A 57671-nucleotide genomic window follows, 5' to 3' on the forward strand; every position below is an offset into this window, starting at 1 on the left:
CCGGCCACCCGGGCGGACATCTCGTCGGCCAGGTACTCGGCCCGCTGGCTGTCGCGCAGCGCGGTGCAGACCAGCACCAGGTGGCCGAGGAAGAGCAGGCGGGACACGAGCCACGACACGATCCGGCCCAGCCACTCGCCGATCAGCTCCAGCAGCCCGCCGCCGTGCGTGCCGTGCGTCGGGCGGAACAGGTCGGCCGCGTTGCCGAGCATCGTCAACGCCGGGTCGGTCACCAGCAGCCGCCGGACGTCGCCGTTGACGAAGTGGCCGAGTTCGTGGCCGAGCAACGCGACCCGCTCCTGCCCGTCCAGCGCGCCCCAGAGCGGCAGCCCGAGACAGAGCACCCGGCGTCGGCGCAGCCCCACCGCCGTCGCGTACGCGTTGATGTGGCTGTCGACGCCGATCACGTGCGGCACCGGCGCGCCGATGGCGGTCGCCACCTCCTCGACCAGGGCGTGCAGCTCGGGCGCCTCGTCCCGCGAGAGCACCTCCAGGTCGGGGTCGATCCGGCCGAACCGGGGCCGCAGCGCCACCGCCAGGCCGATCAGCGCCAGCCCGAAGAGGATCGCGAAGTTCGGGAACGGGTACGCGAACAGCAGCCACACCCCGAGCACCGCCAGCGCCAGCACCCCGGCCAGGAGCAGCAGCGACACGACGACGGTCAGCGTGCCGGCCAGTCCCAACCCGGCCGACTCCAGCGGGCGTTCGACGAGCGCCGCGAACTGCTGGCGGGTGAGGCGGGTGGCGAGCCGGTGGGTTCGCCGGTCGACCCACGACCAGCCGAACTCGGGTGCCTGGTGGGCGCGGTCGTAGCTGTCGAGATTCCATTCGCACCGGGTGCACCAGGGCATCGCCTCGCGGACCGACACCGTCGGCGTACCGCACTCCGGACAGGCCCCCGTACCGGCCGTTGTGGTGATCATGGGCGCCGATCCTGCCGGGTGTCGCGTGCCGGCGGTACCAGCCGTTCAGTGGAACGCCAGCCGAGGCGCGGCAGTCGTTCCGCAACGCTGCCGGCTCTTTCCGCCTTCCGGCGCCGACCGGCCCGGAGCACGTCTACTGTGGAAAAGTCGGTGCCTATTTGCGGCGTTCCGGTGGCGGTCGGGCGTTTCGCGTTGCACAGTGATCGCATGAGCGACGACGGAAGTGGTGGGCACTACTACTGGTGCACGCGACACCACCGGGTCGAGACCGATGCCGACGTGTGCCCTGCGAAGCACGTTCTCGGACCGTACGCCTCAGCCGCCGACGCGGAGAACGCCCTGCAGCAGGTGCGGGAGCGCAACGAAGCGTGGGATGCCGAGGACGCCCGTTGGGCCGGGGAGGGCAGGTAGACGGCGCGGGACGGCCCGCGTCGAGGTACTCGTGCTCCGCGACGGCGGCAGCACGTTCCCAAGGAGGGAACCGAGATGGCCGAAGCACAGCAGGCCACCAAGCGCCCGGCCGCCGCCGCCAGGACCCGGAAGCAGACCAGCGCGGCCGGCCGGACCACCGGCGCGGCCAGCACGACCACGGTCACGAAGGCGTCGCCGAACGCCTCGGGGGCCGGTGCCGGTCGGGTGCCGGCGAAGAAGGCGGTCGCGAAGAAGGCGGCCGCCAAGAAGGTCGTGTCGGCGGCGCGGAAGGCGATCGCGAAGACGGCCCCGGCCACGAAGACCGCCGCGAAGAAGGCGCCGGCGACGAAGACAGCCGCGAAGAAGGCGCCGGCCACCAAGACAGCCGCGAAGAAGGCCCCCGCCAGCAGGGCCGCCGCGCAGACGGCCGCCACCAAGGCCGCCGCCAGGAAGACGACGGCGAAGCGGGCCGCCGCCGGGACGGCCACGACGGCGGCGAAGAAGGCACCCGCGAAGCGGACCACGGCGGCGGCGAAGGAAGCTCCCGCGAAGCGGACCACGACGGCGGCGGCGAAGAAGACCGCGGCGGCGAAGAAGGCTCCCGCGAGGAAGACCACGGCCGCGGTGAAGAAGACCACGCCGGCGAAGCGGGCTCCGGCGAAGAAGACCACCGCCGGGGCGAAGAAGACCGGCCCGGCGGTGAAGAAGGCCGCCGCGAAGAAGACCACGGCGGCCAAGCGGGCTCCGGCGAAGAAGGCCACGGCGGCGACGAAGACCGCGGCGGCGACGAAGACCGCGGCGGCGAAGAAGGCTCCCGCGAAGAAGACCACCGCCGCGAAGGCCGCCGGGACCCGCCCGGCCGGGAGTGCCCGAAAGGCTCCGGCGAAGAAGGCTCCGGCGAAGAAGACGACCGGTACCTCCTCGACCACCGCGCGCAAGGCGGCGGCGGGCCGGAAGGCGACCTCCGCGGCGTCGTCGGTGAGCGGCATCGAGGCCAGGACGAGCACCTCGACCGGTACGCACAAGCGGCTCACCGCCGCGCGGAAGCCGGCCGGCACGAGGGTCGTCGCGGGCCGCTCGACGGCCAAGCCGGCGAGCACCCGCAGGACCACCGGCTGACCCCGGGTACGCCGCTGGTCGATGCCCCGCTGACACTCCAACTCGCCGCGCACACCGCCTTGCGGCGACCTGGAGCCGTCTACTGGTAGGCGGATGGTGCGCCGCACTGTCAGGATTGGCGCTGTGGTGATCCGACGCGTACTGGCGCCCCGCATCGACTTCGGCGCGCTGCGCCGCGAGCTGGGACTGCCCGAGAGCTTCCCGGCCGCGGCGCAGCACGAGGCCGAGGAGTCGGCCGCCGCACCGCTGCCGGCCGTCGCCGACCGGACCGACGTCCCCTTCGTCACCCTCGACCCGGCGGCCTCGCGCGACCTCGACCAGGCGATGCATCTCGCCCGCCGTCCCGGTGGCGGTTTCCGGGTCCGGTACGCGATCGCCGACGTCGCCACCCACGTACACCCCGGTGGGGCGCTGGAGGAGGAGACCTGGCGCCGGGGGCAGACCGTCTATCTGCCCGACGGCAACGTGCCGTTGCATCCGCACACCCTCAGCGAGGGGGCGGCCAGCCTGCTGCCCGACGCCGAGCGGGCGGCCGTGCTGTGGACCATCGACCTCGACGCCGACGGCGGGACGGTCGGCGTCGCAGTGGAACGCGCCCGGGTCCGCAGCCGGGCCAAGCTCGACTACGCCGGAGTGCAGGTCGCCGCCGACGCCGGCCGGCTGCCCGAGCCGATCGCCCTGCTGCCCGAGATCGGCGCCCTGCTCACCGCGCGGGGGTTGCGCCGGGGCGCGGTCAACCTGCCCCTGCCCGAGCAGGACGTCGAGCCGGACGGCGACGGCTGGCGGCTGGTGCTGCGCGGACCCGGGGCGATGGAGGAGCACAACGCGCAGATCTCCCTGCTGTCCGGGATGGCGGCGGCCGACATCATGCTCGCCGGCCGGATCGGGCTGCTGCGTACCATGCCCGCGCCGAAGCCGGAGGCGGTCGACCGGCTGCGGCTGGCCGCCGGGCCGCTCGGCGTGCACTGGCCGGCGGGGATGTCGGTCGGTGAGGTGCTGGCCGGGCTGGACGCCTCGCAGCCCCGGGCGGCGGCCTTCATCGACCAGGCGGCCGAGCTGATGCGCGGGGCCGCGTACACCGCCTTCGACGGGCAGTTGCCCGAGCAACCCGCGCACGGCGGGGTGGCTGCCGCGTACGCCCACGTCACGGCGCCGCTGCGCCGGCTGGCCGACCGGTACGCGACCGAGGTCTGCCTGGCCCTGCACGACGGCCGGGAGGTGCCCGACTGGGCCCGCGCCGCGTTGCCGAGGCTGCCGGAGGTGATGACGAGCACCGACCGGACGGCGTCGGCGGCGACCCGGGGCGCGGTCGAACTGGCCGAGGCGGTGCTGTTGGAGCACCGGGTGGGGGAGACGTTCGAGGCGGCCGTGCTGGACGTGGACACCCCCCGCCCGACCGCCGAGCTGCCCCGACAGCCCGGGGACAACACCGGCCCGGTTCGCCCGTCGGCCAACGGCAAGCCGCCCCGCCGCCCCGGCGGCACGATCGCTTTGGACCAGCCGCCGGTCCGCGCCCGCTGCCACGGCGAACTGCCCCTCGGCGAGCGCGTCCCGGTCCGCCTGGTCTCGGCCGACCCCACCCACCGCAAGGTCCTCTTCGAACGCGCCTGACGCCGGAGGCGCGGGGGTGGTTTGGGAGGATGGGGGCATGGGGTATGACGCGAGCGCACTGCCGGACGTATCGGGGCTGACTGTCGGGATCATCGGGGGCACCGGTGACCAGGGGCGGGGGCTCGCCTACCGGTTCGCCCGGGCCGGGCAGACCGTGCTGATCGGGTCCCGCTCCGCCGACCGGGCGGCGCAGGTCGCCGCGGAGATCGCCGCGCTGCCCGGCGTCGCGGCCGGCACGGCGGTGTCCGGCGCGGCGAACGACGAGGTGGCCCGCCGCAGCGACGTGGTGATCATCGCGGTGCCCTGGGACGGGCACGCCGCCACCGTCAGCGCCCTGGCCGAGCCGCTCGCCGGCAAGATCGTGGTCGACTGTGTCAACCCGCTGGGCTTCGACAAGCAGGGCCCCTATCCGCTGCCCGTCGCCGAGGGCAGCGCGGTGCAGCAGGCCGCCGGGCTGCTGCCCGATTCCCGGGTCTGCGCCGCGTTCAACCATGTCAGCGCGCCGCTGCTGGCCGACCCGGAGATCGACCGGATCGACCTGGACGTGCTGATCTGCACCGAGGACCGGGAACTGGTCGGGGTGGTCGCCGCGCTCGCCGCCCGGATCCCCGGCATGCGCGGCATCTACGCCGGCCGGCTGCGCAACGCCCACCAGATCGAGGCGTTCACCGCGAACCTGATTGCCATCAACAAGCGCTACAAGGCCCACGCCGGCATCCGCGTCACCGACCTCTGACCGGGCCCAGCCGCGATCCTGGCAGGAAACAGCCCATCCAGGGACCGGTTCCTACCAGGATCCGCGGCGGTCGCCGGTTAGAAGGTGTGCTCGGCAGTCGGGAACTCGCCGTCGCGTACCTCGTCGGCGAACCGGCGGGTGGCGTCGGTGAGAGCGCCGGCCAGGTCGGCGTAACGCTTGACGAAGCGGGGCATCCTGCCGGCGCGCAGCCCGGCCATGTCCTGCCAGACCAGCACCTGAGCGTCGGTCTCCCCACCGGCGCCGATGCCGACGGTGGGGATGCGCAGCTCGGCGGTGATCCGCTTGGCCACCTCACCCGGCACCATCTCCAGCACCACCGCGAAGGCGCCCGCCTCGGCCACCGCCCGCGCGTCGGCGAGCACCTCCTCGGCCGTGTCGCCCCGGCCCTGCACCCGGTAGCCGCCCAGGGTGTGCTCGCTCTGCGGAGTGAAACCGATGTGCGCCATCACCGGGATGCCGGCCCCGACGATCGCCTCGACCTGCGCGGCGCAGCGCCGGCCGCCCTCCAGCTTCACCGCGTGACAGCCGCCCTCCTTCATGAACCGCACCGCGGTCCGCAGCGCCTGCGTCGGCCCCTCCTCGTACGAGCCGAAGGGCAGGTCGCCGACGATCAGTGACTGCCGGGTCGCCCGCACCACCGCGCGGACCAGGGGCAGCAACTCCTCGGCGGTCACCGGCAGGGTGGTCTCGTAGCCGAAGACGTTGTTCGCCGCCGAGTCGCCGACCAGCAGCACCGGGATCCCCGCCTGGTCGAAGATCGAGGCGGTGTACTGGTCGTACGAGGTGAGCATCGCCCACCGCTCGCCGCGCTCCTTGGCGGCGATCAGGTCGCGGGTGCGTACCCGTCGGGTGGCCGGCCCGCCGTAGAGGGCGGTCACCTCGGTCGGGGTGGACTCCACCATGACTCTCTCCTTCCTCGAGGCCGCGTTCGCGGTCCCCGGGTTCCGTCGCGATCGTCGCACCGGACGACCGGCCGGCGGCAGAGCGGAGTGGAAGATGTCACTCGCGGTAGGGGGCGATGTCAGCCGTGGTCGCGCCAGCGGTTGGTGATCGGCAGGCGGCGGTCCCGCCCGAACGCCTTCATCGAGATCTTCGTGCCGGGGGCGGACTGCCGCCGCTTGTACTCGGCGGTATCCACCATCCGCAGCACCCGGTCCACGACGGCCGGGTCGTGGCCGGACGCGACCAGGCCCTCCCGGCCCAGGTCGCCGTCGACGTAGCCGATCAGGATCGGGTCGAGGACGTCGTAGTCGGGCAGGCTGTCGCTGTCGAGTTGCCCGGGGCTCAGCTCCGCCGACGGCGGCTTGCCGATCGAGTTCTCCGGGATCGGCGGGGTCTCGCCGCGGCGTTCGGCGTCGGCGTTGCGCCACCTGGCCAGCCGCCAGATCAGCGTCTTCCAGACGTCCTTGACCGGGTTGTAGCCGCCGACCGAGTCGCCGTAGAGGGTGGAGTAGCCGACGGCCAGCTCGCTCTTGTTGCCGGTGGTGAGGACCAGGTGGCTCTCCTGGTTCGACAGCGCCATCAGGAGCACGCCGCGGACCCGGGCCTGGAGGTTCTCCACGGCCACACCGGAGAGCGACATGTTGGCCAGGAAGGCGTCCACCATCGGCTGGATCGGCTGGATCCGGTAGTCCAGGCCGGTCCGCTTGGCCAGGTCCTCGGCGTCGGCCCGGGAATGCTCGGAGGAGTGCTGGCTGGGCATCGACACCCCGACCACCCGGTCCGGACCGAGCGCGTCCACCGAGATGGCCGCCGCCACCGCCGAGTCGATGCCGCCGGAGAGGCCGAGCACCACCGACGGGAACCGGTTCTTGTTGACGTAGTCGCGCAGGCCCAGCACCAGCGCCTGCCACAGCTCCGCCTCGTCGGCGACCGGCTCGACGATCCCGCCGACCGCGGCTGCCCCGCCCGGGGCCGGCGGCACGCCGCCGACCTCGGCCCGGACCACCCGCATCTCGTCGGCCAGTTCCTCGGCGCCGCCGGCCGGCTCCCGCGCCGCCGGCAGCTCGACGTCGTGCAGCAGCAGGTGCTCGACGAACTGCGGGGCCCGGGCCAGCAGGGTGCCGTCCGCGCCGACGATCATCGAGTCGCCGTCGTAGACCAGCTCGTCCTGGCCGCCGACCATGTTCACGTACGCGATGGTCGCGCCGGCCTCCGCGGCCCGGCGGCGGACCAGCGGCAGCCGGATGTCGTCCTTGTTCAGCTCGTACGGCGAACCGTTGATGTTGAGCACCAGCCCGACGCCGGCCTGCCGGGCCACCGCGAACGGGCCACCGGCCTGCCAGAGGTCCTCGCAGATGGTCAGCGCGACGTCCACCCCGCCGATCCGCACCACGTTCAGCGTGTTGCCGGAGACGAAGTAGCGGTCCTCGTCGAACACGCCGTAGTTGGGCAGGTGGTGCTTGAAGTATCGGGCCACCACCCCGCCGCGGTGCAGCAGCGCGGCGGCGTTGCGGGCGCCCCGGCCCGGCTCGGCGTCGGAGCTGACCTGCGGCGGGCCGTCCGCGTCCAGGTAGCCGACCAGGACGGGCAGCTCGCCGAGCCCGTCGGCGGCCAGGTCGGCGGCGAGCCGCTCCAGCGCGGCCTGCGACGCGGCGACGAAGGAGCGGCGGAAGACCAGATCCTCGACCGGGTACCCGGTCAGCATCAGCTCCGGAAAGAGGGCGAGCTGGGCGCCGGCCTCGGCGGCCCTGCGGGACCAGGAGCGGACCAGATCGGCGTTGCCGGCGAGGTCGCCGACGGTCGGGTCGACCTGGCACAGGGCGAGACGCAGGGTGGGCATGCCCCCAATCCTGCCCCAGCGGGCCGCTTCGAACCGGCCGGGCGGGGAGACCGTGCCCGGCGGCGTCCCCACGCGCGGGACACGGCGGGACGTACGCCAGGTGGTCGCGTAACGTCGGCGTAACCAGGCCGGTGGAGACTGGGCGGTCAGGCCGGACCGGCCTGACCGATGCCGGACGTACGTGTCGCGAGGTGTGGAAGTGGACCGTCAGCAGGAGTTCGTCCTCCGTACGCTGGAAGAGCGGGACATCCGGTTCGTCCGGCTGTGGTTCACCGACGTGCTCGGCACGCTGAAGAGCGTGTCGGTGGCCCCGGCGGAGCTGGAGGCGGCCTTCGACGAGGGCATCGGCTTCGACGGCTCGGCGATCGAGGGTTTCGCCCGGGTCTTCGAGTCCGACATGGTGGCCATGCCCGACCCCACCACCTTCCAGGTCTTCCCCTTCGAGGGCGGGGTGAGCGGGGAGAGCGCCCGGATGTTCTGCGACATCCTGCTCCCCGACGGCAGCCCGTCCTGGGCCGACCCGCGGCACGTGCTGCGCCGGGCGCTGTCCCGGGCGGCGGAGAAGGGCTTCACCTTCTACACCCATCCCGAGATCGAGTTCTTTCTGCTGGAGAACGGCGCTCAGGACGGCTCGGTGCCGATCCCGGTCGACACCGGCGGCTACTTCGAGCACACCACCCACGCGGTGGCCCGCGACTTCCGCCGGCAGGCCGTGCTCGCGCTGGAGCGGATCGGCATCTCGGTCGAGTTCAGCCACCACGAGGTGGCCCCCGGCCAGCAGGAGATCGACCTGCGCTACGCCGACGCGCTCACCACCGCCGACAACATCATGACCTTCCGGCACGTGGTCAAGGAGGTGGCGCTCTCCACCGGCGTGCAGGCCAGCTTCATGCCGAAGCCGTTCACCGACCAGCCGGGCAGTGGCATGCACACCCACCTGTCGCTGTTCGAGGGGGAGCGCAACGCGTTCCACGACGCCGGCGACCCGATGAAGCTGTCCAAGGTGGCCAGGTCGTTCATCGCCGGGCTGCTCACCCACGCCCGGGAGTACACGGCGGTCACCAACCAGTGGGTCAACTCGTACAAGCGGCTCTTCCCGCTGGCGTTGCCCGACCGGATCACCGAGAGCCCCGCGTACGTCTGCTGGGGTCACCTGAACCGGTCCGCGCTGGTCCGGGTTCCGGCGTACGGCAAGCCGAACTCGGCCCGGGTGGAGGTGCGTTCGCTGGACTCGGCGACGAACCCGTACCTGGCCTTCGCGGTCATGCTCGGCGCCGGCCTGAAGGGCATCGAGGAGGGGTACGAACTGCCCCCGGGTGCCGAGGACGACGTCTGGTCGCTGAGCAGCGCCGAGCGCCGCGCGATGGGGTACGAGGCGCTGCCGGAGAACCTGGCCGAGGCGATCGACGTGATGTCCGGCTCGGAACTGGTCGCCGAGATCCTCGGCGAGCACGTCTTCGACTTCTTCCTGCGCAACAAGCGGGCCGAGTGGGAGCAGTACCGCCGCGAGGTCACCCCGTACGAGCGGCAGCACTACCTGTCGCTCTGACCGTGTCGTACCCCGGGCATAGCTTCGCGGGGTGAACCGGACGGACCGTCTCTACGCACTGGTGGAGGAGTTGCGGGCGGTGTCGCCGCGCCCGCGCAGCGCCCGCTGGCTGGCCCAGCGCTTCGAGGTCAGCGCCCGGACCGTCGAGCGGGACATCGCCGCCCTCCAGGGTGCCGGGGTGCCGATCTGGGCCGAGATGGGGCGCACCGGCGGTTACGTGATCGACCGGGCGCTTACCCTGCCGCCGGTCAACCTGACTCCGGGCGAGGCGGTGGCGATGGCCCTCGCGCTGCGCGGCCTCCGCGGCACGCCATTCGCGGCCGCCGCCGGCGCGGCGCTGCGCAAGCTGGTCGCCGTGATGCCGGCCGCCGCCGTCGCCGAGGCGCACCGCCTCGCCGACCGGGTGCACCTGATCGGCGACGGGCCGGCCACGCCCGTCCCGGCCGCCGTCGCCGACGCGGTCGCCGCCGGGCGGGTGCTGCGCCTGACGTACGCGGACCGCGCCGGCACGGGCTCGACGCGCGACGTGGAGCCGCTCGGCTACCTGGGCAACGCCCGGCACTGGTATCTGTTGGCCTGGTGCCGGCTGCGGGACGGGCTGCGCTGCTTCCGCACCGACCGGATCCGTTCGGTCCACCCGCTGGCCGAGACGGTGACCAGGGAGTTGTGCCCCGCCGACCTCGACATCCCGCACGAGCGGGTGCGCCCGCTCAGTCTGGTCTGAAACCCGACAGCGCGATCGTCTCCAGATACGGGAGGCGGCACCCCGACCTGGTGCGGTGGCTGCACGGGATCGGGAATGTGGGCCAGGCCGCCGGGAAACACCGACAGGACGGTGTCGCGGAGGGCCCCGAGGCTGACTCCTGACGGCGTCGGCCGACCGGCCGGCGCGGAGAGGGAGACAGCATGTCCAGCACGCCCGTCAACTGGTTCGAGATCGGCTCCGACCGGCCGGAGGAGGCCGAGCGGTTCTACGCCGACCTGTTCGGCTGGATCTTCGAGGAGCAGGGTGCGCCGGGGGCGTCGTACCGGCAGACGGCGGCCGGCGGGGAGGCGGGGGTCGGTGGCGCGATCCGGGCCACCGGCGGCGACTCGCCGAACTACGCGATCTTCTACGCGGAGGTGGCGGACGTGGCGGAGGCCTGCCGGCGGGCCGAGGCGGCCGGAGGCAAGATCCTGGTGCCGCTGCGGGCCGCGCCGACCGGCCTGACCTACGCGCACCTGCTCGACCCGTCCGGGAACCGCCTGGGCGTCTTCACCCCGGCACCCACCACGGCGTGACTTCCGAGGCCGGGTGCCCGTTGCGGGGCCCGGTACGCGTTCGGGTGCGGTTGTTGCCGCCGTGACGACAACAACCGCACCCGAATCCGTGGTTCCGCGACGCCCGGCGCTACCGGGCGTGTGAGGCAGGAGTGGCCCCGCCGTTCAGGGGTGCCGGCCAGGAGGGAGATGCGGCCGGTGAGGGGACGGCGGGGCCACCCGGATCACTTGCCGTTCCGGTCCCACCCGCCGTGGTGGGCGCGGGCACCCGGGCCCGGGAAGACGCCGGCCTCGACGGCCTTCAGCACCGCGTCGGCCTGCTCCTGGGTCAGCTTGCCGTCCTTGACGGCCTGGTCCAGCCGCTCCTTGAGCTGCGCCTGCCGGTCGGCCTGGCGCTCCTTCATCTTCTCCTGGCGGTCCTTGTTCGCCGGCCGCTCCGGCCGGTCGCCCTTGTGCTGCTCCTTGAGCTTCTCCAGCGCGGCGGTGACCTTGTCGGTCGGCACGCCCAGCTCCTTGGCGAGCTCCTCGGCGAACTTGTTCTGCCGGTCGGCCTGCTTCTGCTGGCGGTCGGTCCCCTGGTCCGTGCTCGCGCTCGCGCTGGGGGCCGGGCTCTTGTTGTCGGCGAGTGCCACCGTGGGGGCAGCGATCCCCACGCCGAGCACCCCGGCGGCGGCCAGGCCGACCAGCATGTTCTTCCTCGACATCTTGCGGATCATGCGGTTCTCCAGTTCCGGTGGTGTGCGTTGACGTGACCGACAGTGACGGGCTGAACTGGAGGCAACCCGTGGCGGACCTGTCAACGCGCTGAAAATCCGGGTCCAAGATACGGACAAACCAGGTGCGGTGGCCACACCCCAGCCGTCAGCGGACGGCGGGGGAGACGGTCAGGGTGCCGGCGTCCGCGTCCAGGACGGCCGGGGTGCCGACCGGGACGGTGAGCTGGCCGACGCCGTGACCGACCGGCAGACCGCCGAGGACCGGCACCCTGAGGTCGCCCAGGCGCTCGGTCAGCACGTCGGCGACGGTGGTGTCCCAGCCGTCCGCACAGTCCGTGAACTGGCCCACCGCCACCCCGGCGACCCCGGCCAGCGCGCCGCAGCGGCGCAGCTGGGTGAGCATCCGGTCGATCTTGTACGGCGGCTCCTGCACCTCCTCGACGAGCAGCACCGCCCCGGTCAGGTCCGGCATGTCCGGGGTGCCGATCGAGGCCGTGATCAGGCAGAGGTTGCCGCCGAGCAGCCGGCCCGCCGCCCGGCCGGGCACCCGTACCGGAAATGTCTCCTCCGCCTCGACGGCGGCGACCGTGACCGGTTCGGTGGTCATCAGCGCGGCGTGCAGGGACTCCGCCGAGCGGGGCGGGGTGCGGTCGTCCAGCCACGCCGCCCCCGGACCGTGCACGGCGGCCAGCCGGGCGCCCCGCCAGAGCGCGAACTGCAGCGCGGTGATGTCGGAGAAGCCGGCCACCACCTTCGGATCCCGGCGGACCACGTCCATGTCGACCAGGTCCACCACCCGCTGCGCGCCGTAGCCGCCCCGGGTGCAGATCACCCCGCGTACCTCCGGGTCGGCGAAGGCGGTGTTCAGGTCGGCGGCCCGCAGCTCGTCGCCGCCGGCCAGGTAGCCCTGGCGGGCGTACCCGTTCGGGGCCAGCACCGGGCGCAGCCCCCAGCCGGTCAGCAGCTCGATGCCGCGGGCCACCCGCTCGGGCCGGGTCGGGCCGGAGGGCGACACCAGCATCACCGTGTCGCCGGGGCGCAGGACCGGTGGGCGCAGGCAGTCGTCGATGGCCACAACGGCAGCCTAGTGAGCACCCGCCGAGCCGTTCCGGGCCGCCCGCCGGCCACCGGATAGCCTCGACGTCGTGGCGACCGCGCTGGTGATCGAGAACGACCCGACCGACGACCTCCGCCGACTGGGGGAGTGGCTCACCGAGGGGGGCATTGACCTTCGGGTGCTGCGCCCGCACGCCGGCGACCAGCTCCCCGCCGACCTCGACGGGTACGCCGCGCTGGTGGTGCTCGGCGGCGAGCAGCAGGCGTACCCACTGCCCGACGGCAGCCCCGGCGCGCCCTGGTTCCCGGCCCTGGAGGGGCTGCTGCGCAAGGCGGTCCGGCAGCGGATCCCGACCCTCGGGGTCTGCCTCGGGGCGCAGCTGCTGGCCGGCGCGCACGCCGGGCAGGTCGAGCGGAGCCCGTCCGGGCCGGAGGTCGGGCCAGCCGTGGTCGGCAAGCGGGACGCCGCCGACCACGACCCGCTCTTCCGGTACGTGCCGCTGATGCCGGACGTGTTCCAGTGGCACACCGACGAGATCACCGAGCTGCCGCACGGGGCCACCCTGCTCGCCGCCTCCACCCGCTACCCGCACCAGGCGTTCCGCCTCGGCGACCGGGCCTGGGGGCTGCAGTTCCACATCGAGTGCGACACCGCGATGATCGCCGACTGGGCCCGCGACTCGACGCTCCTCGCCGAGCTGGACTACGACCCGGAGCTGGTGGTGGCCGCCTGCGACCGGATGATGGCCGACGTCGAGGAGGTGTGGCAGCCGTTCGCGATCCGGTTCGCCGCCCTCGCCCTCGGCGAACTGGACGACGACGCACCCCGCCGCAGCCTGCCCCTGCTGGGGCAGTGACGATGACCCGTCCGAGCAGGGGACGCCTCGCCCGGTACGGCTTCGCCGAGGGCGACGGCCGGGCGCGGGCGGTCGACCTGCTCGGCCCGGACGGGCTCCGGCTGTGGCGGCCGGACGTCCAGGAGCCCACCGACGAGCGGGCCGGCGAGCTGCTGGCCGCCCTCTCCCGGGCCGCCGATCCGGACCTGGCGCTGCGCCAGCTGCATCGCCTCGTCGAGGCGGAGCGCCGTACCACGGAGCAGCCGGCGGTGCTGGACGCCCTGGCCGCCGACCCGGGGCTGCGCCGGCGCCTGGTCGCGGTGCTCGGCGCGTCCGCGGCGCTCGGCGACCACCTGGTGGCCAACCCCGGCCAGTGGGTGGTGCTGGCCACCGGTTCGGACGGGCTCGCGCCGTCCGCCGACGGCCGCCTCGACCTGGCCGCCGCCGCCCGGCTGGCCGGCGCCACCGGCCCGGTGCCGGTGCTGCGGCAGGCGTACCGGCTGGCGCTGCTGCGCATCGCGGCGGCGGACCTGACCGGCGGACGCGGGCTGGAACAGACCATGGCGGCGCTCTCCGAGCTCGCCGACGCCACCCTTGCCGCCGCGTACGGGATCGCCGTCGACGAGCTGCCGGAGGGCACGCCCCGGCCCCGGCTGGCCGTGGTGGCGATGGGCAAGTGCGGCGGCGAGGAGCTGAACTACGTCTCGGACGTGGATGTCATCTTCGTCGCCGCCTCCGACGACGACCTGGCCGCCGCGACCCAGGTCGCCACCCGGCTGATCCACGTCTGCGGGCTGGTCGCCTGGCCGGTCGACGCCGCGTTGCGGCCGGAGGGCAGCCGGGGGCCGCTGGTGCGTACCCTCGCCAGCCACCTCGCCTACTACCGCCGCTGGGCCCGGACGTGGGAGTTCCAGGCGTTGCTCAAGGCCCGGCCGGCGGCCGGCGACCTGGACCTCGCCCGGGAGTGGATCGAGGCGCTCGCGCCGCTGGTGTGGACCGCCGCGGAACGGCCGGAGGCGGTCGAGGACGTCCGCGCGATGCGCCGGAAGATCATCGACAACATCCCGCCGAAGGAGCTGGAACGCGAGATCAAGCGCGGTCCGGGCGGGCTGCGCGACATCGAGTTCGCGGTCCAGCTGCTTCAGCTCGTGCACGGCCGGGGCGACGAGTCGCTGCGGGCGCCGGGGACGATCCCCGCGCTGCGCGCGCTGGTCGCCGGCGGCTACGTCGGCCGGGCCGACGGGGAGGCGCTGCTGCTCGGCTACCGCTTCCTGCGCGGCGTCGAGCACCGGCTCCAGCTCCAGGGCCTGCGCCGGACCCACACGGTGCCGGCCGAGCCGGCCGCGCTGCGCTGGCTGGCCGCCGCGCTCGGCTACGCGGCCAGCCCGGGCCGCAGCGCCGTCGAGGAGTTCCGCGCCGAGTGGGTCACCCACGCCACCGAGGTACGCCGGCTGCACGCGAAACTGCTCTACCGGCCGCTGCTGGAGTCGGTGGCCCAGGTGCCCGCCGAGGGCCTGCGCCTGACCCCGGAGGCGGCCCGGCACCGGCTGGAGATCCTCGGCTTCGCCGACCCGGCCGGGGCGCTGCGCCACCTCCAGGCCCTCACCGGCGGGGTGAGCCGGACCGCCGCGATCCAGCGCACCCTGCTGCCGGTGCTGCTCAGCGAGTTCGCCGACGCGCCGGAACCGGACCGGGGGCTGCTCAACTACCGGCAGGTCTCCGACAAGCTCGGCAGCACCCCCTGGTATCTGCGGCTGCTCCGGGACTCCGGCCCGGTCGCCCGCCGGCTGGCCCGGGTGCTCTCCTCCTCCCGGTACGCCGCCGACCTGCTGGCCCGCGAACCGGAGGCGCTGCGGCTGCTGGCCGAGGACACCGAGCTGACCCCGCGTAGCCGCGAGGTGCTCGGCGAGGGCTTCGCCGCCGCGGCCGCCCGGCACGGCGACCCGGTCGAGGCGGTCCGGGCGGTACGCGCCCTACGCCGCCGGGAGCTGGTCCGCCTCGCCTGCGCCGACGTGCTGAGTCGGGCCGGCGCGCTCGCCCCCACCCCGGGCCGCGCGGAGCCGGACGGGCGGGCCGGGCCCGGCCTCGCCGACGTCGCCACCGTCGGCACCGCCCTCTCCGACGTGGCCGACGCCACCCTGGCCGCCACGCTGCGGGCCGCCCGCGCCGCCCAGCCGGCGCCGCCGGGACTGCGCTTCGCGGTGATCGGCATGGGCCGGCTCGGCGGATACGAGTCCAACTACCTCTCCGACGCCGACGTGCTCTTCGTCTACGACCCGCCGTCCGGCGCGGACGAGTCGGCGGCCAGCGTCGCGGCCCGAGCGATCGCCGAGGAACTGCGCCGGCTGCTCGCCGCGCCGGCCCCCGACCCGCCGCTCGGGGTCGACGCCGACCTGCGCCCGGAGGGCCGGCAGGGCCCGCTGGTACGCAGCCTGGCCGCGTACGCCCACTACTACGCCCGCTGGTCGAAGGTGTGGGAGGCGCAGGCGCTGCTGCGGGCCCGGTTCGTGTGCGGGGACGCCGACCTGGGCGCCGAGTTCGAGGCGATGATCGACCCGATCCGCTACCCGGCCGACGGGCTGACCCGCGAACAGGTGGTCGAGATCCGCCGGATCAAGGCCCGGGTGGAGACCGAGCGGCTGCCCCGGGGCGCCGACCCGGCCACCCACACCAAGCTGGGCCGGGGCGGCCTGGCCGACGTCGAGTGGGCGGTGCAGCTGCTCCAGCTCCGGCACGCCGGCCGGCGTGCCGAGCTGCGCGGCACGCGTACCCTCGACGCCCTCGCCGCCGCCCGCGACGCCGGCCTGGTCGAGGCGGACGACGCGGCGGAGATGGCCGCCGGCTGGACCCTCGCGGCGCAGGTCCGCAACGCGCTGATGCTGGTCCGCGGCCGGGCCGGGGACCAGCTGCCCCGGCACGGGGTGGAGCTGGCCGGGGTGGTCCGCCTGCTCGGCCGCGACGACCCCGGCGAGTTCCTGGACGAATACTTGCGCACCGCCCGCCGCTCCCGCGCCGCCATGCAGCGAGTCTTCAATGACTGACGTGCAAGGAAGGGCCCCCTCTTATCGCCTCCCGCACAGCAGGGGTCCCCTGTTGACCCGGCCGCCAGCCACGGCGCTGGCGGCCGGCGTGGCGCTGCTGCTCGGCGTGGCGTTCCTGCTCGCCCCGCCGATGGGCACCGACCTGGCCGCCCAGGTCGCCCGGGCCGGGTTCGTCGCCCGCCACGGCGGTGCGCCGATCGACCTCGGCTGGTACGGCGGGGTGAACCAGTACGGCTACAGCCTGTTCACCGCCCGGCTGGGCGCGTGGCTCGGGGTGCGCCCGCTGGGCGTGGTCGCCGCCGTACTGGGCGCCGCGGCCCTGGGCTGGCTCTTCGTCCGGCACCGGGCCCGCCGGCCGGTCCTCGCCGGGGTGCTCGGCGCGGTGGTGCTGGTCGGCAACCTGGCCAGCGGCCGGATCACCTTCGCCGTCGGCCTCGCGTTCGGGCTGCTCGCGCTCTGCGCGGTCGGCGCCGGCCGGCCGGGCCGGCCGGCGCGGCTGACCCTGGCCGCCCTGCTCGGCGCGGCCGCCACCTGGGCCAGCCCGGTGGCCGGGCTCTTCACCGGCCTGGCCGGTGCGGCGCTGCTACTGGCCGTGCTGCGCCGCGGCGAAGGCCCGGGACGGTCGCTGCCGGGCGGCTGGCGGGTGGACCGCCCGCTGGCCGAGAGCCTGGTGCTCTGTCTGGCGCCGGCGTTCGCGCTCGTCCCGATGGCCGTGCTGTTCGGCAACGGCGGCACCCAGCCGTACTCGGCCGAGTCGATGAAGATCAACGTGGCGCTGGCCGTGCTGGTGTTCGCCGTCGTGCCCCGACGGTGCCGGGCGCTGCGGATCGGCTCGGCGCTGACCGTGCTGCTGCTGGTCGCCGCCTTCTACCTGCCCAGCCCGATCGGTTCCAACGCGCTGCGGCTGTCGATGCTGTTCGCGCTGCCGGTGCTCGCCGGGTACGCCCGGCTGCCCGGCCCGTGGCTGGCCGGACTGCTCGCCGCCACCGTCTGGTGGCAGAACCCGGTGATGGTCAGCGACGTGACCCGCGCGGGCTCGGCGGAGAGTGCGGCCTCGTTCCACCGCCCGCTCGCCGACGAACTGGCCCGCCGGCAGCCGGTCGGCCGGGTCGAGGTGGTGCCGCTGCGGGACCACTGGGAATCGGCGTACCTGCCACCGACCGTGCCGCTGGCGCGGGGCTGGGAACGGCAGGTGGACACCGACCGTAACGCCCTCTTCTACGCGGACGGGCCGACCGCCGACTCCTACGCGGACTGGCTCCGCCGGGAGGCGGTCCAGTACGTCGCGGTCGCACCCGACACCCCACCGGACCGGTGGGGGCGGGCCGAGGCCGAGCTGGTCCTCGCCGGCCAGCCCTACCTGCGCGAGGTGTGGCGGAACGCCGACTGGCGGCTGTACGCGGTGGTCGACCCGACACCGCTGGTCGGTGCGCCGGGCCGGCTGGTGGCCGCCGACCAGGCCCGGGTGCGGTTCACCACCGACCAGGCCGGGACCGTGCCGGTCCGGGTCCGGTGGTCGCGCTGGCTCTCCCTCGACGGGGCGGACGGGTGCCTGCGACCGGGGCCGGACGGCTGGACCGAGGTCCGGGTGGGTGCCCCGGGTGAATACGCGATCGCCAGCGGGCTCGCGCCGGCGAACCACTGCTGAACACCTCACCCGGTCCGGTGCCCACCGTCGGTCCCGCCCGGCCCGGCTGGCAGCATGGCGGGGTGTCTCACCACCTCTCGCGCTGGACCGGCCTGGCGGGCTCGGTGCTGCTCGCCGTGGCCACCTTCCTCGGCGGCGCCTTCCCGCACGGCAACCTGCGCCCCACCCCGGTCGGCATCTGGCAGGGTCCGCACGGGCCGTTGATCATCAGTAGCTGGCTGGTCGGCACCGCGCTGCTGGCGTGGGCCTGGTGGTCGCTGCGGGACCGGGTGCCGTCGGTCCGCTGGGCGTTGGTGACCGCCGGGCTGTGGCTGCTGCCGCTGCTGGTCGCGCCGCCGTTCGGCAGCCGGGACGTGTACGCGTACGCCTGCCAGGGCGCCAGCTACGCCGCCGGAATCAGCCCGTACGAGCAGGGGGTGTCGGCCCTGCCCTGCCCGTGGCTGGACACCGTCTCGTACATCTGGCGGGACACCCCGGCGCCGTACGGCCCACTTTTCGTGGTGCTCGCCGGCGCGGTGGTCAAGGCGACCGGCTCGCTGACCGCCAGCATCGTGGCGTTCCGCCTGCTCAGCCTGGCCGGCGTGGCGCTCACCGCGTACGCCGTGCCGGTGCTGGCCCGGCGGTGCGGCGTACCGGCCGAGCGGGCGGTGTGGCTGGCCGTGGCCTGCCCGCTGGTCGGCATGCACCTGATCGGTGGCCCGCACAACGACGCCCTGATGGTCGGGGCTCTGGTCGCCGGGCTGGCCGTGGTGGCCTCCCGGCCGGGCCGGCCCGGCCCGCTGCTGGCCGGCGGGGCGCTGCTCGGCGTGGCCGTGGCGATCAAGGTGACCGCCCTCGTCGTGGTGCCGTTCGCGGCGCTGGCGGCGATCGTCGGGCCGTACCGGATCCGGACGCTGGTGCGCGACGGCGGGTGGGTGGTCGGCGGTGCCGTCGCGGTCGTGGTCGCGGTGACCTTCGGCGGCGGCCTCGACTTCGGCTGGGTCGGCGGCCTGTCGCAGGGCGGAGCCGCGGTCGCCTGGACCTCCCCGCCGACCGCGGTCGGCCAGACCGTCGGATATGTCGCGGTGCTCTTCGGCGCGCACATCGACGCGCTCCCGGTGACCCGGGGGATCGCGGTGGTGCTGCTGGCCGTGCTGCTGGTCTGGCTCTGGTGGCGGGCCCGGCACCGAAACCCGCTCTACCACGCGGGGCTGGCGCTGGCCCTGACCGTGGCGCTCTCCCCGGTGGTGCACCCCTGGTACTGGCTCTGGCCGTTGGCCGTCCTCGCCGCGACCGCCGCACTTCGGGAGAAGTGGTACATCGTGGTAGCCGTCGTCGGGTCGTTCCTGATCCTGCCGGACGGAACCGGCCTGCCCCGGTGGACCAAAATGCCGGGCGCCCCCCTGATGACGCTGTTGGTGATCGTGGTCACGGTCTGGTTGGTACGGTCGGCTCGGGCGGCCCGGAATCCGGTTCCCGCCGAGGCGTCGGCCGACTGAGGAGAAAACGCCGGTGAGTGAGCGCGACGGGCCCGTCCAGCCCGTCGCCGCCGCCGTCGCCCGCTATGCCGGCCTCGCCGGTGCCGTGCTGCTGTCCGTCGCCGCCTGGCTGGGCGGGGCGCTGCCCGGTGCCCCCGCCAACAGCGAACTCCTCGACATCTGGCGGGCCCCGCACGGGCCGGCGGTCCTCGGCTGCTGGCTGGCCGGCACCGCCCTGCTGGTCTGGGCCTGGTGGTCGCTGCGCTGGGGCGCCCCGTCGGCCCGGTGGGCGTACCTGACCGCCGGGCTCTGGCTGCTGCCGCTGCTGGTCGCGCCGCCGATGGGCAGCCGCGACGTCTACTCGTACGCCTGCCAGGGCTGGTCCTGGACGCACGGCGTCGATCCGTACCGGGTGGGGGTGGCCGCCGCCGGCTGCCCCTGGACCGACACGGTGTCGCCGATCTGGCGGGACACCCCGGCGCCGTACGGGCCGTTCTTCGTCCTGCTGGCAGGCCTGGCGGTGCTGCTCGGGGGTGGCCTGACCGGGACGCTCGTGCTGCTGCGGGTGATCGCGGTGGCCGGGGTGCTGCTGGCCGCGCTCTGCGTGCCCGGGCTGGCCCGGGCGGCCGGTGTGCCGACCCGGCGGGCGGCCTGGCTGGCGCTGGCCTGCCCGCTCGTCGGGGTGCATCTGGTGGCCGGCGCGCACAACGACGCGGTCGGGCTCGGGCTGCTCCTGTTCGGCCTGCTGGTGCTGGTGCGCCGGCCCGGCAGGCCGCGGGCGCTGCTGCTGGCCGGGGTGCTGCTGGGGCTGGCGGTGACCGTGAAGGCCATCGTGGTGGTGGTGCTCCCGTTCGCCGCGCTCGCCGCCGTGCTGGGCCGCTACACCGTGCGGGCCCTGCTGCGCGACGGCGGCTGGCTGGCCGGGGGAGTGGTGGCGGTGCTGGTGGTCACCTCGCTGGTTACCGGGCTGGGGCTGGGTTGGGTGGGTGGCGTGGCCCGCAGCGGCGAGTCGCAGCAGTGGACCTCGCCGCCGACCGCGGTGGGTTTCGTCATCGACTACACGGGCGAACTGTTCGGCCGGGAGCCGCACGCCGTGCCGGTGGTCCGGCTGGTCGCGCTGGCGGTGCTCGCGGTGCTGCTGGCGGCGCTCTGGTGGCGGTCCTGGACGGCGCTGCGCCGGCTGAACGACGTCCGGCAGCGGGTGCGCCGGCTGGCCGTGGCCCGGCCCCGGATCATCCTGGCCGGGGTGGGCCTGGCGCTGGCCGCCACGGTGCTGCTCGCCCCGGTCTTCCACCCCTGGTACGCGACCTGGCCGTTGGCGATGCTGGCGGTGGCGACGGTGTCGGTGACCCGGACGGTGTGGTTCGTGGCGCCCAGCGCGGTGGCGTCCTGCCTCACCCTGCCCGACGGCGCAAACCTGGCCCGGTTCACCAAGGCGCCGGGCGCGATTCTGATGACCGCGCTCGTCGTGCTGGTCGTGGTCCGGGCGGTCCGAGCCGCCCGGGCCCGACGCCCGCGCTGACGTACCCGCCCGACCTGCCTTCGGCCAGCCTTCGACCACCTTCGGCCTGTCTTGATCGACTCGGGTTGCGGCAGGTTGTGGTCACCGCGGCGCTCGACACCGCCGATTGCGGCAGCTGGAGTGGATCAGGGCGGACCGGTGGCACGGAACGGCCGGGGGCACGGAACGGCCGGGGCACGGAACGGCCGGGGCACGGAACGGCCGGGGCACGGAACGGCCGGGGCACGGAACGGCCGGGCCGGCCCCGCTGTTGCGGAGCCGGCCCGGCCGGTGCTGCTGGAGCGTGCGCTCAGCAGTCGAAGTACATGGCGAACTCGTGCGGGGTCGGGCGCAGGCGCACCGGGTCGACCTCGTTGGTCCGCTTCCAGTCCACCCAGGTCGAGATCAGGTCCGGCGTGAACACGCCGCCGTCGAGCAGGTAGTCGTGGTCGGCCTCCAGCGCGTCGAGCACCTCCGGCAGCGAGCCCGGGACCTGCTTGACGTCGCCCCACTCCTCCGGCGGCAGGTCGTACAGGTCCTTGTCGATCGGCGCCGGCGGCTCGGTCTTGTTCTTGATGCCGTCCAGGCCGGCCATCAGCATTGCCGAGAAAGCCAGGTAGGGGTTGCTGGACGGGTCCGGCACCCGGAACTCGACCCGCTTGGCCTTCGCGTTGCTGCCGGTGACCGGGATACGCGTGCAGGCGGAGCGGTTGCGCTGCGAGTAGACCAGGTTGACCGGCGCCTCGAAGCCCGGCACCAGGCGACGGAACGAGTTGACCGTCGGGTTGGTGAAGGCCAGCAGCGACGGCGCGTGGTGCAGCAGGCCGCCGATGTACCAGCGGGCGGTGTCGGAGAGGCCGGCGTACCCGGTCTCGTCGTAGAACAGCGGCTCACCGTTGAGCCAGAGGCTCTGGTGGGTGTGCATGCCGGAGCCGTTGTCACCGAAGAGCGGCTTCGGCATGAAGGTGGCCGTCCTGCCGTTGGCCCAGACCTCGTTCTTCACGATGTACTTGAAGAGCTGGAGCTGGTCACCGGCGTGCAGCAGGGTGGAGAACCGGTAGTTGATCTCCGACTGGCCGGCGGTGCCGACCTCGTGGTGCGAGCGCTCCACGGTGAAGCCGTTGTCCACCAGCCGGCGGACGATGCTGTCGCGCAGGTCGGCGAAGTGGTCGACCGGCGGCACCGGGAAGTAACCGCCCTTGTACGCGGTCTTGTAGCCCCGGTTGCCGCCCTCCTCCTCGCGGCCGGAGTTCCAGGCACCCTCGATCGAGTCGATGTAGTAGAACGACCGGTTCGCGGACGTCTCGTGGCGGATCGAGTCGAAGATGTAGAACTCGGCCTCGGCGCCGAAGTATGCGGTGTCGGCGATGCCGCTCGCGGCCAGGTAGGCCTCGGCCTTCTTGGCCACGTTCCGCGGGTCGCGGGAGTAGGCCTCCCGGGTGAACGGGTCGTGGATGAAGAAGTTGAGCGCGACGGTCTTCTGCGCGCGGAACGGGTCGATGAAGGCGGTCGCGACGTCCGGGAGCAGGAGCATGTCCGACTCGTGGATCGCCTGGAAGCCGCGGATCGACGAGCCGTCGAACGCGAGGCCGTCGGTGAAGACGCTGTCGTCGAAGGACTCGACCGGCAGGTTGAAGTGCTGCATCACGCCGGGCAGGTCACAGAAACGTACGTCGACGAACTTCACGTCCTCGTTCTTGAGGTATCGCAGGAGTTCCTCGGGATTGGCGAACACGTGTTCCTCCTGGCAGGGTCACTCCGGTGGCTGGCTCCTGGCGACCGTATGGCGGTGGGGTTGCTCGGCCGTGTCTCCTCTGTTTCCGCCGTGTTACGTCCCTCGCGGAGCGTCATCTACCCCGCTGAGCCACCGCCAACCGCCCTTCAGGCGGTGCGCTCTGTGCCCGAGTAGCCCTGTCTGAAGGGCTATGCCCGATTCTCCGGCAGGTGCCGAACCGGCCGTACCCGGGTGGTGACCGACACCCCTGCTCATCACGGCGCCAACGGCTCCGCCGACGGCATGACTACCCTTGACCGCTGTGACCACTACCGCCACCGTGGTGCCGCCCGCCACGGATCCCACGTTCACACCCCCCAGCCTCGGCCGCCGGTTCGGCGCGCTGATCATCGACTGGGTGCTCTGCCTGCTGATCTCCGGCCTCTTCGCCAACCCGTCCCGGGACGGCTGGCCGCCGGTGGTGGTGCTGATCCTCGAGTATGCCTTCTTCCTCGGCTTCTTCGTCCAGACCCCCGGCATGTACCTCACCCGGATCCGCTGCCTCGCCTGGTCGGACGGCGGCCGGATCGGTCCGCTCCGGGCGCTGCTGCGCGGCATGCTGCTTGCGCTGGTCGTACCCGCCCTGCTCATGGACGGGCACCGCCGCGGCCTGCACGACCGTCTCACCGACGCCGTCATCACCGACGCCCCCCGACCCGCCCGCGCCGGCTCCTGACCCGCCCGGCGCGGCATCCGCCCCGGTGGGGACGGATGCCGGCCGCCGGTCAGCCGAGCGTGACCTCGGTGTCGTCCACCCGTACCCGGGTGGTGACGGCGGGCAGCAGCGTGGCGTTCCGACCCGCGGGCTGCCATTTGCCCTGCTCGTCCAGATAGCTCAGCGTGGTGTCCTTGCGAGCCACCAGCCAGCCCCGCTCGTCCGGCAGCCGTACCGCCACCGGCAGTGGCGCGTTCGGGTCCACCTCGTCGCCGTACACCCGCACGACCGGTCCGTAGACCGGGTGGGTCGAGGCGTTCAACGGCTCGACGTAGACGACCGTTCGGGTGGGGTCGGCTCCGAAGCGCACGTCGGCGGCGACGAACAGCTCGCCCCGCCCGGTGCGGCCGTACGCCATCCAGTCCATCCCTATGGCCTCTTGAAACGGCTCGTCGTCCCCACCGTGGCCACCCCTGCCGAGGAGCATGCGCACGCTTTCCAGATCCAGCCCGGCACCGCGCGGGGCGATCGGGAACAGGGCCGGTCTGGCTGCCGGCCAACCGTCACCCGGTGGGGCGGCCCAGCCGAGGCCGCGGTCGTTCGGTATCACGCTGGGGTCGGTCAGGTTCCCGATCTTCAGGTATGTCCTCGAACCGTCGCGGATCGCCACGCTGTACCGGTCGCGTTGCGGTGGCACCTTGACCACGGCTGCCCCATCGGCGAACGTCACCGGTCGCCAGTCGGTGCGGGTGATCCCGTCGGCGAGATAGGTCCGGTCCCCGGACCACTCCACGTCGTTGCCCACGTCCAGCACCACGAGCACGGACCGGTTCGGACCGGTAAGGAACGCCCAGCTGCCGAGACCCTTCGTGAAGATGTCCGCGCCGACGGGCTCCGGCTTGCCGGCACGGTCCGTGCCGATGAACCGGATGAACACGGACAACTTGCCGCCATCGCCCCGCATCCGCTGCACCACGGCGGCGGCGGGGCCGGCCGGGGTGGCCCCCGCCCACGTAACGTGCGGTGGCGCGGCGGGCGAGCGGGTCAGGCCCAACCCCCGCAGCGGGGTGTCGTCGCGGGTCCGTTCGTAGGTGGCGATCACCCGGTCGAGGTAGGCGCGGTCGTGGGCCAGGTCGCCCCGGGTCGGCTGATCGAGCAGGAGTTCCGCAACGTCGGCCAGTTGGGCCGGCCCGGGAGCACGGTCCAACTGGACGGCTCCGGCCAGGCCGGCCAGCAGCAGCACGGCGAGCGCACCCGCCAGGGCACGGTGCCGGCGGACCCGGCGCCGACCACCCCGCCGGGCCCGGTCCACCAGGTCGGCCGGTGGGTGCACCTCGTCCGCGGTCACCGCCAGGGCCCGTCGTACCGGGTCGGTTTCCAGGTCGTACGTCATCGAATCCTCCGAGTCAGGGGAGAGGTGCCGGGCAGCGCGTCGCGTTCGAAGTGCCCGAGGTCGGTCAGCTCCCGCAATCGGGTGAGGCCCCGCGCCGTGTGGCTCTTCACCGCGCCGACCGAGCAGCCCATGATCTGGGCGGTCTCGGTCTCGGAGAGGTCGTCGAGGTAGCGCAGCACGACGGCCGCCCGCTGCCGGGGCGGCAGGGCGCGCAACGCTCCGAGCACCATCTGTCGAGTGGCCACGTCATCGGCGTGGTCGGCGACCGGCGGGCTGGCCGCGTCGGTCAGCGTCGCCTCCGGCCGCCGGCCCCGCAGTCGCCAGCGGTCGATGGCGCGGTTCACCATGATCTTTCTGGCATAGGTGTCCGGTGCGGCGCGGGCTCGCCGCCACTTCGCGTACAGCCGTTCCAGGACCTCTTGGAGCAGATCCTCCGCGGCGTGCCGGTCCGTTGTCAGCAGGTACGCCGAACGCAGCAGGGCGGCCGAGCGGCTACGGACGAACTCGTCGAACGAATCCGTCGGTGTCCGGGCGTCGTCGTCTTTCATCGCGGGTACAGACGACGGGCGGTGGCGAGAGGTTTACCGGGACACGAGAAAGCCGGGCCCGTCGAGGACGGACCCGGCTTTTGCTCGCGTACGACGGGGCTCAGCGACCCCGGGTCTGGCGGAACGCGCCCCGCGGCGGTCGCATGTTCTTCGGGATCGCGCCCTTGGGCAGCTGCGGGCGGGCGGTGAGCGCCTTCAGCCGCTTGTCGAGGGCGTTGACGTCCTTGGGGGAGAGGTTGCGGGGCAGCCGCATCAGGGTCATCCGCAGCTTGCGGATCGGCAGCTCGTCCTCGCCCTGCCCGATCATGAAGTCGTGCAGCGGGGCGGAGCCGATCACCTTGGCCAGCCGGCGCTTCTCCTGGCCGAGCAGGCCGCGTACCCGCTGCGGGTTCCCCTCGGCCAGCAGAATCACGCCAGGGCGGCCGATCACCAGGTGCACCATGTCCATCTGGGTGGTGGAGCTGACGGCCGGGGTGACCCGCCAGTCGCCGCGCATGCTCTCCATGATCTGGGCCGCCGCGCCGGGCTGCCCCTCGGCGGCGTTCATCATCGCCGTGTTGGAGCGCAGGTTGAGCACGATCAGCACGGCGAGCAGGGCGAGCAGGATGCCGATCGGTAGCCAGATCCAGCCCATGAGAATGACCGCGACCACGGTGAGCGCGAGCGGGATCAGCACCGCCGCGGCCACCAGCGGCGCGAACCAACGGTCCTGCTTGGCCGTGAACCGGAAGACCATCCCGATCTGCTTCAGCCGCTGGCCGAACGAAACCTTCTCCTGGGGCTTTGCCATGCCGCAAGTCTAGTGGTCGCTCCGCAACCGTTTGATCCGTGGCCGGCCCCACGCCACGCGGCTGAGTACCTTACGTCGCCGACGTGTGGTTGAGGCCCTCGGGTAAGGAGGCTACGCGGCCGAAGATCAGGCGGCGGACCCATGCCCCGGGGGCACCTTCGAGCGGAAAGTCGGTATCGACAACGACACGAACCGCACGACAGGGGACCGACATGTTCGGCAACGACGCAGACCTGCTGCTCGCCATCCACCGTAGTTACGCCGCCGAGCTCCGGGCCGACGCGGCCCGCGACCGGCTCGCCCGATCACTGCCCCGCCGCCGGCACCGGGGCTGGCTGGGCCGCCGGCACCACGCCGCCCGTACCGCCGACGGCCGGTGACCATGCGAGCCGCGCCGGCCGGCGCGGACACGATCCGCCGGGCCACCCCGGCGCCGCCCGCCGTCGGCGGTGCGGCCGGGGTGGCCGCGGGCCGGCGCGGGGACGGCACCGGCCCGGCCGCCACGGGGGCGGCCGGGCCGCAAGGAGACGGGCCGGTCGGCCGGGACGGTACGGGCACCCGTCATGGCATGCTCGACGGCGTGACCGTACGCGCCGCCAGCACCGTGCTCGTCGGCCGGCAGCAGGAGCTGGCCGGGCTGCGCGAGACGCTCGACCGGGCCCGCGCCGGGGAGGCCGCCACCGTCCTGGTCGGCGGCGAGGCCGGCGTCGGCAAGACCCGGCTGCTGGAGGAGTTCGCCGTCCTGGCCGGCGGCGCCGGTGCGCGGGTGCTGGTCGGCCAGTGCCTGGAGCTCGGCGAGGCCGGCCTGCCGTTCGCCCCGTTCGCCGCCGCGCTGCGCGAGGTGCTGCGCCACGACGGGCCGGCCGCGTTCGCCGGGTACGAGGCCGAGTTCGCCCGGCTGCTGCCGGAACTGGCCCGGGTGCCGGCCGGCGTCGCCGCGCCCGCCGGGCTGACCGCCTCGGACGCCCCGCGCGGCTACCTGTTCGAACTGGTCGCCGACCTGTTCAGGCGGATCGCCGAGGAGCGGCCGTTGGTGCTGGTCATCGAGGATCTGCACTGGGCCGACCGGTCCACCCGGGATCTGATCGGCTTCCTGGTCCGGGGCGCCCGCGCGGAGCGCCTGCTGCTGGTCTGCACCTTCCGTACCGACGAGCTGCACCGCGGTCACCCGCTGCGCCCCTTCCTCGCCGAGCTGGACCGGGCACGCGGGGTGGAGCGGGTCGACCTGGGCCGGCTGGACCGGGACGGCACCGCGGCCATCCTCACCGATCTGCTCGACGCCGAACCGCCCGCCCGGGCCGTCGACGACGTGCACCGGCGTACCCAGGGCAACCCGTTCTTCATCGAGGAGCTGGCCGCCGCGGGCGACCCGGTGGGCTGCGCCGTCCTGCCCGAAACCCTGCGCGACCTGCTGCTGGCCCGGGTGGACCGGCTGCCCGAGCCGGCCCAGCGGGTGCTGCGGATCGCCGCCGCCGGGGGCACCCGCTTCGCCCACCAGCTGCTCGCCGAGGTCGCCGGCCTGCCCGAGGCCGAGCTGGAGGACGCGTTGCGCGCCGCCGTGGCCGGCCAGCTGGTGGTGGCCGACCCCGACGGCGACTACGAATTCCGGCACGCGCTGGTCCGCGAGGCCGTCCACGACGAGCTGCTGCCCGGCGAGCACGCCCGGCTGCACGCCCGGTACGCCGCCGCGATCGAGGCGCAGCCGCACCTGGTGGCCGCCGGCCGCGCCCCGGCCGAGATCGCCCACCACTGGTACGCGGCACACGACCACCCGCGCGCACTGGTCACCGCCCGGGTGGCCGCCTGCGCCGCCGCCGACCGGTACGCGTACGCCGAGCAGAGCCGGCTGCTGGAACGGGTCCTCGAACTGTGGGAGTTGGTGCCCGACGCCGCCGACCGGCTGGGCATGGACCACCTCCGGGTGCTGGAGGAGACCCTCGACGCGGCCAACACCGCCGGCGACCTCAGCCGGGCGCTCACCCTGACCCGGGCTGCCCTGGCCGAGGTGGACGGCGCCGCCGAGCCGCTGCGCGCCGCCCGCCTGTTGGACCAGCGGGGCCGGCTGCTGGCCCTGCTCGGCAAGAGCGACGGCGCGGCCGAGCTGGGCGAGGCGTACCGGTTGGCGGCCGGGGTGCCGGACGGGCCGGAGCGGACGGGCCTGCTCGCCGACATCGCGGCGCACCTGATGAAGATCGATCCGAGGCAGGCCGCCTCGGTGGCGGCCGAGGCGACGGCGGGCACCGAGCCGGTCGGCGCCGACCTGGCCCTGCTGCCCACCCGGATCGCCATGCTCCGGCGTACGGACCGGACGCCCGACCTCGGGCTGGCCGAGCTGCGCCGGGCCGAGGCCCGGGCCCGGGCCACCGACAACGCGCCGGCGCTGGTCAGCGCCCTGGTCTACCTCTCCGACGTGCTGTACGAGCTGGGCAGCTACCAGGAGTCGGCCGAGGCGGCCGCCGCCGGGGTGGCCGAGGCGCGCCGGGTCGGGATCAGCCGCTCGATCGGGGCGTACCTGCTGTCGAACCGGGCCGAGGCGCTGATCGCGCTGGGCCGTTGGGACGAGGCGGACGCCACCTGCGCCGAGGCCGCCCGGATCGACCCGCCGGGTGTCTCCGGGCTGCACTGGCTCCAACTCCGGGCCGGGCTGCGGCTGGCCCGGGCCCACCCGACCGCCGAGGAACTGGTCGGCCGGGCGCTGGCGTTCCTGGCCCGGCCGTACCTCTGGCCGAACCACCGGCTGCCGCTGCGCGAGCTGCGCATCGAGGCCGCCCTCGCGGCGGACGACAAGATGGCGGCGCTCGCGGCGAGCCACGCCGCCCTGGCCGACGAACGCCTGGCCGACCTGCCCCGGGAGGCGTGGCCGGTGCTCACCGCCGCCGCGCGTACCGCCGCGCTGTTCGGCGACGCCGACCTGGCCGGTGCGGTGGCCGCCATGTCCGCCGCCCTGCCCGCCCGCTATCCGGCGGAGCGGGCGCACGCCCTCCAGGTCACCGCGATCCTCACTGGTGTCGATGCTGGCATCGGTGCTGGTGGCGTGCTGTCGGCCTGGCGGGCGGCGGTGGATGCGTGGCGGGCGGCCGGGCAGCCGTATCCGCTGGGCCGGGCGCTGCTCGGGCTGGCCGAGGCGGCCGCCTCGGCCGGCGAGCGGGACGTCGTGGCCGCCGCGGTCGGCGAGGCCGGCGACATCGCCGCCCGGCTCGGGGCCTCCTCGCTGGGCGAGCAGTCCGCCGTCCTGGCCCGCCGGGTCGGGTTGCGCGGCGGTGGCCGTCCCGGGCCGGACCTGCTCACCAGCCGGGAGCAGGAGGTGCTGCGCCTGGTCGCCGAGGGGCACAGCAACAGCCGGATCGCCGAACGCCTCTTCATCTCGCCGAAGACGGCCAGCGTGCACGTGTCCCGGATCATCGCGAAGCTGGACGTGCGCAACCGGGTGGAGGCGGCCGCGCTGGCCCACCGCCTCGGCCTGCTCGACCGCGACCCGGTGTCGCAGCCGGACGCCCGCTGACCGATCCACTCCCCGCCACGTGGCTGGATCAGCTCCGGGGCAGGTAGATCCGCCAGCCGTCCACGGTGACCACGTCGAGTGCGCCCCGGTCCGGGCCGAGTTGCCGGCCGAGTGCGCCCCGGTCCGGGCCGGTTTGCCGATTGAGCGCGCCCCGGTCCGGGCCGGTTTGCCGGTGGAGTGCGCCCCGCCCGGGGCCGAGCTGCCGGTCGAGCGCGGCAGCCAGTGGTGATCCGACCGGCGCGACCCAGCCCGCGTCCGGGTCGGCCGCCACCGCCCGCCGGTACGCCGGACAGCGGTCGAAACCGGGGCGCAACTTGTCGTCGACCACCGCGCAGAGTACGTCCTCGCCAGTTTCGAAGGTGAGCCGGTTGCACGTCCAGTAGCCGCCCCGCACGTGCCGTACGCCCAGCCTGTTGAGGGTGTCGACGAGCGTGCCGTGGCGCTCCGCCTCGGCCTGCGCCGCCGGCACCACGCTGATCGTGCCGGCGGTGGCGACGGCTGCCGTGCCGAGGACGGCGGCCAGCACAACGATCGCGCCCACCCGGGCGGCTCGACTCGCCACGCCTCGTGCCCGGCGACGGGCACGGCCGACTTCCTCGGACTCAACGGCAGCGTCTCGCTGCTCGGCCACGCGCCGCGTGCCCCGTCCCGCCGCGCGCCACAGTGGCCAGAGCAGGGCGGGCGTGGCGACCGGGAGACAGGAGAGGTAACGCGCGCTCTCCATCGGTGTCCGCCCGGCCGAACTGCTCACCGCGTACGCCGCCAGCACCGCCGCCGCCCCAGCCAGCAGCGCCAGCCGCACTGCCGCCGAGACGCGCCGGTCGTCGTCGCCACCCGCACGTTGGCCGGATCTTGGACACTTGCCGTTCCGTCCAAACGGCAACTGTCCAAGATCTGCGGGGGTTCGGAGGGTGCGCCAGGCGAGCGTCGCCGCGAGGAGCAGCAGGAGCGGGAACGCGACGGCCCACCAGAGCTGCCAGCCGGCGCAGTGGCCGGGTGAGCAGAAGCCCATGCCGAGCGGTGGCCCGAGCACCAGGCCGCCGTGCAGCCGCTCACCCCAGCTCGCCGCCTCCCCGCCGCTGGCGTTGACCACCGCGGCGAGCGGGCTGCGGCCGTGCCGGAGGCTGTCCAGCAGCATCGGCGCCGCGCCGAGCAGCAGCGCGCCCCCCACGACCAGTCCCGCCCGGCCGGCGAGTTCCTGCCGCCGCCGGACCACCAGCACCGCGCCGGTCGCGAGGACGTACGGCAGTACCAGCGGGTCGACCCAGAGCATCAGCCCGGAAACCAGCCCCCAGGCCGCCCAGCGGCGCAGCCGCGCCCCGGAGCCGGGCTCGGCGCCGACGACGCCGGGGTCCGGCGGCCCGGCCCGGCCCGACGTCAACCGTGTCCGCGACGGGCGCAGCCGACGCGGCCCGGCCCGGCCCGACGTCAACCGTGTCCGCGACGGGCGCGGCCGACGCGGCCCGGCCCGACCCGGCGTCGACGGCACCCACGACGGGCCGGCCCGGCCGGGCATCGGCCGCGTCCCTGAAGGGCCGGTGCAGAGTCCCACGGTGAGCAGGGCGAGTGCCACCCCGGCCGGGTTCAGCTCGGGGTAGCCGCCGCCGGCGATGAGCTGGTTCTTCACCGCCCGGTCCGAGCCGAGCGCGAGGAAGGCGACGACCAGCAGGGCGTACCAGGGATCTCCGCCGAGCCGGCGGGTGAGCCGCCAGGAGAGGACGAGGAAGAGCGCGTACAGCGCGAGGGCCGGCAGCCGCAGCGCCAGCACCGAGGGCCCGGACAGCGCGAACAGCGGGGCGGCGAGGTACGCCTCCAACGTTCCCATGTACGCCTGGCCGTAGAACCAGACCGGCAGTTGCCGTCCCTGGGCGATGTGCAACGCGGCGAGCCCCATGGTGGCCTCGTCGCTGTTGGTCGGCGGGGCGTCGTGGCGCAGCAGCCACAACCGGTACGCGACCCCGGCCACGATGGCGAGGGTGGTCAACACCGCGGGCAGGGTCACACGTCTCCGCTGCCCGTACGCCGCGAAGGCCACCAAACCGGCCCATATCGTCACACGTAGTGTAACGGGCAGGTGACGGAGGGTGTAACGACGCGCTCGGGTGCGCTAAACGATGGTCTCCGGACCCGGCCGAGACCACCACATGCCGCACACGGTCAGGTGCCGGTCACGCGACCCGGCCGGCCGGCATCAGGCCGACCGGGGAGGGGCAGAGTCAGGCGGGGGTCGGGAGACTTCCCCGGGCCGCCAGCGCCTGCTGGTAGAGGCGCCCGGCGCGGTACGACGAGCGGACCAGCGGACCGCTCATCACGCCGGCGAAGCCGATCTCCTCGGCCTCCTCGCGCAACTCGACGAACTCCTCCGGCTTGACCCACCGGGTGACCGGGTGGTGCCGGGGGGAGGGGCGCAGGTACTGCGTGATGGTGATCAGCTCACAGCCGGCCTCGTGCAGATCGCGCAGCGCCTGGGAGACCTCGGCCCGCTCCTCGCCCATGCCGAGGATCAGGTTGCTCTTGGTGACCAGCCCGGCGGCGCGGGCCTGGCGGATCACGTCGAGGGAGCGCTCGTAGCGGAACGCCGGCCGGATCCGCTTGAAGATCCGCGGCACGGTCTCCACATTGTGCGCCAGCACCTCGGGCCGCGCGCCGAACACCTCGGCGAGCTGCTCGGGCACCGCGTTGAAGTCGGGGATCAGCAGCTCGACGCCGCAGCCGGACCGGAGGGCGTGGATTTGCCGGACCGTCTCGGCGTAGAGCCAGGCGCCGCCGTCGGGCAGGTCGTCGCGGGCGACGCCGGTGATGGTGGCGTAGCGCAGGCCCATCGCGGCGACCGACTCGGCGACCCGGCGGGGCTCGTCGGCGTCGAACTCGGCCGGCTTGCCGGTGTCGATCTGGCAGAAGTCGCAGCGCCGGGTGCACTGGTCACCACCGATGAGGAAGGTGGCCTCCCGGTCCTCCCAGCACTCGTAGATGTTGGGGCAGCCGGCCTCCTGGCAGACCGTGTGCAGCCCTTCGCGCGAGACCAGCCCGCGCAGCTGGGTGTACTCCGGCCCCATCTTGGCCTTGACCTTGATCCACGGCGGCTTGCGCTCGATCGGCGTCTCGGCGTTGCGCGCCTCGATCCGCAGCAGCCGCCGCCCCTCGGGTGCCACCGTGCTGCTGTGGGTGGCCTGCGGGGTCGTCGGCGTGGAGTGCTCGATCGTCACGAATCCGAGCCTACGCCGGACGGTGCCGGTCGATGAACGTCGGGCGACCGCCGTCACGCCGTAGATGTCGTGACGCTGAACACCCAACCGTGGGAAAAGGGTGTCACAGGGCCCGGAAACAGGTGTTAGCCTGCCCGGCAAAGCTGCGACGGAGCCGAGTAGCGCGCCGACCCGCCAGCCAGAGAGCCGCCGGTTGCTGAGAGGCGGTCTGGCGCCGGCGCGCGAAGACCCTCCCGAGCCGCGGGAAGAACGGCGCGGATGTAAGGAAGGGCCCCTGTCAACGCCTCCGGGGGAGGCGGGGCCCCCTCTTACAACCCGCGCCCAGTAGAGCCCGCCGGCTGGCCCCCGTGAACGGGCGACGAACGAGGCTCCCGCTCCGGCGGGGGCGAAGGTGTGGTGGCACCGCGAGGTTCCCGCTCGCCCACACCTCCCGGGGATCGCGTTGCGATTGATCGAGGAGGTAACCGCCGTGCAACGCATCCTGTCCTCCCAACTCCACGCCCAGGTCGGCGACACCGTCCGGATCGCCGGCTGGGTGCACCGCCGTCGGCTGCTCAAGTCGGTGGCGTTCCTGATCGTCCGGGACGCCGCCGGCCTGGCCCAGGTGGTGGTCACCGACCCGGCCGTACGCGCGGCCGTGGAGAAGCTCACCGAGGAGACCGTGGTCGAGGTCACGGCCAGAGTGGTCGCGAACGGCACCGCCCCCGCCGGGGTCGAGCTCGCCGAGCCGACCGTACGCCCGCTCGGGCCGCCCGCCGTGCCGCCGCCGTTCGACCTGTACCGGCCGGCGCTGACCGCAACCCTGCCCACCCAGCTCGACCACGCCCCGACCGCGCTGCGCCATCCGACCCGGTCGGCCGCGCTACGGATCTCGGCGGCGGCGGTGGCCGGCTTCCGGACCACCCTGGACACCCACGGCTTCGTGGAGATCCACACCCCGAAGGTGGTCGCTTCGTCCACCGAGAGCGGGGCGAACGTCTTCGCGCTGGACTGGTTCGGCCGGCCCGCGTACCTGGCCCAGTCGCCGCAGTTCTACAAACAGCTCATGGTCGGGGTCTTCGAGCGGGTGTACGAGGTGGGGCCGGTGTTCCGGGCCGAGCCGCACGACACCGTCCGGCACCTGGCCCAGTACACGTCGCTCGACGTCGAGCTGGGCTTCGTCGCCGACCACCGGGACGTGATGGCCGTGCTGCGGGACACCCTCGCCGGCATGCTGGGGGCGGTCGTCGACCGGGCCGGAGCGGCGCTCGCCACGCTCGGAGTGACCGCGCCGGAGGTGCCGGCCGAGATCCCCGCCGTGCACTTCACCGAGGCGCTGGCGATCGCCGGGGCGCCGGCCGACGAGCCGGACCTCGCCCCCGCGCACGAGCGGGCGCTGGGCGAGTGGGCCCACCACGTGCACGGTTCGGACTTCCTCTTCGTCACCGGGTATCCGATGGCGAAGCGGCCCTTCTACACCCACCCCGACCCGGACCGGCCGGCGCACTCCAACGGCTTCGACCTGCTGTTCCGGGGCATGGAGCTGGTCACCGGCGGGCAGCGGCTGCACCGGTACGCGGACTACCTGGCCGCCCTTGCTGCCCGGGGCGAACCGGTCGAGCCGTACGCCGGCTACGTTGACGCGTTCCGGCACGGCATGCCGCCGCACGGCGGGTTCGCGATCGGGCTGGAACGCTTCGTGGCCCGGCTGACCGGCGCGACCAACGTCCGGGAGGTGACCGCCTTCCCGCGCGACCTGCACCGGCTCACCCCCTGACCGGGTGATCACACCCCGGCATCGGGGTATCCCTCGCCGACGGTGACGAGGGGTACCCCGACGGGGCTGGGAGCGGGATGCGCGAACAAGCGCGGCCTGATCGTGCTCGGCGAGACGTGGTTGCGGGCGCGGCTCAGTGCTGGGCGGGCACCGCGGCGGTGACCGGGTCGTCGGCGCTCACCGGGGGCGCGATCGGGAGGCAACGCTTGTGGTCGGTGGCCCGGTAGCGGGCCGCCAACGCCGCCGCCACCTCAGCCGGGACGGGCCGGCCCTCCAGGAAGTCGTCGATCTGCTCGTACGTCAGGCCGAGCGCGTCCTCGTCGAGCTTGCCCGGGGTCAGGCTCTCCAGGTCGGCGGTGGGCGCCTTGCCGACCAGTTCGGCCGGGGCGCCGAGCGCCTGGGCGAGCGCGCGGACCCGGCGCTTGGTCAGCCCGGTCAGCGGCACCACGTCCGCGGCCCCGTCGCCGTGCTTGGTGAAGAAGCCGGTGACCGCCTCGGCCGCGTGGTCGGTGCCGACCACCAGGCCGCCCATCGCCCCGGCCACCGCGTACTGGGCGATCATGCGCTGCCGGGCCTTGACGTTGCCGTGCACGAAGTCCTGCTGGGCGGCGTCGGTGAAGGTCAGCCCGGCCGCCACCAGCGCGTCCTGGGTGGCGTCGCTGGCCGGCTGCACGTCGACCGTGAGTACCCGGTCGGGCCGGATGAACGCCAGCGCCGCCTGGGCGTGGTGCTCGTCGGCCTGCACCCCGTACGGCAGGCGCATCGCCACGAAGACCGCTGGGTGGCCGGCGGCACGGGCCCGCTCGGCGGCGAGCTGGCAGAGCCGCCCGGCGGTGGTGGAGTCCACCCCGCCGCTGATGCCGAGGACCAGCGCGGTCAGCCCCGTGTCGACCAGGCGGTCGGCGAGGAAGACGACCCGGCGTTCGATCTCCCCGGCGGCGTCGAAGCTGTCCGCCACCTGGAGTTCGGCGGCGATCCGCCGCTGGGTCGGCATCAGGTCGGTCATCGGGTCCCTTCCGGGGGTTCAGGCGGGACCGAGCAGATCCCAGGGGTTGCCAGCGAGGTCGCGGAAGACGGCGACCCGGCCGTACGACTCGGTGCGCGGCGGCTTCACGAACTCGACCTTCGCCTCGACCATCCGGCGGTAGGTGGCGTCGAAGTCGTCGACCTGGAGGAAGAAGCCGACCCGGCCGGCGGTCTGGTCACCCACCGCGGCCTCCTGCCGCTCCCCGTCGGCGCGGGCCAGCAGCAGCCCGGTCCCGCCGCCGGGCGGGCGGACCACCACCCAGCGCTTCGGCCGGCCGTCGTTGGTCAGGGACGGCTTGTCCTCCACCAACTCGAAGCCGAGCACCTCGGTGAAGAACGCGATCGCCGGGTCGTACTCGGCGACGACGAGGGCGACGAGGTCGATCCGCATCCGGTCAGCCCTCGACCCGGACCAGGGTCGGCAGGTGACGCTCGACCACCGGGAGCACGTCGGCGACGGTGACCGGGCGGCCCAGCTCGGCGGTGAGCGAGGTGGTGCCGGCGTCCCGGATGCCGCACGGCACGATCCGGTCGAAGTACGTCAGGTCGCAGTCGCAGTTGATCGAGAAGCCGTGCAGGGTGACGCCCCGGGCCACCCGGATGCCGATCGCGGCGACCTTGCGGGCCGGCCCCCGGTCGTCCTCGGGCACCCAGACCCCGCTGCGCCCCTCGACCCGGCCGGCAGTCAGCCCGAACTCGGCGCAGACGTCGATCAGCAGCTGCTCGGTGCGCCGGACGTACGCGACCACGTCCACCGGGTCGGGCAGCTTGACGATCGGGTAGCCGACGAGCTGCCCCGGCCCGTGCCAGGTGATCTTGCCGCCGCGGTCCACGTCGATCACCGGGGTGCCGTCCATCGGCCGGTCCCACGGCTCGGTCCGCTTGCCGGCGGTGTAGACGCTCGGGTGCTCCAGCAGCAGCACGCTGTCGCCCTGCTCGCCGGCCACCACGGCCTCGTGCAGCCGGCGCTGTTCGTCCCACGCGGCCAGGTAGTCGAGCACACCGGCACGGATGGCCGTCAGCCCGGAAGTCGTCACGCTCACCCGTCCAGCCTAATCCCGTGACCTCCCGGTGCGCGCCGTGAGCCTCGTCGCGTCAGGGGGGCGGGACCTTCCAGAGCCAGACGTCGTCCACCCGCTGCGGCTGGCCGAGCAGCGCGGTGGCGGTGCGGTGCACGGCGTCCTCGTGGATGTCGTACTTGGCGCCGTGCACCCGGTCGGCCAGGATCACGGTCTCGACCCGCCAGTAGTGCAGGTCGGCCAGGGACTCCTCGATGCTGCCCTCGGTGATGATCGGCTCCAGCCCGGTCCGCCCGGCCTGGTCCATCAGCGAGTCGAAGGTCCGCGGCACCGGCCCGATCCGGCCCCGGCCGCCCGGCCCGCCGGGGCCGAGGAAGAACCCGGCCGGGATGCGGAACTCACCCTGCCCGTGGGCCAGGGCGTACGCCTGCCAGCGCTGGCCGTCCGGGGTGACGTCGACGGTCAGCGGCAGCGGGGTGAGCACCCCGTCGGGCGAGACGTACTGCTGCCAGTGGCCGCTGGTGATGAACCGCGGGATCGGTTCCCGCACGCTGGTCAGCAGCGGCGTGGGCAGCAGCGGCAGCAGCGCGACGGCGAAGCCGAGCGCCCAGACCCCCGTGGTGGCCCGGTGCCGGGGCGGCCGGGCGCGGAGCCGGTCGACGGTGTACGCCAGCAGCAGCCCGATCACCGGGGCGACCACCAGGGCCAGCCGGGAGGGCAGCGCCGCGTTGATCACCGGCAGGTTGTCCAGCACCCCGAACGGGAGGATCTGGTGGGTCCGCCGGCCGTTCCACCTCGCTCGTGGCCCCCAGGAGAGCACCGCGAAGACCACCGCGGTGACGCCGAGCGCGGCGAGGGTGGCCCGGAACGCCCGCTCGGCGCGCCACCAGAGCAGCGCGAAGCAGGCCACCGCGAGCAGCAGCAGCGGGATGCCGAAGAACGAGTTCTCCTCGGTCGGGTTGGGGGCCAGCGAGGTGCCGAGCCCGGCCCAGCCCGCGAGGGACCGGCGCGGGTACGACCCGTACGCGGCGATGTCCTCCGAGTGGATGAGCGGGTCGAAGCCGGTGCCGTGGAAGCGCTGCGGCCCGGCGAAGTGCAGCCACAGCGGGTACGCCAGCAGCACCCCGGCGACCAGCGCGGTCACGCCCAGCCCGCCGGCGAAGCTGGGCAGCGCGGCGCGGATCTCGGCCCGGCGGCTCGGGTGCACCCCCCACACCACCAGGAAGAGGGCGACCGCCAGGGCGGTGAAGAAGAGCCCCTCGGCGGCGATCGAGAAGGCGAGCGCCACCAGCAGGCCGAGCACGATCCCGCCGCGTACCGCCCGGCCGGGTCGGCGCAGCCGGAACACGCCCCAGATCAGCAGCGGCACCAGCCAGCCGGCGGTCCAGTTCAGGTGGGCGTTGGCGTGCGAGACCATCGCCGGGCAGAAGCCGATGAAGAGGGCGCCCACCCCGGCGGCCAGCCGGCTGTTCACCAGGTACCGGCTGATCAGCCAGTACCAGGCGACCGCGGTGGCGATCAGGTTGAGGGTGAGGATCACCAGGAACGTCGCGGGCGGCCCGACCAGGTACGTCAGCGGCGCGAAGACCACCGCGTACACGGTGATCGAGGTGTTGACCGCGAGGTTCACCCCGTCGGGGACGTTGAGCAGGTGGGTGAAGAACGGGTTCTCCCCGTGGGTGACCGAGTGCCCGCCGAAGGCCAGCAGCCACTCGAAGAGCGCCTGGTCGCTGGAGTTGACGGTGATCGCCCGGGTGTTCGGGTCCCACCACATCCCGCTGGTGACCCAGATCGCCAGGGCCGTCGCGGCGAGCACCACGACCAGGTCGGCGCGCCGGTTCCGGGAACGCGGCGCGGGCGACGGGTCGGTGACCAGGGACGGGGAGGTCGGCACGCAGCGGACGTTACCAACCGGACCGGGACACGCCGGTCAGACCCGAAACCTTGACGACGTGCGGGTGGCGCAGCAGTGCCCGACCGGCCCCCGTCCGGCGGACGACACACTTCGGTGCTCGTAAATATGTGAGCGGCGGCCATGTCGGGTGACGAAACAGGGCCGTAACGTCGCGGCAAATTCCGGGTGACCCAGTTCACAATTCGTCCTCAGGAGGCCGCCGTGCGCCGCTCCTCACCCATCCTCACCCGTCTCGCCGGAGCGGCAGCCGGGGTCGCGCTGGCCGCGGCCACCGTGCTGGCCGCCGCCCTGCCCGCCCAGGCCGCCACGCTCACCCAGGTCACCGGCTTCGGCTCCAACCCGGGCAACCTCGCCATGTACGCGTACCGGCCGGACAACCTGCCGGCCAACGCGCCGGCCGTGGTGCTGCTGCACGGCTGCGCCCAGAACGCCTCCGGCTACTTCGCCAACTCCGGCTGGCAGAAGTACGCCGACCTGTGGAAGTTCGCGCTGATCGTGCCGCAGCAGTCCTCGGCCAACAACTCCACCAGCTGCTTCAACTGGTTCGAGACCGGCGACACCGCGCGCGGCCAGGGCGAGGCCCTGTCGATCAAGCAGATGGTCGACCACGCGAAGACGACCTACGGCACCGACGCCGGCCGGGTGTACGTCAGCGGCCTGTCGGCCGGCGGGGCAATGAGCGCGGTCATGCTCGCCACCTACCCCGACACCTTCGCCGCCGGCTCGGTCATCGCCGGGCTGCCGTACCGCTGCGCCACCAGCAGCACCAGCGCGTACTCCTGCATGAACCCGGGCGTCGACAAGACCCCCGCCCAGTGGGGCGACCTGGTCCGGGCCGCCTACTCCGGGTACGCCGGCTCCCGGCCGAGGGTGGCGATCTGGCACGGGACCAGCGACTACACGGTGGCGACGGCCAACGCCACCGAGTCCCGGGACCAGTGGACCAACGTGCTCGGTGTCTCGCAGACCCCGACCAGCACCGCCTCGCTGCCCGCCGGGACCAGCCTCGAGGTGTACGGCAACGACCAGGTCCGGCTCTACCGGGTCTCCGGGATGGGCCACGGCACGCCGGTCGACCCGGGCTCCGCCGCCGACCAGTGCGGGACCGCAGCGGCGTACTTCCTCGACACCATCTGCTCGACGTACCGGGACGCGCTCTTCTTCGGCCTCGACGGCGGCGAGTCGAGCCCCAGCCCGACCCCGACGGCGACTGCCTCCCCGACCGCCTCGCCGAGCCCGACCGCGTCCCCGAGCCCGACCGGATCCCCGTCGCCGTCCCCGACCACCGCCCCGGTCTGCGTCACCGCCAGCAACTACGCGCACGTCACCGCCGGCCGCGCCTACCAGTCCGGCGGCTACGCGTACGCCCTGGGCAGCAACGAGAAGATGGGCCTCTACAACACCTTCTACACCAGCGCCCTCAAGCAGACCGCTCCCAACTACTGGGTCATCGGCTGCTGACCGCCACCGTCGCCGGAGCCGTTCTCTCAGGTCAGGTCGGGAGAAGCGAGGTGGCCGCTCGTAGGGCGAGGAGGAGTCCGACCACGAGGACCAGGGCCGCGGTGAGGGCCGGCACCGCTCGCGCGAACCGCCCGGCCCAGCCATCCATCCTGCTCGCCACCGGTCCGGCCAACCGGTGGCGCAGGTGGACGAGGAGCAGACCGGCCAGGGTGAGGGTCGCCGCCATCCCGGTGCCATAGGCCACCACGAGCAGCACGCCGAACCAGGTCCGGCCCAGCGCGACGGCACCGAGCAGCACCACCAGGGCGGATGGGCTGGGTACGATCCCGCCGGCGACCCCCAGCCCCAGCAGCCCGGCCCGGCCATACCCGTGCCGATGATGGCTGTGGCTGTGGCTGTGGCTGTGGCTGTGGCTGTGCGCGTGCCCGTGGCTGTGGCTGTGCGCGTGGCCGTCGCTGGGGCTGTGCTCGTGCTGGGGGCCGGGGTCGCTCAGTCCGACAGCCGGTCCGGCGGAGTCGGATGCGGGCGCGCCCACGGTGACGAGGACCCGGCCGGCTTCGGCCGGCGGAGCGGTGCGTCGGGCCATCGCCGAGCGGAGCAGGCCGGCGCCGACGGCCGCGATCAGCATCCCGCTGACCACGCCGAGCCAGCGGAGGACGTCCTCCCCGGCCAGGCTGGTGACGGTGGTGAGCAGGAGACCGATCACCAGCACCCCGGCGGTATGGGTCGCGGTGACGGTGGCACCCACCGCGATCGCGTCCCGGTAGGTGCCGCGCCGGCCGGCGATGTACGCCGCCATGACGGTCTTGCCGTGGCCGGGCAGGGCTGCGTGGCCCGCCCCGAGGAGCAGTGCGAGCAGCACCGCGAGCGAGCCGGCCAGCGGGGTCAGTCGGTCGGCGCCGGCGAGCGCGTTGAGGTGGTTGCCGAGCGTGCCCATCAGCCGGGTGAGCGGTCCGGCCATCGGAATGGCGGACGGCCTGGCCGGCTCGGGTCCGGTGCCCACGCCGGTGGTGCGCAACTCCACCGACCGCTGGTCGAGCGGGGAGGCGAGCAGATTCTCGGGGTAGTTGCGGAGTTGATCACTGATGCTGGCGGCCGGCACCGGTGGGTCGGCGATGCCCAGGCCGTGCCCGCCGGCGGCGATCTCGCGCCAACCGATCTGCTCGGGGCGGAACCGGTCGGCGATCCGTACGACGGTGGCGGCGCGCAGGTCGGCCGCGGCGGTGAGTCGGCATTCGGTGCGTCCGGTGGGTAGGTTCGCCGCCCCGGGCCGGTAGGTGAAGCTGCTCGCGGTGATCGCCCAGGACGTGTTGCGGCCCGCGACGTCGAGGTGGAGGTCGGCGGCCAGGCGGCCACAGGTGTCGCGCGCGTAGGCGGTCTGCTCGGCGGTGCTGACCTGGCCGTCACCATCCCGGTCGACGGCGCTCCGCTGCTGGAGGGTCGGAACCTCCGCCTCATCGACGACGGCGAGATCCTCGATCCGGTCCGAGTACAGGCTCAGTCCGTGGAAGTGGTTGACGCTGAAGTTCCCCAGCGGGTGCGCGGCCGCCGGCGCGGCGACGCCCAGGCTCACCGCGACCGCCAGCGCGATCAGCGCGAAGGCGGAAAGCCGGCGGAACCCTCCCGTCGCGGCGCGCCGGCGCGCCGGGCCGAACCGCTGCGCCGGAAGGCGCCGCCGCACCAGGCGGTTCACCGTGGGCCGCCGAGCGAGTCGCGCAGCTCGCGGGCGGTCGGCGCCTGCCGGACGTCGAAGTGCGGGTTGATCTCCAGCGCCAGGCTCAGGTCGTCCCGGGCCTGGTCGCGGTCACCGAGCGCGTTCCGGATCACCCCCCGGTGGTAGTAGAACGTGGCGTTGCGCCAGCCGAGCCGGGTGGCCTGCTCGGCGTAGCCGAGCGCCTCCGCGTCGCGGCCGTTGCGGTGCAGCGCCCAGGCCAGCGCATCGGCGGCCAGCACGCTGTGCCGGGCCGCCCACTCGGCCTGCGCCTCGGTCAGCGCCTCCGCGGGCTTCCCGTGGTCGGCCAGGTAGGTGGCCGCGGTGAGGTGGTCGGCGACGCCATTGGCGGTGAGCAGCTTGCGGGTGGCGGCGACGAGGTCGTACTGCTGCTGGGCCTCGCCGGTTCGTCCCGCCACGCTGAGAGCGTCGCCGTACTCGACGAGCAGTTCGGGCAGCGGCAGCGCCTGGGCGGCGCGCGCGTAGTCGGCCAGCGCGTCGGTGGTGCGGCCGAGCGCCGCCAGAGCCTTCGCCCGACCGGCGTGCGACTGCGGGTCGGCCGGGTTGGCGGCGAGACCGGCGTCGTACTGACGCAGCGCCTCCCCCGGGTCGCCGTTGTTGAACGCCAACTCGCCCAGGTACCGGTGGCAGAAGGCGATGTCGGCGGGGTCGGTCGACTCGGCGAGGGCGCGGTTGAGCGCCTCGCGTGCCTCGGTGACCTGGCCGTGCTGCTCGAAGTCGTACGACGCCCGGGTGAACGACGGCACGCCGGGTTCGACGTCGAGCATCCGTTGCACCGCGGCACGGGCCTCGTCGTAGTCGCCCAGTTGGGTGTACGCGTCGACCAGGACACCGTGCACGCTGCCGGCCTGCGGATTGATCCGCTCCGCCCGCAGCCCCCAGTCCCGGGCGGCGGCGAAGTCGTGCCGGGCGTTGGCAAGGGAGCCCATCCCGGCCATCGCCTGCCAGTTGGTGGAGCTGTTCAGGTCGAGGGAACGGCGCAGCGCCTCCTCCGCCTTCGGATACCACGACGGATCAGCGGTGATCCGCGCCTGCTCGACGTACGCCGAGCCGAGCTGAGCCCAGGTCGGCCAGTCCTTCGGCAGGTCGCGCAGGCGTCGCTGGGCCGCCTCGATCGCGTTCTCCCGGGCGCTGCCGGTTCGTTGCCCGCCGACGCGGCCCTGGCCGGAATCGCCGGCCGGTGTCGGCCGGCGCGTCCCGGGCAGCTGGGTGGAGACCAACGGCGTGCCGACCAGCAGCACCAGGCCGGTCAGCAGCAGCACTATCGACAGCCGGCTGAGCTTGAGGGTGCGGATGGCGGTCCGGAGCCAACCGCGGATGCCGGTCATGACCGACCGCCGGCCAGCCGCGCGTACGCGACGAGATTGTCCCGGTAGCTGCCGGCGCGCCGATCGAACTGCCCGGTGCAGGTGATCAGCCGGAGTTCCGCCGCGTCGCTGGGGGCGTAGACCTCGCCCGCCGGGAAGGCGTCCTTGGCGTACTCGGCCAGCCGGTAGACGGTGAAATGGGTGACCGCGCCGGCGATGTCCCGGACCTGGATCTCGTCGCCCACCGTCAGTTCCCGCAGCCGGTAGAAGACGGCGGGGCCGGTGGTGGAGTCCACGTGGCCGACGATCACAGCGGGCGGCCCGTCGGTCTCGCCCGGCATCGCCCCGCTGGCGTACCAGCCGGCGACCTGGTAGTCGTCGGGCACGGCGAGGGTGCCGTCCGGGTTGCGACCGAGGTCGATCAGGGGCGTGTGGACGTCGATCGCCGGGATGTCGATCGCCGCCGGCTGGGCTCGCTCGCCGGCCGGCCGGGATCCCACGACGGGCGCCGCGGGCAGCGGCTGCGCCGGCCGTTCCGCTGCCCGGGGTGCGCCACTCTCCGGTCCACCGATCGGGGCGCTGACCAGGAGGAGCACCGTGCCGAGGCCGACCAGCACGGCCGGTAGGTAGCGGGGCAGGCGGAGCCGGATGGCCGGGCGGCCGTCCGGTGCCGGCCGGGGGGACCGGATCCGTGCCAGGATCGCGCGTCCAAACGGACGGGTCATGGTTATCGGCCCTTTCGATGCCGGAAAGTACGGTGGTGCGGCGCGACCATCCGGTCGCGCCGCACCATCCGGTCAGGCCGCGTCGGCGCGACCGGTCGCCGGCGCGTTCGCGCGGGCACGTCGACGACTGATGAACAGGCCCGCCGCGAGGAAGCCGATGGCGCCGGTCCCACTGGCGATCCGGATCCAGTCGGCACCCCGGGCGGTACCGCCGGCTCCGCCCGGCACGCCGCCATCGGGCATGCCGTTCGCGTCAACCTGGTTGACCGCGACGTTGCTGGGCAGCGCCAGATAGGGGAACGTCCCCCCGAACGGCACGTTGTTGGTGTTGACCTTGTCGCCGGCCGCCAGCGCCGGGACCAGCTGACCGGTCTGCGCCGCGCCCTCGAACGCCTGCAGCTCGATGTCGACCACGTCGTCGGCGAGCCGCCGGCCGTTCGGGAAGCCCTGCAGGTCGCCCCCGAGCACACCCAACCGGTTCGGGTTGGCGGTCACCGGCACGCTCATGTTCAGTCGCAGCTCCTCGGCCGGGACGAAGTGCGCCGGGTCGACGTCGGCGTTGAGGATCTGCGAGTTGAGATCCGCCTGGATCGGTGCCCGGCTGCCGTCGAGCGTCGGCGCGTCCTTGGCGATCCCGGTCAGGAAGATCTCGACGAGATCGTTGCGCGGCGTGGCTGGCGCCGGGATGTCGTAGAGCTGCTGGATCACCTGCGGCAACTCGGGGTTGAGGATGCGGTCGACGAGCTTGGTGTTCTTGCTGTCGTCGGCCGGCATGCTGGCGTTGAAGGCGTCCTTCTGGTCGGCCGCCGGGACCAGCTCGTTGACCAGTGGGTTGCCCAGCCGGGACACCTGCACCTGGTTGCCGCCGGCGTTCGGATCCGTGACCTGCATGCTCTGCTTCGAGGTCGTGCTCCAGATCCCGATCACCGGGTTGCGGTCCTCGTCGCCGCCCAGGGCGAGCGCCGACTTCGGCACCTGCAGCGCGACGGTCTGCACGCTGTAGCCGGCGAGCGTGTCCTGGCCCCGCTCGGACAGGTTCGCGCCGTAGATCAGGTCGAAGACCCGCAGGTCGAGGAAGAACGGGTCGTCGGCCTGACCGGCGAACGACTGGCCGCCACCCGTGACGGGGACGATCGCCTGGTCGCGGAGCCGACCGTAGTCCGGCATCGACGCCGGGCCGACGTTCGACGGGGCGACCGGGGCGTCCTCCACCAGGACCCGCGACTGGCCGTCGCGCAGCTCGGTGAGCGTGTACCGCTGCCTGAACAGCAGCGTCGGATCGTCCAGGTTCTGGACCACCCCGTTGTTGTAGAGGAAGGTCGTGCCGTCGCGTCGATCGTCGTTTCGGAACACCCAGCGGTAGGTGATGTCCGGCCGGGCGTCGCCGTCGTTGTCGATGTGGATGTCGTAGTTGGCGTTGGTCTGGAAGAAGTAGAAGTTCGGTCCGCCGTTCGGCTCCTCGAACGGCAGCCAGTTCGCGATCAGTGTGACCGTGTCCTGCTTGTCCGGGCTGACGAACGCGTACACGTCGGTGTTGTCCACCGTCGGGTCTGTGGCGATCAGCGGCGCCTCCCGGTGACTGGACGCGTCCGCGACGTCCGACACCAGCGCCGCGCCCCCGGTGGTCGCGACCATCCCGAGCGCGCCGGCGGCGGCGAAGCAAGCCCACCCCCGGCGCCCGGGATTTCCGAGTGCTGTCCCGTCCCTCATTTGCCACTCACCCCCCGTGATCGACGTGCCCTCGGCGACACGTCCCTGCACCGATTGAACCGATGCATCAGGGGGCAAGTGGCGGAAATGTGAGAACTTGTCGTTACGGAGACGACACCTTCCTATTCGGTGAGGGCGGCGTACAGGGCGGACCGGAGGTCGGGGAGGGCCCAGGTGAAGCGTGCCGTGGTGAGGACTCCGGGGAGGACACGGGTGCTGGTCAGGGCCTCGTGGGCGAAGCCACCCAGGGCGATCTTCAGGGCCAGCGCGGGGATCGGGATGATCGCCGGCCGGTGCAGCTGGCGGGCCAGTTCCCGGGTGAACTCGGCGTTGGTGACCGGATTCGGACCCACCACGTTGACCGGGCCGGCGAGGTCGTCGCGGGCCAGCAGCAGCGCCACCGCGTCCAGCCAGTCGCGCATCGAGATCCAGGGCAGCCACTGCCGGCCGCTGCCCAACCGCCCGGCGATGCCCAGCCGGAACGGCAGCAGCTGCGGTTTGAGCATGCCGCCGTCGCGGTGCAGCGGAAGCCCGGTACGCAGCCGCACCACCCGTACGCCGGCGTCCTCGGCCGGCCGGGTCGCGGCCTCCCAGACCCGGCAGACGTCGGCCAGGAAGCCCTCACCCGCAGGGGAGTCCTCCTCGACCACCCGGTCACCGGTGTTGCCGTACCAGCCGACCGCGGAGGCGTTGAGCAGCACGGCCGGCCGGTCGGCGGCGGACAGCCCGGCGATGGTGATCGCCAGGGTGGTGCTGGTGTCCACCCGGCTGGACCGGATCACCCGCCGGAACTCGTCGTTCCAGCGCCTGTCGCCCACCCCGGCGCCGGCCAGGTTGACCACCGCGTCGGCGTCGGCGACCACCGCCGGGTCGAGCTGCGCGGCCGACGGGTTCCACTGCCGCTCGTCCGGGGTACGCGGCGAGCGGCGGACCAGGCGGGTGATCTGGTGCCCGTCCGCGGTGAACCGGTCGACCAGCCGGCTGCCGAGAAAGCCGGACACGCCGGCCATGAGGATGCGCATGCTCATATCTTCGGATACGGACGCGGTGCCGGAGGCGTTGAGCGGTATGAGTCACTCGCCGGCCCGCTGGCCGGTCAGCGGGCCGCGCCGGCCGGGCGCAGGTCGGCCAGGAGCCGTTCCACCTCGGAGTACGCCTCGGCGGGCAGCGGGCCGAGCGAGAGGGTCGCGAAGTTCTCCGCCGCCTGTGTCACCGTCCGGCAGCCCGGGATGGGCACCGTCCGCGGGCTGCGGGCCAGCAGCCAGCCCAGCGCGCCCTGGGCGAGGGTACGACCGTCGACGGTCAGCGCCTCCCGGATCTCGGCGACCCGGGCGGACCACTCCGGCGTCGGACGGCCGTCGGTGAACCACCTCAGCCACTCCGGGGCCAGCCCGCGTACGTCGTCCTTCCCGACGGCCCGGATCGACCCGGTGAGCAGGCCCATTGCGAGCGGGCCCCGGTTGAGGCTGGCCAGGTCGAGCGCGTCGCAGACCGCCAACACGTCCGGGTTGTCGTTGAGCACCGACTCGTCGTGCTGCACGGCGGTGCAGTGCGGACCCGCCTCGGCGAACGACCGCGCCGACGACGGGTTGTCGGTGCTCCAGCCGTACGCCCGGACCTTGCCCTTGCCGACCAGGGCCTCCAGGGTGTCCACCAGGTCGAGCGCGGCGGAGGCCGGCAGGTCGTTGATGTGCAACTGGTAGAGATCGACATAATCGGTGCCGAGCCGGCGCAGCGACTCGTCCAAACTGGCCACCACGAACGCCGGGCTGGCGTCGGTGCCGGTCGCGTGCCGGGTGGCCTCGTCGAAACGGTTGCCGAACTTGGTGGCGATGACCACGTCGTCACGACGGCCGGCGAGGGCCCGGCCGAGGATCCGCTCGCTGTGGCCAGCGCCGTAGTTGCTGGCCGTGTCGAAGAGGGTGACGCCCAGGTCGAGTGCCTGGTGGATGGTGCGGATCGACTCGTCGTCGTCGACCTCGCCCCAGCCGAACGGCTGCCCGCCGTCGCCCCAGAGCGGCCCGCCGATCGCCCAGCACCCCATGCCGATCGCGCTGACCTCGATGCCGCTGCGGCCAAGAGTCCGTGTCATCGTCATGCCGTCCAGTCTTCGACTTCGAGCACTCTCGAAGTCAAGCGCCGCGACGTGGCGCGAGCGCAGGAACTGCTGCGGATGCAGGGCTGGGTGGAGGGCGTGCACGACGTCGGTGTGCTCGTCGCCGAGCAACTGCCGGATGGATGAGAGATGTCCGGAAAGCGATATGTCTCTGAGACGTATTTATGTCTCACAGACATATCGCCTTCGGGCGTAGGTCGCCTTCTCATGCGGCACAACCCGAGATCTCCTCCGTGCCGCTGGCCGAGCAGCCCCACGTCATCGAGCGGCGTAGCGCGGAGGAATCCTGCTCGATCGCCGTGTCGAGGTCCCGGCAGAATCTGGACTCGTCGAGCTCAGGCGCGGTCGCGAAGGCCGCCATGACCCCGCCGCGAGGAACGAAGGTTCGCCGGTGAAGTCGAGTTGATCAAGCCGAGGGGGAGGTGCTGCCTGCCGGCAGCCGGAGGCGGCAGCACCCCTTCCGAGGCTGCGCGGGGCGCGAGGCGCGGGCGTGGGGTGCTCAGGCGGCCCGGTGGACGGTGTCGAGGCGGGCAAGGTCCCCGTCGGTGAGGCGGAGGGCGCCGGAGGCGACGTTCTGCACCAGGTGGTCGGGGTTGCCGGTGCCGGGGATGGCCAGCACGTTCGGTCCCTGGTGCAGGGTCCAGGCCAGCCGCACCTGGGTCGGGGTCACGCCGTGCTCGCGGGCGACCGCGCGTACCTCGTCGTGCTCGTCGCCGGTCGTGCCGGCCTCCCGGCCGCTGGTGGCCAGCGAGAAGAACGGCACGAAGGCCGTACCGTGCGCGGCGCAGTCCCGGATCAGCGCGTCGTTGCGCTGCCGGTAGCCGAGGCCGTACGAGTTCTGCACGCAGACCACCGGGGCGATGGTTCGCGCGTCGGCGACCTGTTCGGCGGTCACGGCCGAGACGCCCAGGTGCCGGATCAGCCCGGCGTCGCGCAACTCGGCGAGCGCGCCGAAGTGCTCGGCCAGCGGCTCCGGGCCGTGCACCCGGAGGTTGACCACGTCGAGGTGGTCCCGGCCGAGCTGGCGCAGGTTCTCCTCGACCTGGCCGCGGAGCTGGTCAGGGCGGGCCATCGGCAGCCATTCGCCGGACGGGTCCCGGCCCGGCCCGACCTTGGTCACGATGACCAGATCCTCCGGGTACGGCGACAGCGCCCGGTTGATCAGCTCGTTCGCGGAACGCAATGCCGAGAAGTAGAACGCGGCGGTGTCGATGTGGTTGACGCCCAGCTCGACCGCCCGGCGCAGCACGCCGGTCGCCCGCTCCCGGTCGCTGGGGCTGCCGTCGGCGTTGGCGGTCAGCCGCATCGCGCCGAACCCGATCCGGTTCACCGTGCGGTCGCCGAGTCGCCAGGTGCCCGCCGCCGTTGCGCTGATCGTTCCCGTGGTCAAATTCTCTCCTCGAAGGTCGGGTCCCCGTCGGGGACATCGAGGCCGAGCAGTTCCCCGGCCGTGCCGCCGGTCAGCGCGTCCAACGCGGCGACCAGCTTCCTCTCCTCGTAGCTGAAGTGCGACTCCATCAGCGCGGCGAGGCCGTCCAGCTCGGCCCGGACCGCCGGACCGGCGGCCGGGCCGGCGACCAGTTCCTCGACCCGGGTCAGGATCGAGGCGACCGCCCGGTGGTCCTCGCTCAGCGCGGCGAGCACGGGTCGCAGCTCGGGCGCCTGCTCGGCGAGGACCTGGAACGCGCCGGCGTCCTCGCCGGTGTGATGCCGCTGCAGCGCCGCACAGAAGCCGACGCAGTGTGCCCGTAGCTCGCGGGACAGGCCGTCGCCGCCGCCGTCGGGGGCGTCGAGGCTCGCGCGGAGCCGGACCAGCTCCTCGCGGAGCCAGTGGTGGATCTCGATCAACTGGGTGCCGAGGGCGGTCAGCCGCCCGGCCGGTGAGTGGGATGGGTACACATGGTCCCCTGCAGTCCCGCGCCTCCATGCCCACGGCGGCCTTCGAGCCGGGTGCACCGCGACGCTACGCCGCACCTTACGGGATCCCGCCACCGTACGCCGACCGCGTCATTCGCCCTCGTCCGGGTCGTTCGGCTCGTGCCAGCGGGCGCGGTAGGCGGCCTCGTGCGCCTCGTGGCTGGCCCGCTCCTCGAGGATCAGCCCGCGCAGCGCCCTCCGACCATCCTCGAAGATGATCACCTCGGCGGCCACCATCCCCACACAGATCGCGGTCAGCAGCGCGAGGGCCCCGAGCGCCGGCAGCCGCTGGGCCAGCGGGATGCAGACGGCGAGCAGCCCAACCGTGCCCACCCGGGTCCAGCTCAGTGTGCGCAGGGTCCGCAGCTGGAACAGCATGTTGCCGCAGAGGTACAGGATCACTCCGCCGAAGAGCAGCGCCACGGCGGGGCCGTGCGCCGGCGCCACGGCGGAGACCTGCGGGTTGGTGATATCACCGACGATGTCCTCGGCACCGAGCGCGAAGAGGATGATGCCGGCGATCATCGGCAGGTAGCAGTAGGCGTACGCGTCCCGGGCCATGGTGACCCGGGGGCCGTCCTCGGCCGCGTGCAGGGCGATCCGGGCGGCCGGCCCGATCATGTCGTAGTGCGCCCACCAGAGCGCGGCGGTGAAGAAGATGCCGCACACTGCCGCACCCACGGCCACCGCCGTGGGCGGCTGCCCGATCAGGTTGCTCCCGACACCGACCGAGATGACCGACTCGCCCAGGGCGATGATCAGGATCAGGTCGTACCGCTCGGTCCAGTGCTCGGCCGAGGCGAGCTCCCCGGTCCAGCCCCTGGCGAGTTGGCCGGTGCCGTATTGGAGCAGTACGACCAGGGCCCACAGGCCGTCCCGGACGAGCGGCGCCGCGGCGGAGCCGTGCAGGGCCGGGGGGATCAGCGCGGCGGCGAGCAGCAGCAGGGTGCTGCCCACCAGTTCCGGGGCGAACCGCATCAACTGCCGGCGCTCGTTCGAGCTGTCCCGTACCGAGTGCAGGTAGAGCAGCACGTGCACCGCGCGGACCACGATGTAACTGGCCGCCGCCACGATCGGCCCGGCGGCACCCCGTACGTCCTGGAACGCCTGCGGCAGCGACAGGGCGAAGGTGAACAGCGCCGCCATGCCGACCGTCATCAGCACCGGCACGAAGCCCTCGCCGAGCCGGATCCGGGCGGCGACCACGCTGTGTATCACCCACGACCACCAGAGCACGGCGAGGACCAGCAGGGCGTGCAGCAGCGCCCCGCCCGTGATGTCCCGCGCGGTGGCCCGGGTGATGATGAAGAACGAGAAGACGAAGACCAGGTCGAAGAAGATCTCGAACCGGTCCACCCGGGCTGCGGGGGCCACCGGCACCGCAGGCCCGAGGCGCCTCCCGAAGCCGCTCACCGGATGAGTCTTTCAGCGGCCGGTCGATGGTGGGCCGGATTCCGGTCAGCTCGGACGGTGGTGCAGGCCGTCCATCAACGGGTCGAGCAGGCGGCGTCAGAGGCCGCAGCCGTCAGAGGCCGGACATGACAAAGGGGCGCGCGGTGTGAACCGCGCGCCCCCTTTCGCTGTCAGGGCGTCAGAGCCCCAGCTCGGCCTCGAAGTTGCCGGCCTCCAGCCGCTCCTTGACCGCGACGAGGAAGCGGGCCGCGTCCGCGCCGTCGATCAGCCGGTGGTCGTACGACATGGCCAGGTAGACCATCGACCGGACCGCGACGACCTCGCCCAGCTCCGGGTCGTTCACCACGACCGGGCGCTTCACCACGGCGCCCGTGCCGAGCATCGCCGACTGCGGCGACGGCACGATCGGGGTGTCGAAGAGGGCACCCCGGCTGCCGGTGTTGGTCAGCGTGAACGTCGCCCCGGCGATCTCGTCCGGGCTGATCTTGTTGCTCCGGGTCCGCTCGGCCAGGTCGGCGATCCGCTTGGCGATCCCGCCCAGGTTGAGGTCGCCGGCGTTGTGGATGACCGGCACCAACAGGCCGCGCTCGGTGTCCACCGCAATGCCGAGGTGCTCGGCCTCCGGGTAGGTGATCGTCCCGGCAGCCAGGTCCATCCGGGCGTTGACGATCGGGTACGTCTGCAGCGCCTCGACCGCCGCGAGGGCGAAGAACGGCAGGAAGGACAGCTTCACGCCGTGCCGCTGCACGAACGAGTCCTTCGCCTGCGCCCGCAGCTTGGCGACCTTGGTGACGTCCACCTCGATCACCGTGGTGAGCTGCGCCATCTCGTGCAGCGACTCGTGCATCCGCTTGGCGATGGCCGCGCGGATCCGGGGCAGCTTCTCGGTGGTGCCACGCTTCGCGCTCGGCTGCGGCTTCGCGGCCGGCTTGGCCGGGGCCGCCGTAGCGGCGGGAGCCGGCTGGGCGGCCGGTGCCGCCTTGGCGGCCTTCGCCTGGGCCGCCGCGTCCAGCACGTCCTGCTTGCGGATCCGCCCGCCGACGCCGGTGCCGTTGACCGAGGACAGGCTCACCCCGTGCTCGGCGGCCAGCTTGCGGACCAGCGGGGTCACGTAGCCGGCGGCCTCCTCGCCGCCACCCTGCACCGGCGCGGTCGGGCGCTGCGGCGTGGGGGTCGGCGCGGCCGGCTGCGCGGCCTGCTCGACCTTCGCCGGCTGGGCGGCGGTCTCCGCCTCCGGCGCCGGCTCGTTGTACGACACGCCCGGGGTCGGCTCCTCGACCTTCGGCGTCGGGGCGGGTGCCGCTGCGGGTGCCGCGGCCGGCGCGGGGGCCGGGGCGGGGGCCGGGGCTGCCGGAGCCGGGGCGGCACCGGCCGCACCGATGATCGCCAGGTCGGCGCCGACGTCGGCGGTCTCGTCCTCGGGGACCTTGATCTCCAGGAGCGTGCCGGCGACCGGCGAGGGGATCTCCGTGTCGACCTTGTCGGTGGAGACCTCCAGCAGCGGCTCGTCCACCTCGACGCTGTCGCCGACCTGCTTGAGCCAGCGGGTCACCGTACCCTCGGTGACGCTCTCGCCCAGAGCCGGCATCTTGACCGGGGTGCCCGCGCCCGACGGCGCCGGGGCCGGGGCCGGGGCCGCCGGCTCCTGCACGGCCGGCTGCTCCGCCTCGGCCTGCGGCGCGGCGGCGGCCTCCGCGGCCTGCTCCGCCGGGGCCGCCGGTTGCGGGGCGGCCGCGCCCGCCGCCTCGCCCTCGCCGGCGATGACCGCCAGCTCACTGCCGACCTCGGCGGTCTCGTCCTCGCCGACCACGATCCGGCTCAGCACGCCCGCCGCGGGCGACGGGATCTCGGTGTCCACCTTGTCGGTGGACACCTCAAGCAGCGGCTCGTCGACCTCGACGGTCTCGCCCTCCTGCTTGAGCCAGCGCGTGACGGTGCCCTCGGTGACGCTCTCGCCGAGCCGGGGCATGGTGACCGATACCGGCATGTTCTCCAGACTCCTTCATTTCCCTGGTGGGATCATCGCCCGTCGCCGGACGCCGGGGTTGTCGTGGTCAGGCGTGCGCGTGCAGCGGCTTGCCGGCCAGGGCCAGGTGCGCCTCGCCCAAGGCCTCGTTCTGCGTCGGGTGGGCGTGCACGAGCTGCGCCACCTCGGCCGGGTACGCCTCCCAGTTGTAGATGAGCTGCGCCTCGCCGATCAGCTCGCCGACCCGGGCGCCGACCATGTGCACGCCGACCACCGGGCCGTCCTCGACCCGGACCAGCTTCACGTGGCCGGCGGTCTTGAGGATCTGACTCTTGCCGTTGCCACCGAGGTTGTAGTTGTAGGTCTTGATCTTGTCGGCGCCGTACTGCTCCTTGGCCTTCGACTCGGTCAGGCCGACCGAGGCCAGCTCCGGGTCGCAGTAGGTGACCCGCGGGATGCCGGCCTCGTCGATCACGGCCGGGTTCTGGCCGGCGATCTCCTCGGCGACGAAGATGCCCTGCTGGAAGCCGCGGTGCGCGAGCTGGAGGCCGGGCACGATGTCGCCGACCGCGTAGACGTTCGGCACGTTGGTGCGCAGCCGCTCGTCGGTCAGCACGTAGCCGCGGTCCATCTTGACGCCCTGCTGCTCGTACCCGAGGTTGGCGGTGTTCGGGCCGCGACCGACGGCGACCAGCAGCAGCTCGGCCTCGACGGTCTCGCCGCCGGAGATGGTCAGCTTGACGCCGTTCGCGGTCTTCTCGACCTTCTCGAACGGCTTGCCCACCTTGAAGTTGATCTTCCGCTTGCGGAAGGCCCGCTCCAGCGCCTTCGACGACTCCTCGTCCTCGGCGGCGACCAGGCGGGGCAGCGCCTCGACGATGGTCACGTCCACCCCGAAGGACTTCCACACGCTGGCGAACTCGACGCCGATCACGCCGCCGCCCAGCACGATCGCCGAGGACGGAACCCGGTCCATCACCAGGGCGTGGTCGCTCGTGATGATCCGCTCGCCGTCGATCTCCAGGCCGGGCAGGCTCTTCGCGTACGAGCCGGAGGCCAGCACGACGTTGCGGCCGTTGTAGCGCTTGCCGTCGACCTCGACGGTGTTCGGCGCGACCAGCTTGCCGGCGCCCTCGACGATGGTGATCGCCTTGTTGCTCTTGAGCATCCCCTGGAGGCCCTTGTAGAGCCGGGCGATCACGCCGTCCTTGTACGCGTTGACCGCCGCCATGTCGATGCCGACCAGCTCGGCCTTGACGCCGAACTGCTCCGACTCGCGGGTCTGGTCGGCGATCTCGGCCGCGTGCAGCAGGGCCTTGGTCGGGATGCAGCCGTTGTGCAGGCAGGTGCCCCCGAGCTTGCCCTTCTCGATGAGGGCGACGGTCAGGCCCAACTGGACGGCGCGCAGGGCGGTCGCGTAGCCGCCGCTACCACCTCCGAGGATGACGATGTCGAAGGTCGTGTCGTTCGGCTCGCTCACGTTCCAACTCCCAGGTCGCGTCGCTGCATCGGGGGTTACGGGGGAGATAACAGGCACACCCCACCTCGGTCATCTTGTCACCACCCGGGACGGAGCGCGTAGTGAGGTGCCCAACGACACGTTGTCGCCACGTACGCTTGGCACCGTCTTCGATGACGACGGGGGAGGAGTTGGGTGCGGTGGGGCTGTTCCGACGACGCAAGCGCACGGCCGCGGTGGGCCGCGACCGGGGTGCCGACCGCGCCGATCTGGACCACCTTGAGAACTTTGTCCGCACCCGGCGCGGGGTCGAGGCGTATCTGGAGCCCCGTACCACGGTCACCGAGACCACGGTCATCCTGATCGCCGACGACGGGGAGTGGACCCGACGGCGGGTCGGCAGCCCGGAGGCGGGCCGCCGCTTCGCGCACCAGCTCGCCATCCCCATCTACGACGTGGGCCTGATGGGCTATCCGAAGCGCATGCGCGACTACAACGAACGCCGCAAACGCCGCCCCGAACTCTTCTAACCCCCCACCCCACCCCCACCCCCCCGCAAGGCGGAGGGGCCTTTTTCACGGAAAGAGTGGCCATTCGACGCGGAATGGCCACTCTTTCCGTGAATCTGCGCGGATCTTGGGGATGCGGCGCGGCGTGGCGGGGTGACCGTCAGCCGGTGGTGGCGATGTCGTCGATCAGGTGGAGCAGGGTACGGACCGGGACGCCGGTGCCGCCCTTGGTCCAGTAGCCCGTCGGCTCACCCGAGTGGTAGCCGGGGCCGGCGATGTCGATGTGCGCCCAGGGCACGTCCTCGGTGACGAACTCACGCAGGAAGACGCCGCCCTGCAGCATGTGACCGGCCCGGTCCATGCCCGCGTTGACCTGCGAGATGTCCGCGACGTCGGAGTCCATGCCCTTGCGCACCTCGTCCGGCAGCGGCATCGGCCAGGCCGGCTCGCCGGTCGCCTCGCCGGCCGCCTTCACCCGCTCGCACAGCTCCGGGGTACCCATCACGCCGGCGATCCTCTTGCCCAGCGCGACCACCTGGCCGCCGGTCAGGGTGGAGGTCTCGAACAGGTAGTCGGTGCCGTCCTCGCAGGCCCGGGCGATGGCGTCGGCGAGGATCATCCGGCCCTCGGCGTCGGTGTTGAGCACCTCCACCCGCTTGCCGCTGTACATGGTGATCACGTCGCCCGGCCGGTAGCTGGTGCCCGACGGCATGTTCTCCGCCATCGGCAGGTAGCCGGTGACCGACACGGACGGCTTGAGCGCCGCGACCGCCAGCATGGCCGCGCCGACCGCGGCCGCGCCGGCCATGTCCGACTTCATCTCCCACATGCCCTGGGCCGGCTTGATCGAGATGCCGCCGGTGTCGAAGGTGATGCCCTTGCCGACCAGCGCCACCCGCTTGCCGGTGCCGCCACCGGCGGGGGTGTAGGTCAGCTTGACCAGCCGCGGCGGGGCCTCCGAGCCCTGCCCGACGGCGAGGATGCCGCCGTACCCGCCGGCCTTCAGCGCCGCCTCGTCGAGCACCTCGACACCGAGCCCGGCCTCGCGGGCGGCGGCGGCCACGGCCTCGGCGAACGCCGGTGGACGCAGCTCGTTCGGGGCGGTGTTGACCCAGTCGCGGCTGGTCAGCACCGCGCCGGCCACCGCCTGGGCCCGGGTGATCTCCGCCTGGGCGGTCGCGTCGGCGGCGTCCGGCACGGCGACCAGCACCTCGGCCACCGGCTCCCGCCGGGCCGGCTGCGGCTTGGTCTTGTAGCCGGCGAACCGGTACCCGCCGAGCAGCGCGCCCTCCGCGACCGCGCGCAGGGCGGCCGGGGCGTCCGCGTCGTCGGGCAGCGGCAGGGCGAGCGCGACGCGCGGCGCGCCGGCCAGGGCCCGTACCGCGGCGCCGGCGGCCCGCCGCAGGGTCTCCGGGGCCGGGGCGGCACCGGTGGGCTCGGCGCCGAGCCCGACGGCGACGACGACCGGGGCGGTGACCGTGCCCAGCGTGGCCAGCTTGATCACCTCGCCGGTGCCGCCGGTCGCGCCGAGCAGCGCCAAGGTCTCGGTCAGCTTGCCGTCGAACGCGGCGGCGATGCTCTCCGCGCCGCTGGCCAGCAGCAGGGTGCCGGCGGGTGCGCCGGACTCCTGCTCTGCGGTCTGGCTGTGCACGCCGATCACGATCGCGTCGACGGCGAGTTCGGCGGGGTCGGTGTCGACCAGGCTGAGGGTGGTGCGGGGCGATGTCACTGAAGCTACTCCGGGCGGGCCGGGCCGGCCGCGTCGTCGCGTACCGGCGATGAAGGTCTCCGGCGGCAACCTACCCGCCGGAGGCGTGGCTGTCCCGCTGATGCGTTCCAGCGGGGTCCCGCCGATGCTAACCAGCCTTCTAGCTGGCGGTAAGTTGCCACCCATGACCGAGGTGACCTCCGACGCCGCCGCGACCCGGCTGCGCCGTTCCCCGTTGCACGAGCGGCACACCGCTCTCGGCGCGAAGTTCGCCCCCTTCGGGGGCTGGGAGATGCCGCTCGAGTACGCCGGCGGTGGCGTGCTCAAGGAGCACACGGCTGTGCGTACCGGGGTGGGCGTCTTCGACGTCTCGCACCTTGGCAAGGCCCGGATCACCGGGCCGGGCGCCGCCGACTTCGTCAACGCCTGCCTCACCAACGACCTCGGCCGGATCGGCCCCGGCCAGGCGCAGTACACGCTCTGCTGCGACGACGCCACCGGTGGCGTGGTGGACGACATCATCGCCTACCTGCACGCCGACGACCACGTCTTCCTCATCCCGAACGCGGCCAACACCGCCGAGGTGGTCCGCCGGTTGCGCGCCGCCGCGCCGGCCGGGGTGGTCGTCACCGACGAGCACGAGGCGTACGCCGTCCTCGCCGTGCAGGGACCGCGCTCGGCGGAGCTGCTCGGCGCGCTGGGCCTGCCCACCGACCACGACTACATGAGTTTCTCGGCCGGGAAACTGGCCGGCGCCGGGCTGACCGTGTGCCGCACCGGCTACACCGGCGAGCTCGGCTACGAGCTGGTCGTACCGGCCGAGCACGCGGTCGCCGTCTGGGACGCGTTGTTTGCCGCCGGGGAGGCGTACGAGCTGCGGGCCTGCGGGCTGGCCGCCCGGGACACGCTGCGCACCGAGATGGGGTACCCGCTGCACGGGCAGGACCTTACGCCGGCGATCACCCCGCTGCAGGGCCGTTCCGGCTGGGCGGTGGGCTGGGACAAGCCGGCCTTCTGGGGCCGGGACGTGCTGCTCGCCGAGAAGACCGCCGGCCCCCGGCGTACGCTGCGCGGCCTGGAGGCGGTCGACCGGGCGATCCCGCGCCCCGGCATGGCCGTGTACGTCGGCGACCAGCAGGTCGGCACCATCACCAGCGGCACCTTCAGCCCGACGAAGAAGCAGGGCATCGCCCTGGCCCTGATCGACACCGCCGCGAAGCACCCCGACGGTGACCTGGTCGAGGTCGACATCCGAGGCCGCCGCGCCCAGATGCGCCTGACCCGCCCCCCGTTCGTCCACCCCTCCGTCCGCTGAGATCAGCACGGGTTGATCATGAGGTTGGCGGCAGCGAAGTAGATCAACAGCGCCGCTAACCTCATGATCAACCCGTTGGGGG

General features: G+C 73.4%; 46 protein-coding genes (1 of these 46 only partly in view). 17 read left to right on the forward strand and 29 right to left on the reverse strand.

Features of this window, described 5'->3' with window-relative positions:
- Both ACIRG9_RS08515 and ACIRG9_RS08520 read right to left on the reverse strand, forming a co-directional pair.
- Positions 1 to 923, reverse strand: partial view of a M48 family metallopeptidase gene (locus ACIRG9_RS08515; RefSeq protein ID WP_402852211.1) — the 5' portion only. Its footprint begins 352 nt before the window's first position; the window shows 923 of its 1275 coding nt (coding positions 1-923); it begins with the start codon at positions 921 to 923; its stop codon lies off the left edge, out of view.
- A gap of 236 nt (positions 924 to 1159) precedes the next feature.
- Positions 1160 to 2506, reverse strand: a complete 1347-nt coding sequence (locus ACIRG9_RS08520) for a hypothetical protein (protein WP_402852213.1) — start codon at positions 2504 to 2506, stop codon at positions 1160 to 1162.
- A gap of 70 nt (positions 2507 to 2576) precedes the next feature.
- On the opposite strand from ACIRG9_RS08520, the gene ACIRG9_RS08525 reads away from it, so the two are divergent.
- A complete protein-coding gene (locus ACIRG9_RS08525) occupies positions 2577 to 4064 on the forward strand; it encodes an RNB domain-containing ribonuclease (RefSeq protein WP_402852216.1) in 1488 nt (495 codons plus the stop codon).
- Positions 4065 to 4101: 37 nt separating this feature from the next.
- Positions 4102 to 4800: an NADPH-dependent F420 reductase gene (gene npdG / locus ACIRG9_RS08530; RefSeq protein WP_402852219.1), complete on the forward strand. Its 699-nt coding sequence runs from the start codon at positions 4102 to 4104 to the stop codon at positions 4798 to 4800.
- Positions 4801 to 4877: 77 nt separating this feature from the next.
- Here the strand turns inward: npdG and panB are convergent, their stop codons facing one another.
- Both panB and ACIRG9_RS08540 read right to left on the reverse strand, forming a co-directional pair.
- Positions 4878 to 5723, reverse strand: a complete 846-nt coding sequence (gene panB / locus ACIRG9_RS08535; RefSeq protein ID WP_402852221.1) for a 3-methyl-2-oxobutanoate hydroxymethyltransferase — start codon at positions 5721 to 5723, stop codon at positions 4878 to 4880.
- Positions 5724 to 5842: 119 nt separating this feature from the next.
- A complete protein-coding gene (locus ACIRG9_RS08540; protein ID WP_402852224.1) occupies positions 5843 to 7603 on the reverse strand; it encodes an NAD+ synthase in 1761 nt (586 codons plus the stop codon).
- Between the two features lie 199 nt (positions 7604 to 7802).
- Here ACIRG9_RS08540 and glnA (ACIRG9_RS08545) point away from each other — a divergent pair, with 199 nt between their 5' ends.
- The 3 genes from glnA (ACIRG9_RS08545) (at position 7803) to ACIRG9_RS08555 (ending at position 10433) form a co-directional block, all read left to right on the forward strand.
- Entirely contained in the window at positions 7803 to 9152 is a 1350-nt protein-coding gene (gene glnA, locus ACIRG9_RS08545) for a type I glutamate--ammonia ligase (RefSeq protein WP_402852227.1), read from the forward strand.
- A gap of 31 nt (positions 9153 to 9183) precedes the next feature.
- Positions 9184 to 9876, forward strand: a complete 693-nt coding sequence (locus ACIRG9_RS08550; protein ID WP_402852230.1) for a helix-turn-helix transcriptional regulator — start codon at positions 9184 to 9186, stop codon at positions 9874 to 9876.
- A gap of 182 nt (positions 9877 to 10058) precedes the next feature.
- Complete coding sequence (locus ACIRG9_RS08555; protein WP_402852233.1) at positions 10059 to 10433, forward strand: VOC family protein; 375 nt, start codon at positions 10059 to 10061, stop codon at positions 10431 to 10433.
- Positions 10434 to 10636: 203 nt separating this feature from the next.
- On the opposite strand, the gene ACIRG9_RS08560 is transcribed toward ACIRG9_RS08555, so the two are convergent.
- Complete coding sequence (locus tag ACIRG9_RS08560) at positions 10637 to 11128, reverse strand: hypothetical protein (protein ID WP_402852235.1); 492 nt, start codon at positions 11126 to 11128, stop codon at positions 10637 to 10639.
- Between the two features lie 145 nt (positions 11129 to 11273).
- On the reverse strand, positions 11274 to 12149 hold the full coding sequence (locus tag ACIRG9_RS08565; protein ID WP_402853030.1) for an LD-carboxypeptidase: 876 nt from the start codon (positions 12147 to 12149) through the stop codon (positions 11274 to 11276).
- Positions 12150 to 12273: 124 nt separating this feature from the next.
- Between ACIRG9_RS08565 and ACIRG9_RS08570 the strand changes: the two genes are divergently transcribed.
- The 5 genes from ACIRG9_RS08570 (at position 12274) to mptB (ACIRG9_RS08590) (ending at position 20688) form a co-directional block, all read left to right on the forward strand.
- On the forward strand, positions 12274 to 13041 hold the full coding sequence (locus tag ACIRG9_RS08570; RefSeq protein WP_402852238.1) for a type 1 glutamine amidotransferase: 768 nt from the start codon (positions 12274 to 12276) through the stop codon (positions 13039 to 13041).
- Positions 13042 to 13043: 2 nt separating this feature from the next.
- Positions 13044 to 16061, forward strand: a complete 3018-nt coding sequence (locus ACIRG9_RS08575) for a bifunctional [glutamine synthetase] adenylyltransferase/[glutamine synthetase]-adenylyl-L-tyrosine phosphorylase (RefSeq protein WP_402852241.1) — start codon at positions 13044 to 13046, stop codon at positions 16059 to 16061.
- 52 nt (positions 16062 to 16113) lie between these two features.
- On the forward strand, positions 16114 to 17709 hold the full coding sequence (locus ACIRG9_RS08580; RefSeq protein ID WP_402852244.1) for a hypothetical protein: 1596 nt from the start codon (positions 16114 to 16116) through the stop codon (positions 17707 to 17709).
- Between the two features lie 62 nt (positions 17710 to 17771).
- A complete protein-coding gene (mptB, locus tag ACIRG9_RS08585; protein WP_402852247.1) occupies positions 17772 to 19187 on the forward strand; it encodes a polyprenol phosphomannose-dependent alpha 1,6 mannosyltransferase MptB in 1416 nt (471 codons plus the stop codon).
- Between the two features lie 13 nt (positions 19188 to 19200).
- Positions 19201 to 20688: a polyprenol phosphomannose-dependent alpha 1,6 mannosyltransferase MptB gene (gene mptB / locus ACIRG9_RS08590; protein WP_402852250.1), complete on the forward strand. Its 1488-nt coding sequence runs from the start codon at positions 19201 to 19203 to the stop codon at positions 20686 to 20688.
- 289 nt (positions 20689 to 20977) lie between these two features.
- On the opposite strand, the gene glnA (ACIRG9_RS08595) is transcribed toward mptB (ACIRG9_RS08590), so the two are convergent.
- Positions 20978 to 22402 carry a type I glutamate--ammonia ligase gene (gene glnA / locus ACIRG9_RS08595; RefSeq protein ID WP_402852253.1) on the reverse strand — a complete coding sequence of 475 codons (1425 nt, stop codon included), beginning with the start codon at positions 22400 to 22402 and terminating at the stop codon, positions 20978 to 20980.
- A 301-nt stretch (positions 22403 to 22703) separates the two neighbouring features.
- On the opposite strand from glnA (ACIRG9_RS08595), the gene ACIRG9_RS08600 reads away from it, so the two are divergent.
- Positions 22704 to 23117 carry an RDD family protein gene (locus ACIRG9_RS08600; protein ID WP_402852256.1) on the forward strand — a complete coding sequence of 138 codons (414 nt, stop codon included), beginning with the start codon at positions 22704 to 22706 and terminating at the stop codon, positions 23115 to 23117.
- 49 nt (positions 23118 to 23166) lie between these two features.
- Here the strand turns inward: ACIRG9_RS08600 and ACIRG9_RS08605 are convergent, their stop codons facing one another.
- The 3 genes from ACIRG9_RS08605 to ACIRG9_RS08615 form a co-directional block, all read right to left on the reverse strand.
- Positions 23167 to 24489 carry a hypothetical protein gene (locus ACIRG9_RS08605; RefSeq protein WP_402852259.1) on the reverse strand — a complete coding sequence of 441 codons (1323 nt, stop codon included), beginning with the start codon at positions 24487 to 24489 and terminating at the stop codon, positions 23167 to 23169.
- Positions 24486 to 25037, reverse strand: a complete 552-nt coding sequence (locus ACIRG9_RS08610; protein WP_402852262.1) for a SigE family RNA polymerase sigma factor — start codon at positions 25035 to 25037, stop codon at positions 24486 to 24488. Before ACIRG9_RS08610 ends, ACIRG9_RS08605 begins: the two co-directional genes overlap by 4 nt.
- Positions 25038 to 25137: 100 nt before the next feature.
- Complete coding sequence (locus tag ACIRG9_RS08615) at positions 25138 to 25827, reverse strand: DUF4191 domain-containing protein (RefSeq protein ID WP_402852264.1); 690 nt, start codon at positions 25825 to 25827, stop codon at positions 25138 to 25140.
- Between the two features lie 212 nt (positions 25828 to 26039).
- On the opposite strand from ACIRG9_RS08615, the gene ACIRG9_RS08620 reads away from it, so the two are divergent.
- The gene (locus tag ACIRG9_RS08620) at positions 26040 to 26207 is read left to right on the forward strand and encodes a hypothetical protein (protein ID WP_402852267.1); all 168 of its coding nucleotides are present in this window, start codon (positions 26040 to 26042) and stop codon (positions 26205 to 26207) included.
- A gap of 2 nt (positions 26208 to 26209) precedes the next feature.
- Positions 26210 to 29329 carry an AAA family ATPase gene (locus tag ACIRG9_RS08625; RefSeq protein WP_402853033.1) on the forward strand — a complete coding sequence of 1040 codons (3120 nt, stop codon included), beginning with the start codon at positions 26210 to 26212 and terminating at the stop codon, positions 29327 to 29329.
- 28 nt (positions 29330 to 29357) lie between these two features.
- On the opposite strand, the gene ACIRG9_RS08630 is transcribed toward ACIRG9_RS08625, so the two are convergent.
- Both ACIRG9_RS08630 and lipA read right to left on the reverse strand, forming a co-directional pair.
- Entirely contained in the window at positions 29358 to 31385 is a 2028-nt protein-coding gene (locus ACIRG9_RS08630) for a hypothetical protein (protein ID WP_402852269.1), read from the reverse strand.
- 160 nt (positions 31386 to 31545) lie between these two features.
- Entirely contained in the window at positions 31546 to 32592 is a 1047-nt protein-coding gene (gene lipA / locus ACIRG9_RS08635) for a lipoyl synthase (RefSeq protein WP_402853036.1), read from the reverse strand.
- A gap of 412 nt (positions 32593 to 33004) precedes the next feature.
- On the opposite strand from lipA, the gene aspS reads away from it, so the two are divergent.
- The gene (gene aspS / locus ACIRG9_RS08640; RefSeq protein WP_402853039.1) at positions 33005 to 34291 is read left to right on the forward strand and encodes an aspartate--tRNA(Asn) ligase; all 1287 of its coding nucleotides are present in this window, start codon (positions 33005 to 33007) and stop codon (positions 34289 to 34291) included.
- 133 nt (positions 34292 to 34424) lie between these two features.
- On the opposite strand, the gene nadE is transcribed toward aspS, so the two are convergent.
- The 4 genes from nadE to ACIRG9_RS08660 are packed head-to-tail and all read right to left on the reverse strand — an operon-like array spanning position 34425 to position 38230.
- Entirely contained in the window at positions 34425 to 35297 is an 873-nt protein-coding gene (gene nadE, locus ACIRG9_RS08645) for an ammonia-dependent NAD(+) synthetase (protein WP_402852272.1), read from the reverse strand.
- 18 nt (positions 35298 to 35315) lie between these two features.
- Entirely contained in the window at positions 35316 to 35708 is a 393-nt protein-coding gene (locus ACIRG9_RS08650; protein ID WP_402852274.1) for a VOC family protein, read from the reverse strand.
- A 4-nt stretch (positions 35709 to 35712) separates the two neighbouring features.
- On the reverse strand, positions 35713 to 36360 hold the full coding sequence (gene lipB / locus ACIRG9_RS08655) for a lipoyl(octanoyl) transferase LipB (protein WP_402852277.1): 648 nt from the start codon (positions 36358 to 36360) through the stop codon (positions 35713 to 35715).
- A gap of 52 nt (positions 36361 to 36412) precedes the next feature.
- On the reverse strand, positions 36413 to 38230 hold the full coding sequence (locus ACIRG9_RS08660) for a DUF2079 domain-containing protein (RefSeq protein ID WP_402852280.1): 1818 nt from the start codon (positions 38228 to 38230) through the stop codon (positions 36413 to 36415).
- A 222-nt stretch (positions 38231 to 38452) separates the two neighbouring features.
- Between ACIRG9_RS08660 and ACIRG9_RS08665 the strand changes: the two genes are divergently transcribed.
- Positions 38453 to 39712 carry a PHB depolymerase family esterase gene (locus ACIRG9_RS08665; RefSeq protein ID WP_402852282.1) on the forward strand — a complete coding sequence of 420 codons (1260 nt, stop codon included), beginning with the start codon at positions 38453 to 38455 and terminating at the stop codon, positions 39710 to 39712.
- Positions 39713 to 39743: 31 nt separating this feature from the next.
- Here ACIRG9_RS08665 and ACIRG9_RS08670 read toward each other — a convergent pair whose 3' ends face one another.
- The 12 genes from ACIRG9_RS08670 to lpdA form a co-directional block, all read right to left on the reverse strand.
- Positions 39744 to 41393: a hypothetical protein gene (locus tag ACIRG9_RS08670; protein WP_402852285.1), complete on the reverse strand. Its 1650-nt coding sequence runs from the start codon at positions 41391 to 41393 to the stop codon at positions 39744 to 39746.
- A gap of 8 nt (positions 41394 to 41401) precedes the next feature.
- Complete coding sequence (locus tag ACIRG9_RS08675) at positions 41402 to 42772, reverse strand: tetratricopeptide repeat protein (protein ID WP_402852287.1); 1371 nt, start codon at positions 42770 to 42772, stop codon at positions 41402 to 41404.
- Entirely contained in the window at positions 42769 to 43476 is a 708-nt protein-coding gene (locus ACIRG9_RS08680; RefSeq protein ID WP_402852289.1) for a class F sortase, read from the reverse strand. The genes ACIRG9_RS08675 and ACIRG9_RS08680 overlap by 4 nt, the downstream gene beginning before the upstream one ends.
- A 72-nt stretch (positions 43477 to 43548) precedes the next feature.
- Positions 43549 to 45186 carry a DUF4331 domain-containing protein gene (locus tag ACIRG9_RS08685; RefSeq protein ID WP_402852292.1) on the reverse strand — a complete coding sequence of 546 codons (1638 nt, stop codon included), beginning with the start codon at positions 45184 to 45186 and terminating at the stop codon, positions 43549 to 43551.
- A gap of 122 nt (positions 45187 to 45308) precedes the next feature.
- Positions 45309 to 46208 (reverse strand): TIGR01777 family oxidoreductase, encoded by a 900-nt coding sequence (locus ACIRG9_RS08690; protein ID WP_402852295.1) that lies wholly within the window; start codon positions 46206 to 46208, stop codon positions 45309 to 45311.
- Between the two features lie 74 nt (positions 46209 to 46282).
- Positions 46283 to 47284, reverse strand: a complete 1002-nt coding sequence (locus ACIRG9_RS08695; protein ID WP_402852296.1) for an aldo/keto reductase — start codon at positions 47282 to 47284, stop codon at positions 46283 to 46285.
- Between the two features lie 223 nt (positions 47285 to 47507).
- On the reverse strand, positions 47508 to 47663 hold the full coding sequence (locus ACIRG9_RS08700) for a hypothetical protein (protein WP_402852299.1): 156 nt from the start codon (positions 47661 to 47663) through the stop codon (positions 47508 to 47510).
- A gap of 138 nt (positions 47664 to 47801) precedes the next feature.
- On the reverse strand, positions 47802 to 48692 hold the full coding sequence (locus ACIRG9_RS08705; RefSeq protein ID WP_402852301.1) for an oxidoreductase: 891 nt from the start codon (positions 48690 to 48692) through the stop codon (positions 47802 to 47804).
- Positions 48689 to 49201 carry a hemerythrin domain-containing protein gene (locus ACIRG9_RS08710; protein WP_402852304.1) on the reverse strand — a complete coding sequence of 171 codons (513 nt, stop codon included), beginning with the start codon at positions 49199 to 49201 and terminating at the stop codon, positions 48689 to 48691. Before ACIRG9_RS08710 ends, ACIRG9_RS08705 begins: the two co-directional genes overlap by 4 nt.
- 108 nt (positions 49202 to 49309) lie before the next feature.
- Positions 49310 to 50632 (reverse strand): low temperature requirement protein A, encoded by a 1323-nt coding sequence (locus ACIRG9_RS08715; RefSeq protein WP_402852307.1) that lies wholly within the window; start codon positions 50630 to 50632, stop codon positions 49310 to 49312.
- Between the two features lie 178 nt (positions 50633 to 50810).
- Positions 50811 to 52619, reverse strand: a complete 1809-nt coding sequence (gene sucB / locus ACIRG9_RS08720) for a 2-oxoglutarate dehydrogenase, E2 component, dihydrolipoamide succinyltransferase (protein WP_402852310.1) — start codon at positions 52617 to 52619, stop codon at positions 50811 to 50813.
- 67 nt (positions 52620 to 52686) lie between these two features.
- Positions 52687 to 54078, reverse strand: coding sequence for a dihydrolipoyl dehydrogenase (gene lpdA, locus ACIRG9_RS08725; protein WP_402852312.1), 1392 nt, complete (start codon positions 54076 to 54078; stop codon positions 52687 to 52689).
- A 179-nt stretch (positions 54079 to 54257) separates the two neighbouring features.
- Between lpdA and ACIRG9_RS08730 the strand changes: the two genes are divergently transcribed.
- A complete protein-coding gene (locus ACIRG9_RS08730) occupies positions 54258 to 54587 on the forward strand; it encodes a hypothetical protein (protein ID WP_402853042.1) in 330 nt (109 codons plus the stop codon).
- A gap of 139 nt (positions 54588 to 54726) precedes the next feature.
- Here ACIRG9_RS08730 and ACIRG9_RS08735 read toward each other — a convergent pair whose 3' ends face one another.
- Positions 54727 to 56295 carry a leucyl aminopeptidase gene (locus ACIRG9_RS08735; protein WP_402852314.1) on the reverse strand — a complete coding sequence of 523 codons (1569 nt, stop codon included), beginning with the start codon at positions 56293 to 56295 and terminating at the stop codon, positions 54727 to 54729.
- Positions 56296 to 56458: 163 nt separating this feature from the next.
- On the opposite strand from ACIRG9_RS08735, the gene gcvT reads away from it, so the two are divergent.
- Positions 56459 to 57589 carry a glycine cleavage system aminomethyltransferase GcvT gene (gene gcvT, locus ACIRG9_RS08740; protein WP_402852317.1) on the forward strand — a complete coding sequence of 377 codons (1131 nt, stop codon included), beginning with the start codon at positions 56459 to 56461 and terminating at the stop codon, positions 57587 to 57589.
- The last annotated feature ends 82 nt before the right edge of the window (positions 57590 to 57671 follow it).

Origin of the sequence: Micromonospora sp. NPDC093277, assembly GCF_044765245.1 — a bacterium.
Taxonomy (GTDB): domain Bacteria; phylum Actinomycetota; class Actinomycetes; order Mycobacteriales; family Micromonosporaceae; genus Micromonospora.

Coding starts and splice junctions, on each gene's coding strand:
- npdG (WP_402852219.1), top strand. CDS start 4,102: ATGGGGTATGACGCGAGCGCACTGCCGGACGTATCGGGGCTGACTGTC.
- panB (WP_402852221.1), bottom strand. CDS start 5,723: ATGGTGGAGTCCACCCCGACCGAGGTGACCGCCCTCTACGGCGGGCCG.
- ACIRG9_RS08540 (WP_402852224.1), bottom strand. CDS start 7,603: ATGCCCACCCTGCGTCTCGCCCTGTGCCAGGTCGACCCGACCGTCGGC.
- ACIRG9_RS08555 (WP_402852233.1), top strand. CDS start 10,059: ATGTCCAGCACGCCCGTCAACTGGTTCGAGATCGGCTCCGACCGGCCG.
- ACIRG9_RS08560 (WP_402852235.1), bottom strand. CDS start 11,128: ATGATCCGCAAGATGTCGAGGAAGAACATGCTGGTCGGCCTGGCCGCC.
- ACIRG9_RS08565 (WP_402853030.1), bottom strand. CDS start 12,149: ATGCTGGTGTCGCCCTCCGGCCCGACCCGGCCCGAGCGGGTGGCCCGC.
- ACIRG9_RS08575 (WP_402852241.1), top strand. CDS start 13,044: ATGACCCGTCCGAGCAGGGGACGCCTCGCCCGGTACGGCTTCGCCGAG.
- ACIRG9_RS08605 (WP_402852259.1), bottom strand. CDS start 24,489: ATGACGTACGACCTGGAAACCGACCCGGTACGACGGGCCCTGGCGGTG.
- ACIRG9_RS08610 (WP_402852262.1), bottom strand. CDS start 25,037: ATGAAAGACGACGACGCCCGGACACCGACGGATTCGTTCGACGAGTTC.
- ACIRG9_RS08615 (WP_402852264.1), bottom strand. CDS start 25,827: ATGGCAAAGCCCCAGGAGAAGGTTTCGTTCGGCCAGCGGCTGAAGCAG.
- ACIRG9_RS08620 (WP_402852267.1), top strand. CDS start 26,040: ATGTTCGGCAACGACGCAGACCTGCTGCTCGCCATCCACCGTAGTTAC.
- ACIRG9_RS08625 (WP_402853033.1), top strand. CDS start 26,210: ATGCGAGCCGCGCCGGCCGGCGCGGACACGATCCGCCGGGCCACCCCG.
- nadE (WP_402852272.1), bottom strand. CDS start 35,297: ATGACCGACCTGATGCCGACCCAGCGGCGGATCGCCGCCGAACTCCAG.
- ACIRG9_RS08650 (WP_402852274.1), bottom strand. CDS start 35,708: ATGCGGATCGACCTCGTCGCCCTCGTCGTCGCCGAGTACGACCCGGCG.
- ACIRG9_RS08675 (WP_402852287.1), bottom strand. CDS start 42,772: ATGACCGGCATCCGCGGTTGGCTCCGGACCGCCATCCGCACCCTCAAG.
- ACIRG9_RS08680 (WP_402852289.1), bottom strand. CDS start 43,476: ATGACCCGTCCGTTTGGACGCGCGATCCTGGCACGGATCCGGTCCCCC.
- ACIRG9_RS08685 (WP_402852292.1), bottom strand. CDS start 45,186: ATGAGGGACGGGACAGCACTCGGAAATCCCGGGCGCCGGGGGTGGGCT.
- ACIRG9_RS08690 (WP_402852295.1), bottom strand. CDS start 46,208: ATGCGCATCCTCATGGCCGGCGTGTCCGGCTTTCTCGGCAGCCGGCTG.
- ACIRG9_RS08695 (WP_402852296.1), bottom strand. CDS start 47,284: ATGACGATGACACGGACTCTTGGCCGCAGCGGCATCGAGGTCAGCGCG.
- ACIRG9_RS08700 (WP_402852299.1), bottom strand. CDS start 47,663: ATGGCGGCCTTCGCGACCGCGCCTGAGCTCGACGAGTCCAGATTCTGC.
- sucB (WP_402852310.1), bottom strand. CDS start 52,619: ATGCCGGTATCGGTCACCATGCCCCGGCTCGGCGAGAGCGTCACCGAG.
- gcvT (WP_402852317.1), top strand. CDS start 56,459: ATGACCGAGGTGACCTCCGACGCCGCCGCGACCCGGCTGCGCCGTTCC.